A 57,671-nucleotide genomic window follows, 5' to 3' on the forward strand; every position below is an offset into this window, starting at 1 on the left:
CCCGGCACCGCACGCGGTGCCGGGGCGACTGTTTTCCGCCCTCTGCGGCCGCCCGCGACGGGGGGCGGGGGGGGGTCAGCGCTTGACGGCGCAGAGCAGCCCGTCACCCACGGGGAGCAGTGACGGCACCAGTTCCTGGCTCTCACGCACCGTGCGCAGCAACTCCCGCAGCCGCAGCACCTCGGTGGGCTGCGGCCCCGAGTCCACGGTCCGGCCGTTGGCGAAGACGCCCTCGAAGACCACCAGGCCACCGGGGCGCAGCAGGCGCAACGATTCAGCGAGGTAGTCCAGGAACTCCAGCCGGTCGCCGTCGCAGAAGACGAGGTCGTAGCCGGCGTCCGCGAGCCGGGGCAGGACGTCCAGGGCGCGGCCCGGGATGAAGCGGGCCCGGTTGCTGGCGAACCCGCACGCCCGGAAGGCCTGGCGGGCGAACTGCTGGTGCTCCGGCTCCGGGTCCACGGTGGTCAGTACCCCGTCCGGCCGCATGCCGTGCAGAAGATGGATCCCGGAGACGCCGGTGCCGGTGCCGATCTCCGCGACCGCCTTCGCGTCGACCGAGGCCGCCAGCAACCGCAGGGCCGCGCCCGTGCCGGGCGACACCGAGCGCAGCCCCGCCTCACGGGCCCGGTCGCGGGTCCAGCGCAGCACTTCGTCCTCGGCGACGTAGGCGTCGGCGAACGCCCAGCTCGTCTGCCGGTTGCCGGTAATGACCCTCTCCTGTCCCCGTGGTTGCCTGGGCGTGACTGTATCCGTTGCTGCCGGGAACCTGCTGATGGGACCGGGCGTTTAGAGGGGTGCGGGACGACGCGGGGGGACACAGTTGGATCACGATGCGGGACCGGGCCTCCGGCGGCCGCCGACGAGGCCGCACGAGCCGGGTCAGCGCACATCAATTTCTCGTAAAACCGCTTATCCGGAGCTAACGGGCGAGGTGGCTATGGTAGGGGCTCCGCTGGACACCATCAGAGCCGACAGGGGAGGTGCGGCTACGTCTGTGGATCGGGGAGGAGCGCTCCGGCGCCTTCTCGGATCGGCGGGCAGGCCGAGATCCGTGAACGACACCGCTGCTGACCACAGTCACGCCGCCGAGCACGCCCAGACCGCGACCTTCGCGACCGAGGCGGACGGGCCGGCGTGGACTCCTCCGACCTGGGAGGACATCGTCAGCACCCACAGCGGCCGTGTCTACCGCCTGGCCTATCGCCTGACCGGTAACCAGCACGACGCCGAGGACCTCACGCAGGAGGTCTTCGTCCGCGTCTTCCGCTCGCTGTCGACGTACTCGCCCGGCACCTTCGAGGGCTGGCTGCACCGCATCACCACCAACCTGTTCCTGGACATGGTCCGCCGCAAGCAGCGCATCCGTTTCGACGCGCTCGGCGAGGACGCGGCCGAGCGGCTGCCCAGCCGCGAGCCGTCCCCGCAGCAGCTGTTCAACGACGCCCACTTCGACGCGGACGTGCAGCAGGCTCTGGACACCCTCGCCCCCGAGTTCCGCGCGGCGGTCGTCCTGTGCGACATCGAGGGCCTCTCGTACGAGGAGATCGCCGCGACCCTGGGCGTCAAGCTCGGCACGGTCCGCTCCCGTATCCACCGCGGCCGCTCGCAGCTGCGCAAGGCCCTCGCGCACCGCTCGCCGGAAGCACGCGCCGAGCGCCGTTCCTTCATGGCCCGTGTGCCCGCTCTGGGAGGAGGGGGCGCGACCGCGTGAGTGGATCTCGACCCAATTCCGCAGAACGGCTCCTGGCCGAGCAGCACCTGGGCGACCGGCTCGCCGCCCTGGTGGACGGAGAGCTCGGCCACGAGTCCCGCGACCGCGTCCTCGCCCACCTCGCCACCTGCGCGAAGTGCAAGGCCGAGGCCGACGCGCAGCGCCGGCTGAAGAACGTCTTCGCGGAGGCCGCCCCGCCTCCGCCCTCCGAGAGTTTCCTGGCCCGCCTCCAGGGGCTGCCCGGCGGCGGCACCTCCGACGACGGCCGGTCACCCGGGGGAGCGTTCGGCGTCCCCGGAGGCTCCGGTGCCTTCGGGGCGAGGCGTTCGGAGCGCTTCGAGTTCTCCTACGTGCCCGTCCGGCCGCACTCCTCCGTGCTGCCGGCGGCCGCTTCGGCGGACCGCGGCTTCCGCATCCACGACGTCAGCCGGCACGAGGCCGAGCGGTCGGCCTCGCGCGGCATGCGGTTCGCGTTCGCCGCGGCCGGAGCGGTGTCCCTGGCCGCGATCGCCCTCGGCGGTGTCACCGGCGGCGTGCCGAGCGACACGGCCGCGGACGCCCGCGGTGGCACCGGCACCGGCAGCAATGTCACACCGGCCCGCACCCAGGGCTCCGGAGCGGTCACCGGTCCGGAGACCCAGCGACGCCGTGGCTCCCTGCTCGCGCAGGGGCTCGGACAGCGGTCCACGCTGGGCCACGTCCCGGCGGCGGCCTCGACCGCGGTGTCCGCTCCGCTGCTGCCCGGGATCACCGCCGCCGGCGCGGGTCTCACCGAGGAGGCGGTGGACGCGCTGACGGCGCCCGTCATGGCCGGCGCCGCCGTCATGTCCCCGTTGATACGTCCGTTCAGCGCCAGTCCGCCGCTGACCCTGACCTCGTGGTCCAGGCCCGGGGAGTTCACCGCCCCGGGCCTGCTCGCCACGCCCGTCCCCGACGCGACGTCCTCCCCCTCCTCCTCGGCGTTCACCCGCTGAGCTGCCTCCGCGCGGTGCCCCGTGAACCTGGTTGAATCCAGGGACAGGTCCGGGGCACCAGCTGTGGGGGAGTGCAGTGAACGAGGGGAAGCCCACGCGGGCGAAGTGGTGGAACCGTGCTCGCCCGCAGGATTCGGCGGGACCGGCACCGGCCGCCGACGAGGGTGACTTCCTCCTCGAACGTCCGGCGCGGCCGGGTCCCGAGGCCGCGGTGACTCCCGCGTCCGCATCCCCCTCCGGCCCAGGTTCCGGCCCCGGCCCCGATCGCGTGTCGTTCTCCGTGTCCGGGGACGAGTTCGAGCCGGCCCGCGCCATCCCCGCGCCCGTCGGCGCGAAGCATCTGCCTGATGCCGATGCCGATGCCGATGCCGATGCCGATGCCCAGGCCGAGGCCCGGCCCGTCCCGGCCGCCACCGGCGCGGGGGAGCTGCCCGATGCCGAGGCACATCACGTGTCCGCCGTCGAGCCACCCGCCGGGCCCCTCGCCGACCGTCCCGAGCCGCCGCACGACCCCGACCCGTACAGCACCCCGCCCTACGGCCGGCCCGGTCCCTGGGCGCCCGCCCCGCCGGTGCGGCACCCCCTGACCGCGCGGGCGCCCCTCCCCGCCCCGGCGCAGACACCCGTCCCCGCCCATGCGCAGACTCCCCTCGGTGCCCCACCCGCTTCCCTCTCCACGCCCCCGCACGGCACCGCCGACGACACCCCGCCCCCCTCCATTCCCGCGCCCCCGTCCACTCCCTGGGAGAACTACGACCCCTGGGCCCGGGGCGCCGCGCCTCTCCAGCAGACCGGCGCGGTCCCGGTGGCGGAGTTGCGGCGGCGGCGTCGTCGTAGGGCTCTCGTCGGCGGTGCCGTGCTGCTCGCGCTCGTCTCCGGGGGCGTCGGCGGGGCCACAGGCGCCTATCTGGAGCGCGACGGCGGGTTTGGTGACGTAGACCTGCCCCAGGCCGCGCCGCAGCCCGGTGGGCGGGCACCGGACAGCGTGGCGGGGATCGCGGCCCGGGCGCTGCCCGGCGTGGTCACCCTGCACGTGACCGGTTCCGGGAAGTCCGGTGCCGGGGAGTCCGCCACCGGCACCGGCTTCGTCCTCGACGGCCGGGGACACATCCTCACCAACAACCACGTCGTGGAGTCCGCGGGCGAGGGCGGCGAGATAGCCGTGACCTTCGACGGCGGGGACACCGCCAGGGCCACCGTCGTGGGCCGGGACAGCGGCTACGACCTCGCCGTCGTCAGGGTCGCCGGGGTCCGCGGGCTCAAGCCGCTGACCCTCGGCGACTCGGACGGCGTCCGGGTCGGTGACCCGGTGGTCGCCATCGGCGCCCCCTTCGACCTGGAGGGCACCGTCACCTCCGGCGTCATCAGCGCCAAGGAGCGGCCCGTCACAGCGGGCGGCGAGAGCAGCGACGGCACCGACGTCTCGTACGTGGACGCGTTGCAGACCGACGCCCCCATCAACCCGGGCAACTCCGGCGGGCCCCTCCTCGACACCGCGGCCCACGTCATCGGCATCAACTCGGCGATCCGGTCGGCCGACGGCGGCTCCGGCACGGACGACGGCCAGGCCGGCTCGATAGGTCTCGGCTTCGCCATCCCCGCCAACCAGGCCAAGCGGGTCGCCGAGGAGTTGATCGACAGCGGCCGGGCGACCCACCCGGTGATCGGCGTCAACCTCGACCTGGACTACACGGGCGACGGCGCGCGGGTCGCCACGAAGGCCCGCGGCGGCGGCCCCGCGGTCACGGCGGGCGGTCCCGGTGACCGGGCCGGCATCGAGGCCGGTGACGTCATCACCGAGGTCGACGGCCGGCGTGTCCACTCCGGCGACGAACTCATCGTCAGGACCCGCGCCCACCGCCCCGGGGACCGACTCGCCCTGACCGTCCGGCGCGACGGCGGGGAACGCCGGATCACGCTGGTCCTCGGTTCCGCCGACGGCGGCTGAGCCGCGGCGGACGGAGCCGCGCCGCACCCCCCGAACCGGCCCGGGAACTCACGGCAAGCTCACACCCGCGGCCCCGCCCGCCGCTCCGCGCGGGGCACGGCAAGGCAAACAACCGGAAAACCCCTCGGGCGGGCGCACACGGAGCGCCCGGGACAGTACCGGTCGTACGGGATCGCCGGGTACCGTGGACCCGGCCCGGACCACGGAAGACCGCACAGACCACCGAGGGCCGCGGACCGAGGACATCGCAAGGAGCTTCAGGTGTTCAATGACATAGGACCGCTCGAGCTGGTCACGCTCGTTGTCCTCGCCGTGCTCGTCTTCGGTCCGGACAAGCTCCCGAAGGTCATCCAGGACGTCATGCGGACGGTGCGCAAGATCCGCGAGTTCTCGGAGAGCGCGAAGGCGGACATCCGGCAGGAACTCGGCCCGGAGTTCAAGGACTTCGAGTTCGAGGACCTCAATCCCAAGACGTTCATCCGCAAGCAGCTGGACAACGACGAGCTGGGGCTCAAGGAGATCCGCAACGGCTTCGACCTGAAGAAGGAGATGGCCGAGGTCACCGACGCGGTGCACAGCCGCGACACGGACACGTCCTCCGCCTCCCCGTCCGGGTCCTCCGGCGGCCGGATCGACATGACGAAGAAGCCCGAGACTCCCGGCGACGACGAGCGGCCGCCCTACGACGCGGACGCCACCTGAGGGCGCAGGCCCGCCGGGCCGCACGCCGTATGGAGCCGTAGGCCGGCTGAGGCCGTGCGCCGGGCGGCCCCTGGGCCACCCGGGTTCCCCGGCACGGCCGTACGTGACGCGTTTCATACGTCCGCAGCCCCTTCCGCGCCCTGAACCCGGGTCTTCGCGCGACCCACGCGGCGGGCGGTTTCCCGGCTGCCCGGAGCGGGGTGGCTATGCTGCCGAGTTGTTGGGCGGGCCGTACCAGAACGAGCACGGCCGCCCGAAGGGGGGCGGGCCGCTCCGGTCCGACGAGAGGCGAGGAGGCGTCCGGGCACATGGAGACGACGAGCAGGGCGGTCGCGCAGACGCCGGCCGCGGAGGGCGGACAGCAGGTCCCCTCCGCCCGGCGCACGGTGGACGGCTACCTCCTGGCGCCCTTCCCGTGGTACGGCCTCGACGAGGCCTTCACGGGGCCGCGCTGGCTGATGCAGGTCGGGACGGCGGCCGACGGAGCCGTCGAGCACGGTTCGATCGGGCACGGCGAGGAGCCCTCCGTACGCAACGAGGGCACGCAGGACCGGGAGAAGTTCGCGGTGGTGGTCACCGTCGCGGCCAACCCCGTACGCCGCAGCGCGGACGGCACCGGTCTCCTGGAGGCCACCTCGGTGTCCTCCGCGGCCTGGCTCGCGGGGGTGGGACTGCTGTCCTTCACCTGGCCGGGCCAGATGGACCACTCGCTGCGCGACGACTGGCTGGAGCAGCAGACCGAGACCGCGTGGGCCCTCGCCGACGACCTCGAGGGTGAGGACTGGTCCACGCTGTCCCTGCCGGTCGACGGCGTGCCGACGCCCTTCCACTACCGCGAGTCCGAGTTCGGCTGGGTGCTGGCCGGCTCGACGGAGGAAGGCGTCCACGTGGGGGCGTACGGCAGGGGGATGAGCGCGTACGGGCTCGGCTTCGCCATGATCAAGGACATCTCGGCGTACGCGTAGCCGGAACGGCGCCCGGGGCGCCGGCGGCCCACCCGCCATGACCGCCCCGGTCCCCGCCCGCGCGGGACGGCGGACACGACGACACAGGCGGGCCCCCGGGGCGCTCAGGCATCCCGGGGGCCCCGCCTGTACGGCTGTCAGAACTTGTTGCGCGGGGTGATCCCGAGGGACAGGCCCGACAGCCCCCGCTGGCGGCCGCCGAGTTTGCCCGCGATGGCCCGCAGCGCGGAGCCGGCCGGGGATTCCGGGTCCGTCAGGACGACCGGCTTGCCCTCGTCGCCGCCCTCGCGCAGGCGGACGTCGATGGGGATGCTGCCGAGCACCGGGACGCTCGCGCCCGTCGTACGGGTCAGGCCGTCGGCGACCGACTGGCCGCCGCCGGTGCCGAAGACGTCGACCATCTCACCGCAGTGCGGGCAGGGCAGACCCGCCATGTTCTCGACCACGCCGACGATCTTCTGGTGGGTCTGCACGGCGATCGAGCCGGCCCGCTCGGCGACCTCGGCCGCCGCCTGCTGCGGGGTGGTCACCACCAGGATCTCCGCGTTGGGGACGAGCTGCGCCACCGAGATCGCGATGTCACCGGTGCCCGGGGGCAGGTCCAGGAGCAGGACGTCCAGGTCGCCCCAGTACACGTCCGCCAGGAACTGCTGGAGCGCGCGGTGCAGCATCGGGCCGCGCCACACGACGGGCGCGTTGCCCGGGGTGAACATGCCGATCGAGATGACCTTCACGCCGTTCGCGGACGGCGGCATGATCATGTTCTCGACCTGGGTGGGACGGCCGTCGGCGCCGAGCATGCGGGGCACGGAGTGGCCGTAGATGTCGGCGTCGACGACGCCCACCTTCAGACCGTCCGCGGCCATCGCCGCCGCCAGGTTCACCGTCACCGACGACTTGCCGACACCGCCCTTGCCGGACGCGACCGCGTACACCCGGGTCAGCGAGCCCGGCTTGGCGAAGGGGACCTCGCGGTCGGCCTGACCGCCCCGCAGCGCCGTCGCCAGTTCCTTGCGCTGCTCGTCGCTCATCACGTCGAGTTCGACGTCGACGCGCGTGACGCCCTCGACGCGCGAGACCGCCTCCGTCACCCGCTGCGTGATCGTGTCCCGCATCGGGCAGCCGGAGACCGTCAGGTACACCGCGACCGCGACCGCTCCGTCCGCGCCGATCCCCACCGACTTGACCATCCCCAACTCGGTGATGGGTCGGTTGATCTCGGGGTCGTTCACCGTCGCCAGTGCTTCGCGCACCGCGTCTTCCGTAGCCATAGGACGATGGTACGGCGCCGCACAGGGGCGCCGGAAAGCCCCGTCAGCGGTCGTCTACGTCACGTCCGTGCGGTCGTTCTGCCGGGAATACGACATGGCTGTCGTGCGGGTCGCGGCCGCTGTGGCCGTCGCGCCGGTCATCCAGCTCCTTGACCAGGTCCTGGAGCTCCGAGCGGATCCAGTCGCGGGTGGCGACCTCACCCAGCCCGATCCGCAGCGCGGCGATCTCCCGGGTGAGGTACTCGGTGTCCGCGATCGACCGCTCGTTCTGCTTGCGGTCCTGTTCGAGGTTGACCCGGTCGCGGTCGTCCTGCCGGTTCTGCGCGAGCAGGATCAGCGGGGCCGCGTAGGAGGCCTGGAGCGAGAGCATCAGCGTCAGGAAGATGAAGGGGTAGTTGTCCCAGCGCAGGTCACGCGGCGCGAAGATGTTCCACAGCACCCACGCGACGATGACGATCGTCATCCAGACGATGAACCGTCCGGTGCCCAGGAACCGCGCGATGCGCTCCGACAGCCGGGCGAAGGCCTCCGGATCCCACTCGGGCAGCAGCCGGCGGCGCGGCGGGCGCGGCTGGTCGAGCCGGGGGCGGTGCCGGGTGGCGGCGGTCGCGCCGGAGGGCGTGCGGTCGCGGCCGCTCTCACGCTCAGGAGTCATGCGCGGCCACCTCTCTGGTCCTTGTCCCCGGCTCCGGTCCCGGCCCCGCCGTTCTCGTCGTCGTCCTCGTCCTCGTCCTCGTCGAGGTGGAACTCCGTCTCGCGCCAGTCGTCCGGCAGCATGTGGTCCAGCACGTCGTCCACGGTCACCGCGCCCAGCAGCGCCCCCGCGTCGTCGACGACCGGAGCCGCGACCATGTCGTACGTCGCGAAGAACCCGGCGACGACCGGCAGCGCCGCGTCCGGCTCCAGCGGCTGCAGGTCGTCGTCGATGATCGCGCTGACCAGCGTGTACGGCGGGTCGCGCAGCAGCCGCTGGAAGTGGACAGTGCCCAGGTACTTGCCGGTCGGCGTCTCGTCGGGCGGCCGGCAGACGTAGACCTGGGCGGCGAGGGCGGGGGACAGGTCGGCGTTGCGGACCCGGGCGAGCGCGTCGGCGACGGTCGCGTCGGGCCGCAGCACGATCGGCTCGGTGGTCATGAGACCGCCCGCGGTGTGCTCCTCGTACGACATCAGGCGCCGCATGTCGGCCGCGTCGGCGGGCTGCATCAGGCTCAGCAGCCGCTCCTGGTCCTCCTCGGGCAGCTCGGACAGCAGGTCGGCCGCGTCGTCGGGGTCCATCGCCTCCAGGACGTCGGCCGCGCGCTCCTCCTTCAGCTTGCCGAGGATCTCGATCTGGTCGTCCTCCGGCAGCTCCTCCAGCACGTCGGCGAGACGGTCGTCGTCCAGGGCGGCGGCGACCTCGGCGCGGCGCTTGGCGGAGAGGTGGTGCAGGACGTTCGCGAGGTCGGCGGGGCGCAGCTGCTCGAACGTCGCCAGCAGACTCTCCGCGCCCTGCCCCTGCTCCTCCAGGGAGAAGCCGGTGACGGCGGACCACACCACGGTGAGCGTCTCGCCCGACTTGCGCCGGAACGCGCCGCTCCGGCCGCCCTTGCGGACGAAGACGCGGTCGATCTCCCAGTCCCGGCGGGCCGGCAGCTGCTGCACCGACACGTCGAGGACGGTGACCTCCTCACCGGTCTCCCCGAGCGTGACCCGCCGGTCGAGCAGCTCGCCGAAGACCAGGCGCTCGGTGGGCCGCTGCTCGAAGCGCCGGACGTTGAGCACACCGGTGGTGATGACCTGGCCGGACTCGATGCCGGTGACCCGGGTCATGGGCAGGAAGATGCGGCGCCGGGTGGAGAGTTCGACGACCAGTCCGAGCACCCGGGGCGGGCGCCGGCCGACCCGCAGCACGACGACCAGATCGCGCACGCGGCCCACCTGGTCGCCGCTCGGATCGAAGACGGCGACGCCGGCGAGGTGCGAGACGAAGATCCGGGGGACGCCCGCTGCCATGGCTGTGCTTCCTTTTCCTGCTGGTGCGCGCCGCGTGTCGCGTACCGCGTGCTCGGTGTCCGGTGGGGTGTCCTGCGCGGGTCTTCCGCTTCTGCTTCCGCTGGGTGTACCGATGCCGGGTGTCTTATCCCCATTGCCCGCTCGGGTGGGCTTCAGGCTAGCCCGTCCCGTTCGGATACGCGCTGGTGAGCGCTTCGGACGGTCTGGCTCCGCCCGGCCGCCACCGCCCCGGTACGCTGCCGTACGCCGCTCCGGACCCCCGCCAGAAAGGCACCCACCTGTGACTGTGACTCCCCGGCGCCGTACCCGCAGGACCGCACTGGCGGGCGCGGTGTGCGCCCTGGCCGTGTCGGCGACGGGGCTGACGGGATGCGGTTCCGACGATCCGGACGCCGGCACCAACGGGGTCGGCAGACTCAAGCCCGAGCAGATCCAGTCCAGGACGCGCGCGGCCGCCGGGTCCGCCGAGGCGGTGCACCTGTCGGGGACCGTCGTCACCAGCGGGCGCACGTACACCCTCGACATGCGCCTGAAGTCCGAGGGCGGCAGCGGCTCCGTCACCTCCCAGGGCATGGCGTTCCGGCTGCTGCGCATCGGGGAGCAGCTGTACCTGAAGGCCGACGCCGGGTTCTGGGACCAGGCGGACGGCGGCGGCGACACCGGCGCGGCCGACAAGCTCGACGGCAAGTTCGTGAAGGTGCCGCAGGGCGACCCGGCGTACAGGAAGTTCAGCGGGTTCACGGACAAGGACGTCCTCCTCGAAGGTCTGCTGACGCTGCACGGCGAGCTGGCGACCGACGGCCACCACGAGCAGGCGGGTGTCCGCACCGTCCGCATCACCGGCGACAAGGGCTCCGGCGGCACCCTCGACGTCTCCCTGGAGGGCAAGCCGTATCCGCTGCGCCTGGCGCGGGCCGGGGGCGCGGGCACGCTCAGCTTCTCGGACTGGGGCAAGGACTTCGCCGTCAGGAAACCGGCGCCGGACGAGACGGTGGACTACGGACAGCAGCTGCCGGCGTCCTGACCCCGCACTAGGGCCGGCCCCCGCCGCGCCCGCGCCGTTTCAGCAGCAACCGGGGCAGGGCGGCCGGGGCGGGCTGCCGGGTGGTCGCCGGGGACGGCAGCGGCGCCTGGGCCAGACTGCCGTCGGGCAGCGGCGATCTCGCTCCGGTGGGCTCCAGACGCAGCACCCGGCACTCGCGCGCCCAGCGTTCCGTCATGGCCTCGCCGTCGGGGGCGTTGAGCCGCTTGCCCTTCAGCTCGGCGACCGCCGCCTCCCACGCGGGCGACCCGGGCGCCGGCTCGACGACCCTTGCCGTCCACGACACCAGACGGCCGCCCTTGTCCTTGCTGCGGACGGTCACCTCGGCGTCGGCGCCCGCGGTCAGCGCGGGCAGCGGCTGTTCGCCGGGCCCGTCGCCGACCAGACAGGCGGCGCCGTCGTGCCACACGTGCCACAGGGCGCGGGCCGGCCCGGCGGGGCCCCTGACCCAGATGAGGCCGGACTTCTTCGTGGCCTCCTCGACGAGGGCCTGGCCGAGCAGCTCGCTTGTCATGGCAGCAGCCTATCCACGCGGGTTCACAGCCAGCCGTTGCGCTTGAGTGTGCGGTGGATGCCCACGCACATGCCCACCATGACCGACATGACCACGGGGTAGCCGAACTTCCAGTGCAGCTCCGGCATGTAGTCGAAGTTCATGCCGTACACCCCGCACACCATCGTCGGTACGGCGATGATCGCGGCCCACGAGGTGATCTTCCGCATGTCCTCGTTCTGCGCCACCGACGCCTGCGCGAGGTTGGCCTGGAGGATCGAGTTGAGCAGTTCGTCGAAGCCGATGACCTGCTCCTGCACCCGGGCGAGGTGGTCGGCGACGTCCCGGAAGTACTTCTGGATGTCCGGGTCGACCAGTCGCATCGGCCGCTCGCTCAGCAGCTGCATGGGCCGCAGCAGGGGCGATACCGCCCGCTTGAACTCCAGCACCTCCCGCTTGAGCTGGTAGATCCGCGCCGAGTCCACACCGCGCGAGACCCCGCCCCGGCGGCCCGGCGAGAACACCTCGGTCTCCACCTCGTCGATGTCGTCCTGCACCGCGTCGGCGACCGCGACATAGCCGTCGACGACGTGGTCGGCGATCGCGTGCAGCACGGCCGAGGGCCCCCGGGCGAGCAGTTCGGGGTCGTCCTGCAACCGGTGCCGCAGCGCCCGCAGCGAGCCCTGTCCGCCGTGCCGGACGGTGATGAAGAAGTCCCGTCCGGTGAAGCACATGACCTCGCCGGTCTCGACGACCTCGCTGTTGGCGGTGAGCTGGTCGTGCTCGACGTAGTGGATGGTCTTGAAGACGGTGAACAGGGAGTCGTCGTAGCGCTCCAGCTTGGGCCGCTGGTGGGCCTGCACGGCGTCCTCGACGGCCAGCGGGTGCAGCCCGAACTCGCCCGCGATGCCGGAGAATTCGGCCTCGGTCGGCTCGTGCAGTCCGATCCACACGAACCCGCCGTCCCGGCGCACCTGCCGCATCGCCTCGTGCGGGGTCAGCGGCGCCGCCGTCGCGACGCGGGCCCCGTCGCGGTAGACGGCGCAGTCGACGACGGCCGACGGCGTCGAGGGGTCGCGGGTGGTGTCGTAGACGCCGCTCTCCTTGCGCGGGGAGGGGCGGGACGGGCGGACGACGGCACGCAGGTCACGGATCATCGACATGGCAGGCTCCTTCGCGAACAAGCAACGAAAGGCCGCCCGAGAACGGATGGAACTACCCGGAATGGGGACGTCCTCCACGGCTCCCGCCCGCCGGGCAGGGGAAGGATGTCTGGCACGTCCACAAAGCGGGGAGCACCGCACCGTCGCGGTGGCGAGCTTCGTTACTGATACAGGCACTGATGCGGATCAGACGGATCAGACGATCAGGTACAACGAAACGAAGCGCTCTTCCGCGGTGAGGCGCGTGCGAGGTGTGGCGGCCAGCCGGAGCCGGAGCAGCTACATCAGCGGCGGGAAGAGCGGGTGCTACTGCACGGGTGACTTCGGTCCATTGCAGCCCCACCTCCTCCGGCCGGTCCCTCGTGAGGGACGATCCAATCCCCTTGCGGGGAGCCCCCGCAGGGGACTCTCGTCGGTGTCGGGGCCCGATCGCGACTCCCCCAGGGCCTGAAGCCTGGGAGATAACCTGTCTGTGTGCTGCCCTGACGACCGCGCCAGAGTACCAGCCACGCAAACTGTCAAGGCGCTGCTTTGCCCCGTACTGACGAGTTCTATGCTCGCGGCATGGCAGATGTTCTTCCTCTGGTCGAGGCCCGGTTGCGCACCGTGCTGGGCGAACCGGACGCGCGCGCCGCGGTCACCTTCCTCGGTACCGACCGCCTGGAGGTGCTGCGTTTCCAGGAGCGCGACATCGTCCGCTACGCCACGCTCGGCATGTCGGCGCAACCGATGGGCGACCCCACCGCGATGCTCGCCGACCCGGTCAGGGGGCCGCGCGCCGAACTGGTCCTGTCGGTCCGCGGTGGCCTCGCCGAGACCGACAAGGTGCTCCGCCCGCTCGCCGTCCTCGCCGCTTCCCCGCAGGTGGAGGGCGTGGTCGTGGCACCCGGCGCGTCCCTGGACGTCGGTGAACCCCTGTGGCCCGGCGCCCCGTTCACCTCGGTGCTGGTCGCCGAGCCCGGCGGTCTGGTCGAGGACCTCGCACTCGACGAGCCCCTCGACCCCGTGCGGTTCCTGCCGCTGCTGCCGATGACCCCCAACGAGGCCGCGTGGAAGCGGGTGCACGGCGCCCAGGCGCTCCAGGAGCGGTGGCTGACGCACGGGACGGACCTGCGGGATCCGTCCCGCAGGTCCGTCCCGCTGGAGTGACCGAAGTCACCAACGCCCGGCCGGCTCCGGTCAGTTGGCGAACACGGTGACACTGTCCTCGGTCGCGTGCCGCGGCTCGAGCTCCTCCGCGTCGTGGGTGAGCGCCCGACGCCGTACGACGACCACGACCGCGCCCAGCACCGCCGTCACCGCCGCGACCGCGAACGGGACGTGGATGTCGGTCCACTCCTCGATCTTGGGCGCGAAGTAGGGAGCGGCGGCTGCCGCGAACCAGCGCACGAAGTTGTAGCCGGCGCTCGCCACGGGGCGCGGCGCGTCCGAGACGCCGAGCGCCAGCTCCGTGTACACCGTGTTGTTCACGCCGATGAAGGCGCCGGACAGGATCGTGCAGACGACGGCCGTGGTGTGGTCGCCGTATCCGAGGGCGAGCACGTCGGCGGCCAGCAGCACCAGCGAACCGCCGAGCACCTTCAGCGAGCCGAACCGCTTCTGCAGGCGCGGCGCCACGATCACCGAGAAGACGGCGAGCAGCACACCCCAGGCGAAGAAGACCGCCCCCGACTTGTACGGCGTCATGTTGAGCACGAACGGGGTGAAGGCCAGCACGGTGAAGAACGTGTAGTTGTAGAAGAACGCCGAGACCGCCGCCGAGGCGAGCCCGCCGTGGCCGAGTGCCCTGAGCGGGTCGAGCAGTGAGGTCTTGCGCGCAAGCCGCGGCTGCTCCTTGAGGAACACGGTGACGCACAGGAAGCCGACCGCCATCAGGAACGCGGTGCCGAAGAAGGGGTAGCGCCAGCTGGCGTCACCGAGCAGTGCGCCCAGCAGGGGGCCGCACGCCATGCCGAGTCCGAGGGCGGACTCGTAGAGGAGGATGGCGGCCGCGCTGCCGCCGGCCGCGGCGCCGACGATGACCGCGAGGGCCGTCGAGACGAAGAGCGCGTTGCCGAGGCCCCAGCCGGCCCGGAAGCCGACGAGTTCGGCGACCGACCCCGAGGTGCCGGCGAGCCCCGCGAAGACGACGACGAGGGCGAGGCCGAGCAGCAGGGTCTTCTTGCCGCCGATGCGGCTGGAGACGAAGCCGGTCACCAGCATGGCCACGGCGGTGATGAGGAAGTACGAGGTGAACAGCAGGGAGACCTGGCTGGCGGTGGCGTCCAGGCCCTGGGCGATGGACGGCAGGATCGGGTCGACGAGTCCGATGCCCATGAACGCGACGACGGACGCGCCGGCGGTCGCCCAGACGGCCTTCGGCTGCCGCAGGATGCCGCCCGCTCCGGCGTCGAACGGGTCGCCGTCGGCGGGACCTCCTGTACTGGTGTGCATGCCTGCTCCTCTTCGGATCGTTGTCGTTTACACATAATAAGTTAGCGCGGCTAATTAATGCAATCTACACACAGTTTTCCCTCGTCAGGGGTTCCGTCCGGACGGGTGATCGTCCTTGACGTGGCGGAGCAGGGGTAGGACCGTGGGGCCCTATGAGGGGCGAACCCAGTTGCCCGAAGTGTGGTGGCCGGGTCAGGGCTCCCGGACTCTTCTCCGATGCCTGGCAGTGCGACGTCCACGGCACCGTGCATCCGCTCCAGCCCGTGATCCCACCCAGTGTCGAGGCCCTCGAGGTCGTCGTGCACCGCACGCAGGTGCCGGTGTGGATGCCGTGGCCGCTGCCCGTCGGCTGGCTCTTCACGGGGGTGGCGTGCGCGGGCGACGACCGCAGCGGCGGCCGCGCCACCGCCGTGGCCTGCACCGGACCCGGCCCGCTGGGTGGTGTGGGGGAACTGATCCTGGTCGCCGAGGAACTCGGCGTCGGCCTCGGCGCGCGGTACGCCGGCATCGACGGCCCCGACCCGGGGCCGTACATGAACGTAGAGAAGCCGGCCCAGGCGAAGGTGCTCGCCGCCGGCCGGCCCACCCCGCTCTGGCACGTCACCGGCAGCCCGGACGACCGCGCCGTGTTCGCGGGCGAGGCGCTCGGGCTGTGGGTGTGGGCGGTCGTGTGGCCCGAGCAGTCGGGACTGCTCATGTACGACGAGCTGGTGCTGACCGATCTGCGCGACGCGGGCGCCGAGGTGGAACTGGTGCCGTGCGGGGCGTTGTCGCCGCGCTTGCTGGAGCCGTGACGGGGCGCTGGGCGCTGGCCGCTGGGTGACTGGCCGCTGGGTGCCGGGGGTTGGGTGCTTGGCGCTCGGCGCCGGTGCCGGGGGGTGGGGTGCTAGGCGCTCGGCGCCGGGTGCGGGTCGTTCGGGGCTGGGTGCGGGTCGTTCGGGGCTGGGTGCGCGGTTCCTCGCGCCCCTGGGGGTGTGCTGCTGAGGCCATTCAGGGATGTGGGGTCTGGCGGGGCCTCGGATGTAGGGGGTGCTGGGTGGATGTGGGTGTGACAGGGGGGTGGTGAGATGCCGCTATGCTGGAGCGTCCCCGTCCGTCATGTCATCGCCTGGAGTCAGCGTCGTGCGCATCGATCTGCACTGCCACTCCACGGCCTCCGACGGTACGGACACCCCGGCCGAGCTGGTGCGCAACGCCGCCGCGGCCGGTCTGGACGTCGTCGCCCTCACCGACCACGACACCACCCGCGGGCACGCCGAGGCCCTCGCCGCGCTGCCCGCCGGGCTCACCCTGGTCACCGGCGCCGAGCTGTCCTGCCGTATCGACGGCATCAGCATGCACCTGCTGGCCTACCTCTTCGACCCCGAGGAGCCGGCCCTGCTCGCCGAACGCGAGCTGGTCCGCGACGACCGGGTGCCGCGGGCGCGCGGCATGGTCGCCAAGCTCCGGGAAATGGGCGTGCCCGTCACCTGGGAGCAGGTCGCGCGGATCGCCGGTGACGGTTCGGTGGGGCGCCCGCACATCGCGACCGCGCTCGTCGAGCTCGGCGTCGTACCGACCGTCAACGACGCCTTCACCCCGGACTGGCTCGCTGACGGCGGCCGCGTCTACGTGCCCAAGCACGAGACCGACCCCTTCGAGGCGATCCGCCTGGTCAAGGGCGCCGGCGGGGTCACCGTCCTCGCGCACCCGGCCGCCGCCAAGCGAGGCCGGACCGTGCCGGAGTCCGCGATCGCGGAGATGGCCGCAGCGGGACTCGACGGCATCGAGGTCGACCACATGGACCACGACCCGGACACCCGGGCGCGGCTGTGGGCCCTGGCCGGCGATCTCGGCCTGCTGACCACCGGGTCGAGCGACTACCACGGCAGCCGCAAGACCGTCTCGCTCGGCGAGTACACGACGGACCCCGAGGTCTACGGCGAGATCACCCGGCGCGCGACCGGCGCGTTCCCGGTGCCGGGCACCGGCGGAGCCTGAGCCCCGCTCCCTCGCCCCCTCCACCCTCTCCCTCCTCGCAAGGTCTGCAGCTCACCCATGTTCGACGCCGCCGTCTTCGGCTCCCTGTTCCTCACCCTCTTCGTCATCATGGATCCCCCCGGGATCACCCCGATCTTCCTCGCGCTGACCGCCGGCCGGCCCGGCAAGGTGCAGAAGCGCATGGCGTTCCAGGCCGTCTGCGTGGCCGGCGGGGTGATCGCCGTCTTCGGACTCCTCGGGCACCAGATCCTCGACTACCTGCACGTGTCCGTGCCCGCCCTGATGATCGCGGGCGGTCTGCTGCTCCTGCTGATCGCGCTGGACCTGCTCACCGGCAAGACGGACGAGCCGAAGCAGACCAAGGACGTGAACGTCGCGCTCGTCCCGCTGGGCATGCCCCTGCTGGCCGGACCCGGTGCGATCGTGTCCGTCATCCTCGCGGTGCAGAAGGCCGACAGCGTCTCCTCGCAGGTGTCGGTGTGGTCGGCGATCCTCGCCATCCACGTCGTGCTGTGGGTGGTGATGCGGTACTCGCTGCTGATCATCCGGGTCATCAAGGACGGCGGCGTGGTCCTGGTGACCCGGCTCGCGGGGATGATGCTCTCCGCCATCGCCGTCCAGCAGATCATCAACGGGATCACGCAGGTCGTACGGGGGAGCTGAGCCCCGGGCATGCGCAGAGCCCCGGCGCGGGCATCGGGTCGATGCGCGCCGGGGCTCCGGAACCTGTGTGGGACCGTGGGGGTTATGAGGCCGAGGTCCCGGCCGGCCGGATCCACAGCCGCTGGCCTATCGAGGCAGCCTGCTGAACGATTCGGTTGACGGAGGCGGCGTCCACGACGGTGCTGTCAACGGCCGTGCCGTCGACGTCGTCGAGTCGCATGATTTCGAAGCGCATGGGCTTCTCCCTTCGTCTGGTCATCCTCCTGAGGAGAACTACTGCTGGGTGGCGCACGAGGCATCAGTGCCTCGTGTTCCATACGTATGCAACAGGACGTGTGTTACGAACATTCCCTACGCTAAAGAAATTTTTCGAACGCCTAACTACCGACCGGTAAGTGTTGTGAACGGGACTGACCGGGACCGGTTGTGTTCGAAGCGTGACCGCCGGGACAATAGAGGTGATGAACGACGACCTCGCGGCGCTCACCGCCCGCATCGACCGCACCAACGAGCTGCTCCAGCGCATGCTCGCCGAGGTGGCGAAGACGCCCTCCACCCACGCGATCTTCGTCGACGCGGGCTACCTCTACGCGGCCGCGGGGCGACTGGTGGCGGGTACGGAGGACCGGCGTGCCTTCGAGGTGGACACCGAGGGGCTGATCGAGGCGCTCATCGACCGCGCCCGCACGATCTTCGCGGACAGCCGGCTGCTGCGGGTCTACTGGTACGACGGCGCCAGACGCCGCATCCACACGGGTGAACAGCAGAGGATCGCCGAACTCCCCGACGTCAAGGTCCGCCTCGGCAACCTCAACGCCAACAACCAGCAGAAGGGCGTCGACTCCCTGATCCGCTCCGACCTGGAGTCACTCGCCCGGCACCGCGCCATCAGCGACGCGGCCCTGCTGGGAGGCGACGAGGACCTGGTGTCCGCCGTCGAGGCCGCCCAGGGCTACGGGGCGCGCGTGCACCTGTGGGGCATCGAGGCGCCGGAGGGCCGCAACCAGGCCGAACCGCTGCTCTGGGAGGTCGACAGCCAGCGCACCCTCGACCTCGACTTCTTCAAGCCGTACGTCGCCCGGCGCACCGCGGCGACCTACGAGGCCACCGCCGGCCGCCCGACCCGGGAGGGCGTCCGGTTCGTCGGCGCGCAGATCGCCGCGAAGTGGCTGGCGGCGCGCGGCCGGGAGTCCCTGGTGGAACTGCTGCCGGGCCACCCGTACCTGCCCGGGTCGGTGGACCAGGACCTGCTGGTGGAGGCGGAGGGCCTGCTGCAGTACTCGCTCCGGGGCCAGGCGGACCTGCGGCGAGCGCTGCGCGACGGCTTCTGGGAGCACCTGCAGACGCAGTACTGAGCCCTCAGGGCGTCTCGAACAGAGCGCTCAGGGCCTGTAGTCCGGATCGGGCCCGGCTCAGCCTGATCCCAACGGAAGACCTGGGCTTCCGGTGGTGTCCCAGAAGTCGGCGAGGGCGCGCGCGGTCACGAGCGGCTGCTCCACGTTGGGCGAGTGCTCGGCTCCCGGGACGACGGTCCGGCGCGCCTTCAGCCGTACGGCCATGTCGTCCAGGAGGGTCACCGGCCAGGTGTCGTCGCGGGCGCCCGACAGCACGTGCAGCGGGAGCGGAACGGCGGCCAGCTCGGCGACCCGGTCCGGCTCCGTGCACAACTGCCGTCCCGTGGCGATGAGTTGGGCGGGCTTGTTGCCCAGCCAGCGGCGGCGCAGCAGCTCCTGGTAGCCGAGGCCGCGGTCGGGCAGCTCGACCTCCTCCGGCGGGACCATCGCCTGCATCGCCTCCCACACCTCCGCCATGCCCATCACCGCGAGCGCGTCCCGCAGCAGCTTCACGCGCTGCCGCTGGGAGTCCGAGATCTGCGCCGGGCCCGAGGCCACCAGCGTGAACGAGGCGAAGGGGGAGTGGTCGAGCAGCACGGCGGCCCGCGAGATCTGCCCGCCGAGTGAGTGCCCGACCAGGTGCACGGGACCCCCGAGCGCGGCGGCCTGCGCGAGCACGTCCCGCGCCAACTCCTGCTGTGCGTACGGCGCTTGGTCGTCAGCGGGCCCGTCGGACTCGAACTGTCCCCGGCCGTCTACGGCGACGGTACGGTACCCGCGCGCCGCGAGCGGCTCGTGCAGCAGCGTGAAGTCCTCCTTGCTCCCGGTGAACCCGGGCACCAGCAAGGCAACCCCCCTGGCCTTCACCCCGGACGCCACCGGCGCGTCGACGACCGCGAACTCCCCACGCGAGGTCCGCAGAGCGTACGCACGGGCACTGGACGGCGGACTGAATGCGGGTCGGCTGCTCACTGGGAGAGGGTATCGGGGCGAGCGCTTGCCCATTCAGCCTCTCCGGCGTTTGAGAAGCGGGGGTCCGGGGGCGGAGCCCCCAGGGGACTGGACGGGAAGGGGCGGCGGGGGCGGCGGGGGTGAAATCAGCCCGGACACAGCCCGCCCCGACGACGCACCCCCGCCACGGAGGCACCCCACACGCCGACGGCCCGACCCCCACGCGGGGGATCGGGCCGTCGACGTCATACGGAGAACACTCAGCCCTCGGAGGGCTCCACCGCGTCCGCGGCCTTACGCGCCCGCCGCACCCGAGGCTTGACCTCGGTCGAGTCACCGGCGACCTCGACGGGAGCCGCGGCCTTCCGTGCACGACGACGCGGCGCGGCCTCCGGCTCCTGCGTGGCCTGAGCCGGAATCTCGACGCCGTCGACGCTCTCGGCCACCTTGCGCGCACGACGGCGCGGCTTGGTCTCCACGGCTTCGGCGGTGTCGACGGCGACCTCGGCGGCTGCCGTCTTGCGGGTCCGGCGCGGCTTGGTGGCGACGGTCTCGTCGGCCGGCTCCGCGCTGACCACGGCTTCCGCGGCCTTGCGGGTCCGGTGCGGCTTGGCCTCCACGGCTTCGGCCGTGTCGACGGCGACCTCGGCGGCAGCCGTCTTGCGGGTCCGGCGCGGCTTGGCGGCGACGGTCTCGTCGACCGGCTCCGCGCTGACCACGGCTTCCGCGGCCTTGCGGGTCCGACGCGGCTTGGCCTCCACGGCTTCGGCCGTGTCGACAGCGGCCTCGGCGGCAGCCGTCTTACGGGTCCGGCGCGGCTTGGTCTCCACGGCCTCGGCGGTGTCGACGGCGACCTCGGCCGGAGCCGCGGCCTTCCGTGTGCGACGACGCGGTGCGGGCGCGGCGCCCTCGGGCGCGACCTCGACAGTGCCCTCGGCGGTGTCGACGGCGACCTCGGCCGGAGCCGCGGCCTTCCGCGTACGGCGACGCGGTGCGGGCGCGGCGCCCTCGGGCGCGACCTCGACAGTGCCCTCGGCGGTGTCGACGGCAACCTCAGCCGTGGCCGCGGCCTTCCGCGTACGGCGACGCGGCGCGGCGACCCGAGCCTCGGCCTCGAGGGCCTCGGCGACCGGCGTCTCAGGCACGGCCACGGTGGTGGCCTCGGCCGGCGACTCCGCCGAACTGCCCACCGGCGCGGTCGACTTGCGGGTGCGGCGACGACGACTCGGCGTCGCTTCCGCCTCCGTGGCCGGGGCGTCCAGAGCAGGACCCTCGGCCGTGGTCACGGCGGCTTCGGCCCCGGGGGCCGTCGGCTGCACCGCCGCTGCCGTGGCCGGCAGGGCCTCCGGCGCCGCGCCGTTGCGGGTGCGGCGACGGCGGCGCGGGGTGCGGGGCGAGGTGACGTCGTCCGCCACCGTGGCGGTGTCGGTCACGGCCGCAGGCGTGGCCTCCGGCGTCGTGGTGCCGGACAGCGTCTGGTCGGCGTCCGACGGGGCACCGTTGCGGGTGCGGCGGCGCCGGCGCGGCGTACGGTCCGGACGCTCACCATCGGCGGAACGGGACTCGTCCCGGCCACCACGGTCGTCCCGGCCACCACGGTCGTCGCGGCCACCACGGCCGGCGCGGTGGTCACTGCGACCGCCCCGGTCACCGCGGTCACCCCGGTCGCCGCGACCGCGCGCACCGCGGCCACCGGTCTCGCCGAGGTCCTCGACCTCCTCTGCCGACAGCCCGGCACGCGTGCGCTCCGAGCGCGGCAGGACACCCTTGGTGCCGGCCGGGATGCTCAGCTCCTCGAAGAGGTGCGGGGAGGTGGAGTAGGTCTCCGGCGGGTCGTTGAACCCGAGGTCCAGCGCCTTGTTGATGAGCTGCCAGCGCGGGATGTCGTCCCAGTCGACGAGGGTGATCGCGATGCCCTTGGCGCCCGCGCGGCCGGTACGGCCGATGCGGTGCAGGTACGTCTTCTCGTCCTCGGGGGACTGGTAGTTGATGACGTGGGTGACACCCTCGACGTCGATGCCGCGGGCGGCGACGTCGGTGCAGACGAGGACGTCGACCTTGCCGTTGCGGAAGGCGCGCAGCGCCTGCTCGCGGGCGCCCTGGCCGAGGTCGCCGTGGACCGCGCCGGAGGCGAAACCGCGCTGCTGGAGCTGGTCGGCGAGGTCCGCCGCCGTCCGCTTGGTGCGGCAGAAGACCATCGCGAGGCCACGGCCCTCGGCCTGCAGTATCCGCGCGACCAGCTCGGGCTTGTCCATGTTGTGCGCGCGGTAGATGTGCTGCTTGGTGTTGGCCACGGTGTGGCCCGCGTCGTCCGGCTCGGAGGCGCGGATGTGCGTGGGCTGCGACATGTAGCGGCGCGCGAGGCCGATGACCGCGCCCGGCATGGTCGCCGAGAACAGCATCGTCTGACGGCGGGGCGGCAGCATGTTCATGATCTTCTCGACGTCGGGCAGGAAGCCCAGGTCGAGCATCTCGTCGGCCTCGTCGAGGACGAGCGCCTTGATGTGCTTGAGGTTGAGCTTCTTCTGGCCCGCGAGGTCCAGCAGCCGGCCCGGGGTCCCGACGACGACGTCGATGCCCTTCTTGAGGGCCTCGACCTGCGGCTCGTAGGCCCGGCCGCCGTAGATGGCGAGGACGCGCACGTTGCGGACCTTGCCCGCGGTCAGCAGGTCGTTGGTGACCTGGGTGCACAGCTCGCGCGTGGGGACCACGACGAGCGCCTGCGGCGCGTCGGTGAGGTCCTCGGGCTTCGCGCGGCCGGCCTCGACGTCGGCGGGGACGGTGACGCGCTCGAGGAGCGGGAGACCGAAGCCCAGCGTCTTGCCGGTGCCGGTCTTGGCCTGGCCGATGACGTCGGAGCCCGAAAGGGCCACGGGGAGCGTCATCTCCTGGATGGGGAACGGCGTGAGGATACCGACGGCTTCGAGGGCTTCGGCGGTCTCGGGAAGGATCCCGAGGTCTCGGAAAGTAGTCAGGGTGCTGCCTCTTCTGTGTGCGCGGTGCGAGGCGAGCGCGGGGGTCGTGTCAGGACCGTGCCGGGGGACGTCGGCTGCGTTACTGGCGGGCCGTAGGGACACGGGACCACTGCCGACGCTCTAGCGCTCGAACCGCTGAGGGTCCCCCTCCGGGTTCCGTACGATCACTGCCGTACGGACGAGGAGGGCTGTCGGGTCGGAGCCGATCGGGCCACCGACCGGGCATCCTCATTCGTGCGGCCCGTCGAATACTCGGCGGGCGCCTTACCACTGTACCCCGGAAACGCGCACATGTGATGGCCGGATTGGTCACGTAGCCGGGGTCACAGTCATTGACCAGGGGCTTCCACTGTGCATGGAGCGGGCTATTGTGCGCTTCATGACGACGCCTGACAACACCTCCGACGCCCCCGCAGAAGCCGCCCCCCGGGCGACCGGAGTCGCCGCCCAGGACTGGGCGCAGGCCTCCGCCGAGCCGCAGTACCGGGCTGCCGTCGTGGACCTGCTCGGCGCGCTCGCGTACGGCGAGCTGGCCGCCTTCGAACGGCTCGCGGAGGACGCCAAGCTGGCGCCGACGCTGGCGGACAAGGCGGCACTGGCGAAGATGGCGTCGGCCGAGTTCCACCACTTCGAGCAGTTGCGCGACCGGCTCTCGGAGATCGGCGAGGAGCCGACGTCGGCGATGCAGCCCTTCGTCGCCGCCCTCGACGGCTTCCACCGGCAGACGGCACCCTCGGACTGGCTGGAGGGACTCGTCAAGGCGTACGTCGGCGACTCGATCGCCAGCGACTTCTACCGGGAGGTCGCCGCCCGGCTGGACGCCGACACCCGCGCGCTCGTGCTGGGGGTGCTGGACGACACCGGGCACGCCAGCTTCGCCATCGAGAAGGTGCGCGCGGCGATCGACGCCGAGCCGCGTGTGGGCGGACGGCTCGCGCTGTGGGCGCGGCGGCTGATGGGCGAGGCGCTCTCGCAGTCCCAGCGCGTGGTCGCCGACCGGGACGCGCTGTCGACGATGCTCGTCGGCGGTGTCGCGGACGGCTTCGACCTCGCCGAGGTAGGCCGCATGTTCTCCCGGATCACCGAGGCGCACACCAAGCGGATGGCGGCCCTGGGCCTGGCGGCCTGAGAGCTGTCCGGCCGGTGGAGAACACCCGCCCGACCCGGCGACGCGGGTGGGCGGGCACCGGCCCGGCAGTCGGATCCGGTCACGTTCCGTTCAGGGCGTGCAGGCGGCCGGTCGTCCGATCGCCGCGTACGGGCAGGCCGGTCGGACGAAAAGTTCCGCCACCACCGTCACGCCGGGGCCGATCGTCGGCGGAAGCGGCCGGCCGGGCGCAGCAGCAGCGAGAGCGAGGCCGCGGAGACGACCGCGGCGCCGACCAGGTTCAGCAGAACGAAGCCGGGGCCCAGCGCGCTGTGCGTGAGGAACGCGCCGAAAAGGGCTCCCGCGACCCCTGTCGCCAGCACGAGCGAGCGGGTGGGCAGGCGGTGGGACAACCGGTGGACGGCCGCCCCGGCCAGCACCACACCGAGCAGCGCGGCACCGAGTGCTTCCAACAACATGACGAGTCCCTCCCACACGGCCGGACCTGCGCTTCACGGTCGTAGCCCGTCTTACCCGTGACCTGCGGAACGCAACCCTCGACCGTGTCCGTCGTGTGCTCCATCTGTGTGCGGCTCCCCGCCGGCGGCGGGGGAACGGTCGCGTACCCGCCGCGGCCCGGCCGACACACGTGAGGGGCCCGGCGACCAGTCGGTCACCGGGCCCCTCACGTCGCATGCCCTACAGCGCGCCGAAGCCGACCTTGCGCGGCGCCGGCTCGCCCAGCTCGACGTAGGCGAGGCGGTCGGCCGGGACCAGGACCTTGCGGCCGTGCTCGTCCGTGAGGCTCAGCAGCTGCGTCTTTCCGGCGAGAGCGTCGGCCACCACGCGCTCGACCTCGTCAGCGCTCTGACCGCTCTCCAGAACGATCTCGCGAGGCGCGTGCTGCACGCCGATCTTGACCTCCACGGGTATGTCCCTCCGACGGTCGGTGAAGTGCGCGACCTTCCGCGCCGTACCCAGCACACATTAGCCCGGTGCGGGGACCTTCATGCTCCGCCCGGGAACGCCAACAGCGAACATCGGACGGGAACAAACGTCCCCCCAAGCACGCGTCAGACGTGGTCCGTGCCGTGCAGCGGGAAACCGGCGATGCCCCGCCAGGCCAGCGAGGTCAGCAACTGGACCGCCTGGTCGCGCGGCACGCTGCGGTCGCTGTGCAGCCACGAACGCGCCACCACCTGGGCGAGACCGCCGAGACCCGACGCCAGCAGCATCGACTCCGCGCGCGACAGACCCGTGTCCTCGGCGATGACCTCGCAGATCGCCTCCGCGCACTCGATCGTGACCTTGTCGACGCGCTCGCGCACCGCGGGCTCGTTGGTCAGGTCCGACTCGAAGACCAGACGGAAGGCCCCGCCGTCGTCCTCGACGTACGCGAAGTACGCGTCCATCGTCGCCCGGACGCGCTGCTTGTTGTCGTTCGTCGACGCGAGCGCGCTCCGCACGGACTGGATGAGCGACTCGCAGTGCTGGTCCAGCAGGGCGAGGTACAGATCGAGCTTGCCCGGGAAGTGCTGGTAGAGCACCGGCTTGCTGACGCCGGCCCGCTCGGCGATGTCGTCCATCGCCGCCGCGTGGTAGCCCTGCGCCACGAACACTTCCTGGGCGGCGCCCAGCAGCTGGTTCCGCCGGGCACGGCGCGGCAGGCGCGTCCCCCTCGGGCGTGCCGCCTCTGTCTGCTCGATGGCTGTCACGCCGCCTCCCAATGTCGTCCACACGCGGTGTGCGCCGCGCGGCCATCGTACTTTTCGGTAACCGTGCTGTGCGCGGTGCGAGCGCAGAATTTCACGGACCGGACAACAGCGACAGCCGCGCGAAGCGTCGCAAAGCGGGACGCTCCGGGCGACGGCGTCCCCGCCGCTGGTCAGCGCGGCTCTCCGGGTCGCGTCGCCCGGCGCCCGTCAGCTCACCGGTAGTCGTCCTCGTCGAGGGAGACCACGCGCGCCTGTTCGACGAGATCGCCCTCGTCGCCGACGGCCGGGTCCACCTCGGTCAGCGGGTCGTCGCGAACGGGCATGACGTCCGTGGCCTGCTCGGCGGCGTCGTTCTCCGGCGCTTCCACGTCGATCTCCGGTACGCCGGACGCCTCCTCGGCGCTCTCGTCGGCGAACGTCTCGGGATCGGTGGGGTCGACGGTCATTGCGGGCTCCCTTCCTAGAACGTCCCTGTCGATCAGGGGGCCACGTACGGGTGCCCTCAGTTCGAGCCTAGGAGACACCCGATCCGGTCGCCAAGCGATCCCGGCACCGTCTGTGACGGCGAACACATGAGCCACAGCGTGATCGTCTCGTAACATTGCCGCATGTCTTCGACCGAGCAGCCCTCCGTGCCGGCCACCACCGTGCTTCCGAAGGTGTCGCCCGTCAGGGTCGCCGAGGGCGAGCGGCTCAGGTCGGTCGGGCTGCCGGGCGTCACGCTGGCGGTGCGGTCGAGACCCCCGGCGCGCCAGGGCCTGCCGCCCGCGCTCTACGTCCACGGCCTGGGCGGTTCCTCGCAGAACTGGTCGGCGCTGATGCAGCTGCTCGACGGGGTCGTGGACGGCGAGGCGGTAGACCTGCCGGGCTTCGGTGACTCCCCGCCACCGGACGACGGCGACTACTCGGTCCTCGGGCACGCGCGCGCGGTCATCCGTTTCCTCGACGCCTCCGGGCGCGGGCCCGTGCACCTCTTCGGCAACTCCCTCGGAGGGGCGGTCTCCACGCGCGTGGCCGCGACACGCCCGGACCTCGTGCGAACCCTCACCCTCGTCTCACCCGCCCTGCCGGAACTGCGGGTCCAGCGCACAGCCGTACCGACGGGTCTGCTCGCGGTGCCCGGAGTGGCCGCCCTCTTCACCCGGTTGACCAGGGAGTGGACGGCGGAGCAGCGGGTCCGCGGGGTCATGGGCCTGTGCTACGGCGATCCCGCGCGGGTCTCGCCCGAAGGCTTCCGGCACGCGGTGGAGGAGATGGAACGGCGGCTGCGGCTGCCGTATTTCTGGGACGCGATGACGCGTTCCGCGCGCGGGCTCGTCAACGCCTACACGCTGGGCGGCCAGCACGCGCTGTGGCGCCAGGCCGAACGGGTCCTCGCGCCGACCCTCCTCGTCTACGGCGGCCGGGACCAGCTCGTCGGCTACCGCATGGCTCAGAAGGCGGCCCGCGCCTTCCGCGACTCCCGCCTGCTCACCCTGCCGGAGGCGGGGCACGTGGCGATGATGGAATACCCGGAGACGGTCGCCCACGCCTTCCGTGAACTCCTCACCGACACGGGGGAGTTGACGCCCGCCGCCGAGCGCGCCGATGGCCTGCGACGGGCCGGTGGCACACACCGGCCCGACAGCGGTGACCGAACCGGTGTCTCCGAACGCGCCGTTGGTGCCGACCGTGCCGGTGGTGCCGGCCGAGCCGCTAGTGTGGAGCGTGCCGATGGCACGGCGCGCGGCGACCGGTCGGGCGCCTCCGAGAGCGCGGGGAGCTGACGGGCGACGTGGGACGCCACAGCCGGCGCGGGTCTGCCCGACCCGCGGACAAGGACGGCACCGCGGACTCTTCCGCGAACAGGGGGCCCCAGGGCCCCGAGGGGCCACGTACTCCGCAGAACGCGCGACCGTTCCTGGACGGCACCCCCGCGCACGGCTTTCCGCGGTTGCCCGACGGCACTCCCGCGCGTGGGATGCCCCGGCTGCCCGAGGGGACCCCGGCCCACGGCTTCCCTCGGGTCCGCAGCGGTCACCCCGAGCAGCGTGAACCGGGCGGTGGCTGGGGCGAGTTGGGCGCTCAGGGCAGCACCGGCAAGCCGGGAAGGCCCGGGGTCGCCCTGCCGCGCCAGCGCAAGGCGGGCCCCCGGCAGGACTACGTCGACGCCTTCGACGCGGACGACGACGTCTACGCCGCCCGCCTCCCCCTCGCCCGGTCCGCCGGCGCGACCACCGTCCCGCGTCCCACCCGTCCCGGCCGGATCGACGGCGCCCCGCCCGCGGGTGAGCCCGGCGGGGCCAGAGGCTCCAAGGGGCGGACGTTCACCGGGATCGCGGCCGCCGCCGTCACCACCGTGCTGGCCGTCGTCGTGGCCGGACAGGTCACCGGCGGACGCGACGACGCCGAGGCCGGAGGGCGCTCCACGTCCGACCAGACCCGCGACGCACGCGGCTCCGCCTCCCGCGGGGACCAGCGGCCCACGCCGTCGGGTTCCCCCGCCGTGGCGGCGCTGACGTACGCGCAGAAGATGGACAGGACGTACCTGCTCGGCGCCAAGGCCAAGGGGTCCGGGAAGTTCGACGCGGTCCCCGGGGCCGACAAGGCGCCCGGCAAGGGGCGGAAGTTCACCTACCGCGTCGACGTGGAACGCGGACTCGGGCTCGACGGCGCCCTCTTCGCGCAGGCCGTGCAGAAGACGCTCAACGACGACCGGAGTTGGGCCCACCACGGCGCCCGTACGTTCCAGCGCGTCGCGTCCGGCAAGGCCGACTTCGTGATCACGCTCGCCAGCCCCGGCACCACCGCCGAGTGGTGCGCCAAGTCCGGCCTCGACACCACCGAGGACAACGTCTCCTGCGACTCCGCCGCCACCGAGCGCGTGATGATCAACGGCTACCGCTGGGCCCAGGGGTCGACGACATACGGGGATCGGATCTACGCCTACCGGCAGATGCTGATCAACCACGAGGTCGGTCACCGGCTCGGTTACGGCCACGTCACCTGCGACAAGGACGGCGAACTGGCGCCGGTCATGCAGCAGCAGACCAAGTTCCTGAACCACGACGGCATCCACTGCCGCGCCAACCCCTGGCCGTTTCCCAAAAGTTGACGGAGCCTCCCCACCTCGCGCCGACGTGCGTGAGAGCCCGCGCGCGCGGCGCTCGGCCGCCGTCCGGCGCGTGACGCTGCGCGTCCGGACGAACTCCTAGCGCGACGGAACGCGACCCGCACCCGAAAGTTACGACCGTTCACCCCTTCTGGTGGCGTGATGGACAACCGTCCGCCGCGCCACCGTCTTGTCCGCATACGTTCGTCCCGCTGCGAGCCGTCGGGCCAACGGCGGCTCCCCATACGGGAGATCGGGGGTGCACTGTGCGCATTGGGTTGCTTACGGAGGGTGGCTATCCGTACGTGAGCGGTGACGCGAGGCTGTGGTGCGACCGGCTCGTGCGCGGGCTCGGGCAGCACGAGTTCGACCTCTTCGCGCTCAGCCGCAGTGAGCGGCAGGAGGACGAGGGCTGGGTACCGTTGCCGCCGCAGGTCAGCCGGGTCCGCACGGCACCGCTGTGGACGGCGCGGCCAGACGGCGTGACCTACGGGCGCCGCGCGCGCCGGCGGTTCGCGGAGTGCTACGGGGAGCTCGCGGACATGTTGTGCGCCGGAGGAGGCGCCCTCGGCCCGTCCGCCGTCGGTGCCCCGGGGGCCGGCGCCTCGGCGTGCTTGCCAGGTCCGGGTGTCATCGAGGCGGTGGGGGAGCCGTCCGCCACGGAGGCGGACCGTTTCGGCAACGCGCTCCGCGGACTCGCCGAACTCGCCCGCGACGAGGGCGGCCTGGTCGGCGCACTCCGCTCGGAGACCGCCGTACGCGCCCTCGAACGCGCCTGTCGCGCGCCCGGCGCCCTGCGAACGGCGCGCGAGGCGCGCGTCCCCGAACTGCTCGCCGTGGCCGCCCACCTGGAACGCGCCCTGCGCCCCCTGTCCCTCGACTGGTACCGGGACGACGGCCTCGGCGCGGTCGACCTGTGCCACGCCGCGTCCGGCGGCCCGGCGGCCCTGCCCGGACTCCTCGCCCACCACTTCTTCGACGTGCCCCTGCTCGTCACCGAGTACGGCGTCCACCTCCGCGCCCGCTACCTGGCCGCCACGGACTCCGCACCCGCGGTGCGCGCGCTGCTCGCCGCCTTCCACGGCAGGCTCGCCGCCGAGACCTACCGCAGGGCCGTGCTCGTCACCCCCGGCAACGCCCACGCCCGCCGCTGGCAGGAACGCTGCGGCGCCGACCGGGCGAAGCTGCGCACCGTCTACCCGGGCATGGACGCGGCCCACTTCGCGGACGTGGGCGAGTCGACCGAGTCCGCGGACCCCGGCACCCTCGTCTGGGTCGGCCGCGTGGAACCCGCCAAGGATCTGGTGTCCCTCCTGCACGCCTTCGCGGAGATCCGCAGGCAGGAGCCGAGGACCCGCCTCAGGATCGTCGGCGCTCCCGCCGGTCCCGGAGGCGCCGCCTACCTCGGCCACTGCAGGGCCCTGGCCGCACAGCTCTTCCCCGACGAGGCCGACGGCCCGCACACCGTCGGCGACAACCCGGTCTCCTTCGTGGAGGTCGGCGGCCCCGAGGTGCCGTCCCCGGCCGACGCCTACGCCTCGGGTTCCGTGACCGTCCTGTCCAGCGTCGTCGAGGGGTTCCCGGCGAGCCTGGTCGAGGCCATGTTCTGCGGCCGGGCCACGGTCTCCACGGACGTCGGCGCGGTGGTGGAGGTCATCGGCGGCACGGGCCTCGTCGTGCCCCCGCGCAACCCGCGGGCGCTCGCCGAGGCGTGCCTGACGCTGCTGCGCGACCCCGAACGCCGTGAGCGCCTCGGCGCCGCCGCCCGCGCCCGGGCGCTCGAACTGTTCACCGTCGAGCAGAACACCGCCGCCTTCCACGGCATCTACCTGGAGATCGTCTCGCACTGCCCGGTCCGCCGGGTCGTCCTCGACGCCGCCGGCGACCCCCTTCCGTTCGCCGCCCCCGCCGAGGCCCATGTACCCGGCCACTGGACCGGCCCGGGCTCGCGCGGCACGGCCCACGACGCCCCCGGCCGCGAAGCGGGCCCCCCGGCACGGGCCACCGACCCCGTCCCCGCCACGGACGGAGCGCGATGAGCGGCCCGGGGGAGACGAACGGTCCGCGCGACGCGGGGGGCTGGGGGGACACGAGCGGCCTGCGAGGCGTGCGCGGCGGCCTGGGGGAGACGAGCGACGGTCTGCGAGGCGTGGGGGGCTCGGAGGAGACAAGCGATCTGCGACACGCGGAGGGCGCGGAGGGCTTGGGGGACGTGAGCGGTCTGCGAGGCGTGGGCGGCTCGGGGGACATGGGCGGGCTGCGAGGCGTGGGCGGCTCAGGGGACATGCGGGGTCTGCGAGGCGTGGGCGGCTCGGGGGACACGAGCGGCCTCCAAGGCGTGGGCGGCTCAGGGGACATGAGGGGTCTGCGAGGCGTGGGCGGCTCGGGGGACATGGGCGGGCTCGGGGAAGTGAGCGGCCGGGGGGAGGTGGACCGCCTCGAAAGGCCGAGCAGTGTCGGCGGATGGGACCCACGGCAACAGTGGCTGACGGCGGACACGGACGGGCGGGACAACCGCGAGCCGGGGGAGGGCTGGAGCTCTGCGTGGGGCTACGGCGCCGGTGACGTCGGGGGTGCGGAGGGTGCCGGCCGGCCGGTGGCCGGGCTTGGGGGCGAGGCGTGTGCCGGGAGTACCGGCGAGGCGGTGGCTGGGTTTGGGGGCGGGGCGCGTGCTGGGAGTACCGGCGAGGCGGTGGCTGGGTTTGGGGGCGGGGCGCGTGCTGGGAGTACCGGCGAGGCGCGGGCCGGGTTTGGGGGCAAGGCGCGCGCTGGGAGTACCGGCGAGGCGCGGGCCGGGCGTACAGGCGAGGTGGTGGCCGGGCCTGGGGGTGAGGCGCGTGCCGGGCGTACCGGCGAGGGGGTGGCCGAACGGCTGGATGAGGCGCGTGCAGGGCGTTCGGGCGAGGTGAGTGCCGGGGGTGCCGGTACCCCAGGCACCCCCGGTGCCGGGCGAATCGCCGCCGAGGTGGCTGCCGGGCGCACCGCCACCGAGGCGAGCGCCGCGCTTGCCGGTGAGGCCAGCGAGCCTGGTGAGGGCGACGCCGGGCGTGCCGGGCGTGCCGGTGGCGTGGCTGCCGGGCGTACCCAGGCGGCCTCTCCCCGCCGTACCGCCGCCGACCCCGTGAAAGCGCTGATGCACCGTCATCGCGACCTGTGCGAGCGCGCCGTGGACCCCCTGGAGATCGCGGCCGGTCTGGAGACCCACGGTGTCACCGACCGCACCGCGACACGCTTCCGCCACCGGGATGTCTTCTCGCTGGCCGAGGAGCTGTACGCCCGCACTCCCCGTGACGGCGGGACACCTCCGCCCACCGCCCCCGTCACCGCCCCCCGGGTCCGCGCCGTCTGGGCGCTGCTGTCCCTCCTGCCCGGTGCGCTGGGCGCCGCCACCATGGCGGCACTGCGCCTCACCCACGGCCAGGACCGCCTGATCGCGGCGGCCGTGGGCATCCTCGCCGTGGCGGTCGGTCTGCGCGCCGCGCTCGCCCGCGGCCCGCTCGGCGCGAGGGACCGCACACCGCCCGGCGTGCGCGTCGCCGGCCTCGCGACCTGCTGGCTGCTCGCCCACGCCCTCCTCGGCGACGGCCTGCTCCACACCGCCGTCACCGGAGGCCCCGACGAACCGCCCACGGGATCCCCCGCCGGCCCCTGGCCCCTCACGGCAGCCCCCGTCCTCGCGCTGGCCCTGTCCTGCGCCCCGGCCGCCTGGTGCGCCCACCTGTTCACCGTGCGCGCCCGCCGCAGACTGACCGCCAGCCGAGGACTGGAGGACTTCACCGCCTCCACGCGCCCCCTCCTGCTGGGAACGTTCGCCCTGTACCTCGGCGCACTCGGCGCCCTGCTGGCCCTGTGCGCCGCGGTCCTGGACGAACCCGCCGCCTACGTCCGCGCCACCACCCTGGGCGCCCTCCTCCTCCTGGCCCGCCTCCTCATCCTCCACGGCTTCCCCCAGGCCGCCGCCCTCGCCCTCGCCGCGACAGCGGCGGCTCAACTGACCGCCCTGGCCAGCGTGTTCGCGGCCCGTCTCCCCGGCTGCGCCCTTCTGGCGACCCCCGTGAAGACGGTCGTCGACACCTGGGGCCCGGCCGCCGTCCCCACGCTCACCTGCGCGGTCGCAGCCGTCGCCCTGCTGCTGCACGCGACCCGCACCCTGACCCGAGCGTCGGCCCACGCCCCCACGGACCAGCCATGGTGACCGCGTCGGTCACCCCGGGCTCCCTCCGGCCGTCCCGCCCCACGGTGCCCCCGCGCGCCGACCGAACCGCCCCCGCGCGCAGAACACCAGCGCGCCACCTCCACGACCTGCCGCGGGCGTCCGGCCGTACCGCCACCCCGCGAAGGTCGCCCGTCCACCACGCCCAGCCGCAGGCGCCCGGCCCAGCCGCCGGAGGCAACCGCACCACCCCCGCTGAAGGAGAACCCCAGATGATCACCTCCCGACCCGAAGCCTCGGCCCCGGGAGCCGCCCGATGAGAGTTCTGCTGATCGGAGCCAACGGCTACCTCGGCCGCTTCGTCGCCGACCGCCTCCTCGCCGACCCGGCCGTACAGCTGACCGCACTCGGCCGCGGCGACGACGCCGACGTCCGCTTCGACCTCGCGTCCGGCAGCCCCGGCGCCCTCACCCGCTTCCTCGACGCGGTCCACCCCGGCGTCGTCGTCAACTGCGCGGGCGCCACCCGCGGCGGGGCCCGCGAACTCACCCGCCACAACACCGTCGCCGTCGCCACCGTCTGCGAGGCCCTGCGCCGCAGCGGCTGCGGCGCCCGGCTGGTACAGATCGGCTGCGGCGCCGAGTACGGCCCGAGCCAGCCCGGCTCCTCCACGGCCGAGGACGCCGTGCCCCGCCCCGGTGGCCCCTACGGCGTCAGCAAACTCGCCGCCACCGAGCTGGTCCTGGGCTCCGGCCTGGACGCCGTGGTCCTGCGGGTCTTCTCACCCGCCGGTCCGGGCACCCCCGCCGGCTCCCCCCTCGGCCGCCTCGCCGAGGCCATGCGCCGCGCCATGCAGTCCGGCGACGGCGAACTCAAACTCGGCGGCCTCGGCGCCCAGCGCGACTTCGTCGACGTACGCGACGTGGCCCGCGCCGTCCACGCCGCCTCCCTGTCCGCCGCGCAAGGCGTCATCAACATCGGTTCGGGCCGTGCCGTGCGCCTCCGCGACGCCGCCGCCGTCCTCGCCCGCGTCGCCGGATACGGCGGCGCCCTCCACGAACTCGACGGAGCGCCCGGTCAGCTCAGGGCGTCCATCGGCCACCCGCGAACCGACTCCGACCACGCCGCTCCCGTCGCCTACCCGTACCCGGACGGCTGCGGCAACTGGCAGCAGGCCGACGTGCGCACGGCCCGCGACCGCCTCGGCTGGCGGCCCCGGATCAACCTCGAGGAGTCCCTCGCCGACATCTGGATGGAGGCGGCATGCCGCCTGTGACCAGCACAAGAGCGAGCACCGGCGTCCGCACCGGGCTGGGCATCCCCGGCTATGCGCACCCCCTTGTCGCCCCCACCGAATGGGCCGGACTCACCCGCCCCGGCACGCCCCTGCACTGGGTCGTCCTGAACGTCTCGGGCGGCGGCCCCGGCAGCCGCCCCGATCCGCACTGTCTGGAAGCGGCCGGCCGGCTGCGCAACGCCGGCGTGCGCGTCCTCGGCCACCTCGACGCGCGGTACGGCTCCCGTGCCTTCGGCGAGGTGATCTCCGACGCGCACCGCTACACCGACTGGTACCGGGTCGACGGCTTCCTCCTCGACCACTGCCCGACCGAGCGCACCGAACTGCCCGCGGTCCGCCGCACGGCCACCACCCTGCGCGCGCTCCGCGCCGACGCGCACATCGTGCTGAACCACGGCACCCATCCGCACCCCGGCTTCGCCGAACAGGCCGACCAGCTCGTCACCTTCTCCGGCGCCTGGAGCGACTACCGCTGGTCGCAGGTGGCCGAGTGGACCGCCGACCACCCTCCCGAGCGTTTCTGCCACTTCGTCCACGGCGTCCCGCGGGGGCATCTCGACGAAGCCCTGCGGATCGCCCGCTGGCAGGGAGCCGCCACTATCTGGTTCACCGACCGCACGGACTTCGGCGGGCGCACCGACCCCTGGGAGGCCATGCCCGGCTACTGGGACGACATCGTCTCGCGGGTCGGAACGGGTGTCTCGGAATGAAGAAGCCCATGGCAGTGTTACGCCGAGAACAACTGTAGTGATTGACCGACCAACGGAGTCCCCGTGTCGCTGCCACCCCTGGTCGAGCCCGCCTCCGAGCTCACCGTAGACGAGGTCCGCAGGTACTCCCGCCACCTGATCATCCCCGACGTGGGGATGGACGGGCAGAAGCGGCTGAAGAACGCCAAGGTGCTCTGTGTGGGCGCCGGCGGCCTGGGCTCGCCGGCGCTGATGTACCTGGCCGCGGCGGGCGTGGGCACGCTCGGCATCGTGGAGTTCGACGAGGTCGACGAGTCGAACCTGCAGCGGCAGATCATCCACAGCCAGGCCGACATCGGCCGCTCCAAGGCCGCCTCCGCGCGCGACTCCGTGCTGGGCATCAACCCGTACGTGAACGTGGTCCTGCACGAGGAGCGGCTCGAAGCCGACAACGTGATGGACATCTTCAGCCAGTACGACCTGATCGTCGACGGCACGGACAACTTCGCGACCCGCTACCTGGTCAACGACGCCTGCGTGCTGCTGAACAAGCCGTACGTGTGGGGATCGATCTACCGATTCGACGGTCAGGCCTCCGTCTTCTGGTCCGAGCACGGGCCGTGCTACCGCTGCCTCTACCCGGAGCCCCCGCCCCCCGGCATGGTCCCCTCGTGCGCCGAGGGCGGCGTCCTGGGCGTGCTGTGCGCGTCCATCGGCTCCATCCAGGTCAACGAGGCGATCAAGCTCCTCGCCGGCATCGGTGAGCCGCTCGTCGGCCGCCTGATGATCTACGACGCCCTGGAGATGCAGTACCGCCAGGTCAAGGTCCGCAAGGACCCCGACTGCGCGGTCTGCGGCGAGAACCCCACCGTCACCGAGCTCATCGACTACGAGGCCTTCTGCGGTGTCGTGTCCGAGGAGGCCCAGGAGGCGGCCGTAGGCTCGACGATCACTCCCAAGCAGCTCAAGGAGTGGATCGACGACGGCGAGAACATCGAGATCATCGACGTCCGCGAGATCAACGAGTACGAGATCGTCTCGATCCCCGGCGCCAGGCTGATCCCGAAGAACGAGTTCCTCATGGGCACCGCCCTGGAGACCCTGCCGCAGGACAAGAAGATCGTCCTGCATTGCAAGACGGGTGTCCGCAGTGCGGAAGTCCTCGCCGTGCTGAAGTCCGCGGGCTTCTCGGACGCCGTGCACGTCGGCGGCGGTGTCATCGGCTGGGTCAACCAGATCGAACCGGACAAGCCGGTCTACTGAGCCGGCATCCCGGCCCGGACGGCGGGGGCTTCGCGCATCGACGGTGCGTGAGGCCCCCGCCGTCGTCATGAGCAGACCTTGCCGTCCTTCGGCACCGTTCCCTTCAGCAGGTACGCGTTCACCGTGGAGTCGACGCAGTCGCTGCCGCTCCCGTACGCCCCGTGTCCCTCGCCCTTCCAGGTGAGCTCCACACCGACACCGCTGCCCAGCTCGTCGGCCATCCTGCGCGCCCCCTCGTAGGGCGTCGCCGGGTCGCCGGTGTTGCCGACCACCAGGATCGGCGCCGCACCGGACGCCTTCACCTCCGGGGTGTCGTACTGACCCGCCACCGGCCAGTCGTGGCACCAGCCGGCCGTGTCCCAGCCCATGTAGCTCCCGAAGACCGGTGAGATCCTCTCGAACGCCGGCAGCAGCTTCCTGGTCTCGGCGAGCGTCGGCCGCTGCCTGTCGTCCAGGCACGATATGACCCGTTGCGCGTGCGTCGTCGTGCCGTAGTGTCCGGAGGAGTCCCGCTCGTTGTACTCGTCGGCAAGGGTCAGCAGCTCCGAGCCGTCCCCCTCCCGGGCCGAGGCCAGGGCGCTGGTCAGGGTGGGCCAGCCGGACTTGCTGTACAGCGGCAGCACGATGCCGGTGACCGCCAGCGTCTGGGTCAGCTTCCGCCCGGACGCCGTGGGCAGCGGCTTCGCGTCGAGCCGCTTCAGCAGGTCAGCGATCTTCCGTGAGCCCTGCTCGGGGTCCTGGCCGGTGGACTTGAGGTAGTCGTTCAGCGCGCGCTGGAAGCCGCGGGCCTGGTTCTCCGCGTGGCCCACCGTGCCGGCGCTCGGGTCGACGACCGCGTCGAGGATCAGCCGCCCCACGTTCTGCGGGAACAGGTGGGCGTACACGCCGCCGAGCTCGGTGCCGTAGGAGATGCCGAAGTAGCGCGTCTTCCTGTCGCCGAGGACCTGGCGCATCAGGTCCATGTCGCGGGCGGTGTCGGTGGTCGAGACGTGCGCCAGCAGCTTCCCGGCGGCCTTCCGGCAGCCTGTGCCGAAGTCGGCGGCGTCCCGGAAGTACGCCTGTTCCTCGGCCGGGGTGTCCGGTGTGGCGTCCACCGTCTCGGCGGCCTGGATCGCCTTGTCGGAGCGGCAGCGCAGCCCCTCGCTGGCGCCGACGCCGCGAGGGTCCCAGCTCACCAGGTCGTAGCGTTCCCGCAGCGCGGACACCGTGGCGGAGTACGCGGGCAGCGTGGAGACGCCGGAGGCGCCGGGGCCGCCGAAGTTGAACAGCAGTGAGCCGATGCGGTCGCCGCCCCGGCTCCTGCCCCGGATCAGCGCGATACCGATGGTCTCGCCGCCCGGTCGTGACCAGTCCAGTGGCGCCTTGAGCGTCGCGCACTGCCAGTCGCTTCCCGGCGCGGGAGAGTCAGCGGTGGCCCCGCAGCGCCCCCAGGACAGCTTCTGCGAGGTGAGTGACGAGGGCAGGGCCGCCGCCGTGGACGTGCCCGACGGCGAGGCGGCAGAGGGGTCCCTCGCGCTCGACCCCCCGCCGTTCCTGCCGTCACCGGACGAGCCGCCGCCACAGCCCGCCGTCAGCAGTGCGGCGGCGGCCGCCAGGGCCGCCCACCGTACGAAACGCGTCATCGTCTTCCCCCCTCGCAGGCCACCCGCATCGTGCCGCGGGTGGCGTTCAGGCCATGGTAGGCGGATCACACAGCGACCGTCGGGTCCTGTGGATAACGCTCTGACCTGCTGTTTTTCAGGAGCAGACGGTGCCGGCCGCCGGTACCGCGCCGTTCAGGAGATAGCGGTTCACGGCGGCCTGCACGCACTTGTCCCCGCTGTCGTACGACCCGTGCCCCTGCCCCTTGTACGTCAGCTCGACGCCGACGCCGCTGCCGAGCGCGTCCACCATCTTCTTCGCGCCCTCGTAGGGCGTAGCGGGGTCCCCGGTGTTGCCGACGACGAGGATCGGCGCCGCTCCGGGCGCGCTCACGTCGGGATGGTCGGCGGCACCCGCCACCGCCCAGTCGGTGCAGCTGACCATGGACCAGGCCAGGAAGTCGCCGAACAGTGCCGAGGCCGCCCGGAACTCCGGCAGCTTCTTCTCCACGAAACCGGCGGTGTAGCGCGGCCGGTCGTCGGCGCAGTTGATGGACACGTTGGCGGCCGTGATGTTGCTGTACGTGCCGTCGTCGTTGCGCCCGTTCAGCGAGTCGGACAGCAGCATCAGGACCCTGCCGTCACCGTCGTACGCCTGCTCCAGACCCTCGGTGAGGTACGCCCAGAAGTCCTTGGAGTACAGGGCCTGGGCGATGCCGCCGGTGGCGGCGGTCTGGGTCAGCCGGCGCGGGAAGACACCGGGGATCGGCTTGCTGTCGAGGTCCCTGAGCAGCTTGGCGATGCGGTCCTTGACGTTCGTCGCACTGTCGCCGACGGGGCAGTCCTCGGCCTTGGAGACGCAGTCCTGGGCGAAGTTGTCGAGCGCCAGCTGGAACCCCTTGGCCTGTCCCAGCGAGCTCTGCTCGGGGTTCTGCGTCGGGTCCACGACCGCGTCGAACACGGCGCGGCCGACGTGCGTCGGGAAGAGGTGGGCGTACACGCCGCCGAGTTCCGTGCCGTAGGAGATGCCGAAGTAGTTCAGCTTCGGGTCGCCCAGTACCTGGCGCATCAGGTCCATGTCGCGGGCCGCGTCCGTGGTGCGCACGTGCGGCAGCATCTTCTCGGAGTTCTTCTCGCAGGCAGCGTTGAAGTCCTTGGTGCTGTTCAGGAAGTCGGTGCGTTCGGCCGCGTCGTCGGGGGTGGCGTCCTGCTGGAAGTAGGCGTCCAGCTGCTGGTCGTCCTCGCACTGCACGGGTGCGCTGCGACCGACCCCACGCGGGTCGAAGCTGACCAGGTCGTAGCGGGTGCGCAGGGCCGCGTAGTCCTTGCCGAAGGCGGGCAGGGTGGTGACGCCCGAGCCGCCGGGGCCGCCGAAGTTGAAGACGAGCGACCCGATGCGCCGGTCGGCGGCGCCGCTCGCCTTCGCCCGGATCAGCGCCAGTCCGATCGTGTCGCCCTTGGGTTTGTTCCAGTCCCGCGGTGCCCGCATGGTGGCGCACTGCCAGGTGTCGCCGTCCGGCAGCGGCGACGGGGCGTCACCGCCGCCCTCCGCGGCGGACGGGGCCGGGCAGCTCTTCCAGTCCAGCTTCTGGGCTGTCAGGTCCCCGTCCTTGGCGTCGTCGCCGCAGCCCGCCAGCACGGAGGACAGCAGGAGGGCGACGGCGGTCGCGGCCGTGGCGCGCAGTCGGCGGGAGCTCGGCATGCTCCCATCCTGCGCCCGCGCGCGGGGCACCGCTCGGGGCGCGAGCCGTCCGGAGTACCTCTGCGGACCGACCGGTGCCCCGCGGCCGTCGTCCTACAGCGAGCCCTTGCGCGAGAGGTAGTTGAAGGCGAGCCAGCCCGGCAGGACCGGCAGCCACAGGGTCAGCAGACGGAACAGCAGGACCGCCGGCGCGGCGACCTCCTTGGGCAGGCCCACCGCGATCAGACCCACTGTCAGGGTCGCCTCGACCGCGCCGACACCACCCGGGGTGGGGGCCGCCGAGCCGAGCGCGTTGCCGGCGAGGAAGACCACCGCGACGCTGGCGATGCTGAGCGAGGTCGACTGGTCGCCGAAGGCGCGGATCGACGCGTCCAGGCACATGACGAAGCAGGCGGTCAGCAGCAGCATGCCGCCGACTCCGGTGACGAGCTTCTGCGGCCGCTGCAGCACGTCCAGCATGCGCGGCACGACCCCCGCGAACAGGGACCTCACGCGCGTGACGATGAACTTCCGCAGGAACGGCACCGACGTCACCACCAGCACGAGCACCGCCACCGTCAGCAGTCCCGCGATGACCGTCCTGGAGGGCGACAGCGACGGCGTCTTCTCGGTACCGGTCAGATAGCCGAACGACAGCAGCATCAGGATGTGGCAGCCGAGGCCGAACAGCTGGGACGCGCCGACACTCGCCACCGCGAGCCCGGGCCGCACACCCGAGCGCTGCAGGAAGCGCGTGTTGAGGGCGACCCCGCCCACGGCGGCCGGCGCGACGATCTTGACGAAGGACCCGGCGACCTGCGCCGCCACGGTCCGCAGGAACGGCACCCGCTCCGGGACGAAGCCCAGCAGCGCCATCGCCGCCGCGAAGTAGCTCAGCGCCGAGAACAGCACGGCCGCGGCGACCCAACCCCACTCCGCGTTGGCCACGAGCGGGCCGAACTCGATGTGGGTGAGCTGCGTCAACAGGAAGTACGCGCCGATCGCACCGGCGATGAAACTCAGCAGCGTGCGCGGCCGCACCCGTTCGAGACGGGCCGGCTCCACCGGAGCCTGCGGTCTGATCAGCAGAACCTCGTGGCGGATCTGGGTGAGCAGGTCCTCCTCGCGCGCCTCGTCCAGAGCCTCGTCGATGGCCCGTTTCTCGGCCCGCTGCTCCGCGCGTACGGCCTTCTTGTCGGGCTTTTCGAGTACGACGGGTCCCGCGGCGTCCTCGCTCGCCTCCAGCCGCGCCTGCTTGGCCTGCCGGGACGCCTCCAGCACGGCCTCGCGCTCGCGCTGCGCCCGCTCCCGGGCCAGTTTCCGCAGCGTCGCCCGCGTGGAGCGGCTCAGGGCGATGGGTTGCAGCATCGGCAGACAGTCGGCGACGGCGTCGGGGCCGAGCATGCCGACCGCCGAGGCCACCGCGCGCTCGGCCCCCACCCGCAGGCCGGTGGTCACCAGCAGCTGGGAGACGTCCATGCGCAGCAGCAGGTCACCGGCCGCGATCTCGCCGACGCGCAGGTCGGTGAGGATCACCGTGCCGGAACGATCCACCAGAATGGCGTCGCCGACCAGCCTGCGGTGCGCGATGCGCCGCGACTGCAGCGCCCGCACCTGGTGCCAGGTGTCGCGCAGCAGGTCGTCGGTGATCGCCTCGTCGGGCAGCGAGTCGAGGGTGCGTCCGCCGGTGTGCTCGTAGACGAGCATGACGGCGTCGGGGCCGAGTTCGGAGGTCGCGATCAGCTTCGGGGCGTTGGCGCCGGCAGCGATGGCCGCGTAGGCCAGAAGGGCTTCCTGTTCCAGGGCCTGGCGCAGCGACTGCAGGCTGCTGCGGGTGGCGAAGCCGCGCAGCGTCAGGTTGCGCCACGCGCGGTAGAAGAAGCCCTGAGCTTGCTGTTCGCGGTCGACCACGGTCACGTCCAGCGGCGGCCCGTCCTCCAGGGTCACGAAGTAGCGCCGGCCCCGGTCACCGATCTCCGCGGTGTCCGGCAGCTCCTCGCGGGCCGCGCTTACCGGGTGGAAGCCGACGGTCCGCAGCCCGGCGATCAGGGTCTGACCGGTGGGACGGACGTTGGGTGAGCCGACCGCGTACAGCGTGCCGTAGGCGACGGTCCAGCCGATCAGCACGGTCAGGATGATCGAGAACGGCGTCGTGTAACCGGTCACCAGCATCGAGAACGCGTCGAGGAGCAGCACCATCCACAGCACCGCGCGCCAGCGCGGCCGGCGCGACATGCCGACGGCCGTCATGTACGCGATGACGGGCGCCAGATAGCCGTGCACGGGGTCGGTCAGGGCGTGTATGTCGCCGGGCGAGGGCTGGGTGAGCGCTTCCTGGATCGAGCCCGGGGCGCCCTTGGCGACCCACAGGTCCGTGGCGAGGGTCACGCCGTGCGCGAGGACCGCCGCGAGGACGCCGTCGGCGATGCGCAGTCCGTCGCGCTTGATCAACCGCTCGATCGCGAAGGCGACCGGCACCAGCAGGATCGCGATGCTGGAGGCCAGCCCGGCGATCTTGATCAACAGGTCGGGCGCCTGTCCGGTGCCCTTGTTGATGTCCTGTTCGAGACCGGAGGTGGTGCCGTGGGCGAACGCGGCGATGCCGAGCAGCAGCACGACGGCCAGCACACCCACCAGGAGACGCATCAGGTCGGAGGGGCGGTGCACGCGCGCGGGCAGCAGCGGTTCGTCGCCCTCGACCGCCTCGACGTGCGTCTCCTCGCACCCGAGCCCGTCGCCGGGCGTCTGTTCCGGGGCCTCGGGCGACGTCTTGTCGCGGCCTTCCCCGGCTGTCTTCCCGCTTCTCGCGTCCGCGTCGGCGGTGTCCGGGCGCGACGAAGCGTCGGAGGTGCTCTCAGCGCCCTCGGGCTGTGCGCCCTGCTGCTTCATCGTCTCTTCTTGATCTCGTATCACCGGTCACCGCCCGCACGATGGTGGCATGCCCCGCCGACACAGGGGGGCATCAGGGTGCAAATGCGGGGGCGCACAGTCTGCCCGAAGCGCCGCTCGGGGGCGAGGAATACGCTCAGTGGTGACCGTGTCACGTTGTCGGTGGGGTGGGGCAGGATGGGGCGGATGAGCGAGGACAGCCTTCCGGAGGACGACATCCGCCCGGGCTCCGCGGGCCGCCGGCCGGACCGCGAGGACATGGGGCCCACCTACGAGGATGCCCGCCCCGGCCCCGCGGACGCCCTGCCGGAGTACGCCGAGCGCGTCCTGGAGGTCGCCGAGACGGTCCCGCCCGGGCGCGTGATGACGTACGGGGACGTCGCCGAGTGGCTCGAAGAGGGCGGTCCCCGCCAGGTCGGCCGGGTGATGGCCCTCTACGGAGGGGCGGTCGCGTGGTGGCGCGTGGTCCGGGCGGACGGCGTCCTGCTGACGGGCCACGAACTGCGGGCGCTCGCCCACTACCGCGCCGAGGGGACGCCCCTGAAGCAGGCGAGCCGGGCCGCCGAGGGCCATGTGCCGCGGCTCGACATGGCACGGGCGCGGTGGGACGGCGGCGGACGCGCGGAAGGTCACACCCGACAGCTTCGGCCATCCGGCGGCCCTGGGGGCACCTCGTGATCCGTACGGGGGAATCGGGGCACGGTCGTGGCATGACGTACGTTCGTGGGACGAGGGGCGCGGGCGCCGTGGGTGCTGTGAGCGCCGTGGGGGATGAAGGGGAAGCGCTGCTTCCGCACGATCCCCGGGCGTAGCGTCGGCTGCACGTGTCTCTCTCATCCCGCGGTCACCGTCCTCCACGCGCGACGGCCGGACCGCCCGTGACCCGACCACCACGACCCGACGACGGCGTTCGACGCCGGCAGTGACAGATCGCACACCCACCAGGACCGGCGAACCACGTGAGCTCCTCTTCCTTCACCAGGCGCCCGTCGCACCCCGAGGTGCGGCGGGGGAGCCGTGGCGCTTACCGGCTGGTACGTACCCCGCCGACTCCTGTGGACCCCCCTCGTCTGGACGCCGTACAGCGCGCGGTGGTTGACCACAGGGCCGGACCGCTGCTCGTCCTCGCAGGCCCGGGTACGGGGAAGACCACCACGCTCGTCGAGTCCGTGGCGGCGCGTATCGCCCGGGGCGGTGACCCCGCGCGCGTTCTGGTGCTGACCTTCAGCCGCCGGGCGGCCGTCGAACTGCGTGACCGCATGGCGCTGCGCACGGGTGCGGCACGTGCGCCGCGCGCCACCACGTTCCACTCCTTCTGCTACGCCCTGGTCCGCGCCCACCAGGACGCCGGCCTGTTCGTGGAGCCGCTGCGGCTCCTGTCCGGCCCCGAGCAGGACGTCACCGTCAGGGGTCTCCTCGCGGGCCAGCCCGACCTGGAGCGGCTCGGCCTCGCCCCCGTGCGCTGGCCGGACGACCTGCGCGCGTGCCTCACCACCCGCGGCTTCGCCGACGAGGTACGCGCGGTCCTCGCCCGCAGCCGCGAACTGGGCCTGGAGCCCGGCGCACTGGACGCCTTCGCCCGCCGTATCGGCCGCCCCGACTGGCGGGCCGCGGCAGCCTTCCTCGCCGAGTACCTGGACGTGCTCGACATGCAGGGTGTCCTCGACTACGCGGAACTCGTCCACCGCGCGGTGCTCCTCGCCCGCCGCCCCGAGGTCGCCGAGCGCCTGGCCGCGCAGTACGACGCCGTCCTCGTCGACGAGTACCAGGACACCGACCCGGCGCAGGTACGACTGCTGCACGCGCTCGCCGGAGGTGGCCGCACCCTCGTCGCGTTCGGCGACCCCGACCAGTCGATCTACACGTTCCGGGGCGCTGACGTGAACGGCATCCTGGACTTCCCGGACGCCTTCCCGCGCGCGGACGGCCGTCCGGCTCCGGTGGAGGTCCTCAGGACCTCCCGCCGCTCCGGCGCCACCGTGCTGGCCGCGACCCGCCTGCTGACCCAGCGCATGCCCCTGACCCGCCTCCCGGCCGAGAAGGTGCGCGCCCACCGGGAGCTCACGCCGGTCCACGACGGGGGACGCGTCGAGGTCTTCACCTACCCGACACCGGGCACCGAACTGGACAACATCGCCGACATCCTGCGCCGGGCGCACCTGGAGGACGGTGTCCCCTGGCGCGAGATGGCCGTCCTGGTGCGCGCCGGCTCCCGCACGATCCCGACGGTCCGCCGCGCCCTCACCGCCGCCGGCGTCCCTCTGGACATCGACGGCGACGACCTGCCCCTGCGCCACGAACCCGCGGTGGCACCCCTGCTGACGGCACTGCGCACTGTCGCCAGGGCTGCGTCGGCACCCGCGGAACCCACCACCGGCGTCACGGGGACGACGGGAGGTGATGCCGGCGCGAAGCCCACTGAGGACACCGATGGGGAGGCGGCGGAGGAGGTGCCCGGCGTGCGGGCGGCCGACGGGGCCGACGTCGGTGAGCCGGCAGCGGAGGCGGTCGGCGACGTACGGGCCGGCGAGGCTCCTGATGGCGTACGCGTGGTCGGCGGGGACCCTGATGGCGTACGCGTGGTCGGCGGGGACCCCGATGGCGCAGGCGTGGTCGACGAGGGCACCGACGCCGTACGCGCGGTCGACAGGGGCACCGAGGGCGTCCCCGCGCCCGGCGGGAGCGACCCCGGTGAGGCACCCGCCGCTGAGACCGACGGTGTCCCGCCCGGGGACGAACCCGGGGCGGGAGCTGGAGAGCCGGTGTCCGGGAAGCCGGTGTCCGGGGCCTGCTGGCTGGACACCGAAACGGCCCTCACCCTGCTGGCCTCGCCCCTGGCCGGCATGGACGCGGCCGATCTGCGCCGCCTCGGGCGGGCGTTGCGGGACGAGGAGAGGGCCGCGGGCAACCCGCTGCCGCCGCCCTCGGACGACCTCCTCGCGCGCGCGCTGGCCGAGCCGGAACGTCTGATCGCGCACGACCCCACCTACGCGCGCGGTGCGCAGCGACTCGGCGCGCTGCTCGCGAAGGCCCGGGAGCGCCTCGCGGGCGGCGGCACGGCCGAGGAGGCGCTCTGGGACCTGTGGCAGGGCACGCCGTGGCCGACCCGCCTGGAACGCGCGGCGCGGCGCGGCGGCGCGGCCGGCCGCAACGCCGACCGCGACCTCGACGCGGTGTGCGCGCTGTTCGCCACCGCGGCCCGCGCGGAGGAACGCACCGGCGGCCGTGGCGCGCTGAACTTCCTGGAGGAGATCGAGGCGGAGGACATCGCCGCCGACACCCTCACCCGGCGCGCCGTCCGCCCCGACGCCGTACGCCTGATGACCGCGCATCGCTCCAAGGGCCTGGAATGGCGGTTGGTCCTCGTCGCGGGCGTCCAGGAGGGGCTGTGGCCGGACCTGCGCCGCCGTGGCTCCCTGCTGGAGGCCGACCGCATCGGCCGCGACGGCCTCGCCGAACCCCTCACTCCGGGCGCGCTGCTCGCCGAGGAACGCCGGCTGTTCTACGTGGCCGCCACCCGCGCGCGCGAGCGCCTGGTGGTGACCGCCGTGAAGGCCCCCGCGGAGGACGGCGACCAGCCCTCCCGTTTCCTGACCGAACTGGGTGTCGAACCGAGGGACGTCACAGGGCGGCCGCGCCGCCCGCTGTCCGTCGCGGCGCTCGTCGCCGAACTGCGCGCCACCACGGTCGACCCGCAGGTGTCCGACACCCTCAGGGAGGCGGCCGCCCACCGTCTGGCCCGGCTGGCGGCGCTCGCGGACGAGGACGGCCGACCGCTCGTCCCGGCCGCGCACCCCTACCGCTGGTGGGGCATGTTCGAGCCGACCGAGAGCAAGGTGCCGCTGCGCGACCGCGACCAGCCCGTCGTGCTGTCCGGCAGCGCCCTCGACCAGCTCGCCAACACCTGCGCCCTCCAGTGGTTCCTGGGCCGCGAGGTGAAGGCCGACGCGCCCGCCACGGTCGCGCAGGGCTTCGGGAACGTCGTGCACGTCCTCGCCGACGAGGTCGCCTCCGGACACACCCCGGCCGACCTCGCCGTCCTCATGGAGCGCCTGGACTCCGTCTGGAACGCGCTCGCCTTCGACGCGCCCTGGAAGTCGGCGCAGGAGAAGGAGAACGCGCGCGTCGCGCTCGAACGCTTCCTGAAGTGGCACGTCGACTCCGGCGGGGCTCGCACCGGACGTACGGCGGTGGCCGGTGAGCACGGCTTCGACGTCACCCTGGAGGCGGGCGACTACGAGGTGCGTATCCGGGGCTCGATGGACCGCGTCGAGGCAGACGGCGAGGGCCGGGCGTACGTCGTCGACTTCAAGACCGGCAAACAGGCGCCCAGCGCCGCCGAGGTGGCCCGCCACCCGCAGCTCGCCGTCTACCAGCTCGCCGTCCGCGAGGGCGCCGTGGACGAGCTCTTCGAGGGCGTACGTCCGCAGCCGGGCGGCGCCGAACTCGTGCAGCTGCGTCAGGGCGCCGCCCGGCGCGACGGCGGCGAGACGCTGCCCAAGGTGCAGGCGCAGGAACCACTCGAAGGGGAGGCGGGGGAGTGGGCCGGCGACCTGCTGGCCACGGCCGCCGGCAAGGTCCTCGACGAACGGTTCACGCCGAGCGCCGGCCAGCACTGCACGCACTGCGCGTTCCGGGCCTCGTGCGGTGCGCGGCCCGAGGGACGGCACGTGGTGGAGTAGGACACGCGGTGCCGCGTGCGCCCCGGTCCCGCAAGAGACGGCGCGGACCACGCGGTGCCGCATGCGCCGGTCCGTCACACGGGAACGCCCGTGTGACGGACCGCACCACACGTGCTGACCAGCGCTTCTCTGGGCCCGGCGGACGATCGGGCCTCGGTTGTCAGTGGCCGCCGCTAGCCTCTGCCACATGCCCGCCCGCATCACCCATCCCGATCAGCTCAAAGAGCTCCTCGGCATCCCGTTCACCCCGGAGCAGACGGCCTGCATCACCGCGCCGCCGGCCCCGCAGGTGATCGTGGCCGGAGCCGGATCGGGCAAGACGACGGTGATGGCGGCACGCGTGGTCTGGCTGGTCGGAACCGGCCAGGTCGCCCCGGAACAGGTGCTCGGACTCACCTTCACCAACAAGGCGGCCGGCGAACTCGCCGAGCGCGTCCGCAAGGCGCTGGTCAGGGCAGGCGTCACCGACCCGGACGTCATCGACCCCGACCACCCGCCCGGCGAGCCGGTGATCTCCACCTACCACGCCTTCGCGGGCCGCCTGCTGACCGATCACGGCCTGCGCATCGGGCTGGAGCCCACCGCCCGCCTGCTCGCCGACGCCACCCGCTACCAGCTCGCCGCACGCGTCCTGCGTGAAGCCCCCGGCCCCTACCCCGCGCTGACCCGCTCCTTCGCCGACCTGGTCAGCGACCTGCTCACCCTCGACGCCGAACTCGCCGAGCACCTCGTCCGCCCCGAGGACCTGCGCGCCCACGACGCCGGGCTGCTGCGCTCCCTGGAAGGCGCCCGACTCACCAACGCCGACCTGCGCAAGATCCCCGACACGGCCGCCGCGCGCCGCGAACTCGCCGAGCTCGTGGTCCGCTACCGCGCCGCGAAACGCGAGCGCGACCTGCTCGACTTCGGCGACCAGATCGCCCTGTCGGCGACCCTCGCGCGCAGCCGCCCCGAGGTCGGCGAGATCCTGCGTGAGGAGTTCCGCGTGGTGCTCCTCGACGAGTACCAGGACACGTCGGTGGCCCAGCGCATCCTCCTGGCCGGCCTGTTCGGCGGGGGCACCGGCCACCCGGTGACCGCCGTCGGAGACCCCTGTCAGGCCATCTACGGCTGGCGCGGCGCCTCGGTCGCCAACCTCGACGACTTCCCCGAGCACTTCGCCCACGCCGACGGCCGCCCCGCCGCCCGCCGGGCACTCAGCGAGAACCGCCGCAGCGGCGGCCGCCTCCTCGACCTCGCCAACACGCTCGCGGAGCCGCTGCGCGCCATGCACGCGGGCGTGGAGGCCCTCCGCCCGGCCCCCGGCGCCGAGGGCGACGGCATCGTGCGCTGCGCCCTGCTGCCCACCCACACCGAGGAGATCGGCTGGCTCGCCGACTCCGTCGCCCATCTGGTGAACACCGGCAAGGCACCCGCCGAGATCGCCGTCCTGTGCCGTACGGCGACGGACTTCGCCGAGATCCAGGGCGCGCTCGTCGCCCGGGACGTCCCCGTCGAGGTGGTCGGCCTCTCCGGACTGCTGCACCTGCCCGAGGTCGCCGACCTCGTCGCCGTCTGCGAGGTCCTCCAGGACCCCGGCGCCAACGCCTCCCTGGTCCGGCTGCTGACCGGCCCCCGCTGGCGCATCGGGCCCCGCGACCTCGCCCTGCTGGGACGCCGGGCCAGGCTGCTGGTGTCCCACACGCGCGTGGGCACCGACGACGACCCGGACCGCCGGCTCGCCGAGGCCGTCGAAGGGGTCGACCCGGCCGAGGTGATCTCGCTCGCCGACGCCCTCGACACGTTCCTGGAGACACCGCTCGACGGCCGCGGGGACGACGACGGGCTGCCGTTCTCACCCGACGCGCGCGTGCGCTTCGCCCGCCTGGCGGCCGAGCTGCGCGATCTGCGCCGCTCGCTGTCCGATCCCCTGATGGACGTCCTGCACCGCGTCCTCGCCGTGACCGGCCTCGAAGTGGAGCTCTCGGCGTCGCCGCACGCGCTTGCCGCCCGGCGCCGCGAGACCCTGTCGAACTTCCTCGACGTCGCGGCCTCGTTCGCCGCGGGTGACAGCCAGGCCACCCTGCTGGCGTTCCTGGGCTTCCTGCGCACCGCCGCCCAGTACGAGAAGGGCCTCGACAACGCGCTCCCCGGCGGCGAGAACACCGTGAAGGTGCTCACCGCACACCGGGCCAAGGGCCTGGAGTGGGACGTGGTGGTCGTCCCCGGCCTGGTCACCGGCACCTTCCCCAGCACCCAGGGGCGCGAGAAGTGGACGTCCCAGAGCAAGGTGCTGCCGCACGCGCTGCGCGGCGACACCGCCACCCTGCCCGACGTCGAGTCCTTCGACTCCCGCGGCCTGAAAACCTTCCACGACGCCATGAAGGAGCACCAGCACACCGAGGAGCTCCGTCTCGGGTACGTCACCTTCACCCGTCCCCGCTCCCTGCTCCTCGGCTCGGGCCACTGGTGGGGGCCCACCCAGAAGAAGCCCCGCGGCCCGTCCGACTTCCTGTGGGCCCTGCACGACCACTGCGCCGCCGGACACGGCGAGATCGAGGCATGGGCGGACGAACCCGCCGAGGACGAGGAGAACCCGGCACTGCACCGGGAGATGGCCGACCAGGTGTGGCCGCTGCCCCTGGACGAGGCGGCCCTGATCCGGCGCCGGGCCGCCGCGGAGACCGTCCTCGCGCACCTGGAGCACCTCGCCTCCGGCCCGGACGACCACCCCGCGGCCGCCCACGACCCGTACACCCACGACGCCCCGGACTGGCCCCTGCCCCCGGACGACGAGGAAGCCCTCGCCGAAGCCCTCGCCGAGGAGGGCGGCCACCAAGGTGAGGACGCCCTCCCCGACGGCGACCCCGCCGACTGGGACACCTGGACCACGGACCGCCCCACCGTCCCCCACCAGGCGGCGCCCCCGGACACCCCCGCACACCCCGGTGCGCCGGAGGGCGCGCGCCCGCACCCCGAGGAACCGGGACGCCCCCGTCTCACCGCCGAGGAGGCCCGCACCCTCGCCTCCTGGGACCGCGACCTCGACGCCCTCACCGGAGAACTCCTGCGCGCGCGCCGGCGGATCACCGACGTGCCCCTGCCGGCCTCGCTCACCGCTTCCCAGCTGCTGCGCCTGGCCGAGGATCCGGACGCGTTCGCGCAGGAGCTGGCTCGCCCCATGCCCCGCCCGCCGCAGCCCGCCGCCCGCCGCGGCACCCGCTTCCACGCCTGGGTCGAGGCCCGCTTCGAAGAACTGACGCTGCCCATGCTGGAGCCCGACGAGCTGCCCGGCAGCGAGGCCGAGATCGCCGACGAACACGATCTCCAGGCCCTCAAGGACGCCTTCGAGCGCACCGAGTACGCCCACCGCACCCCCTACCGCGTCGAGACCTCCTTCCAGACGGCCATCGCGGGCCGCGTGGTGCGGGGCCGCATCGACGCCGTCTACAAGCAGGGCGACGGCGCGGACGCGACGTACGAGATCGTCGACTGGAAGACCAGCCGCACCCGCGCGGGCGACCCGCTCCAGCTCGCCGTGTACCGGCTGGCCTGGGCCGAGCAACAGGGCGTGCCGCTGGAATCGGTCACGGCGGCGTTCGTGTACGTCCGCAGCGGCGAGGTCGTCCGGCCGACCGGTCTGCCGGGCCGGGCCGGTCTCGAGCGACTGCTTCTGGAGGAGCCGTCGTGTGACGAACCGCCCAACGAGGATGTCGGTGCGGGCCGATAGGCTCGTGACCATGAGCCATCCCGTTGACAGTGCCGTCAGCGCCGTCCGTTCGTACGTCGAGCAGCACCGCGCCGGCTTCCTCGACGACCTCGCCGAGTGGCTGCGCATCCCGTCCGTGTCGGCCCAGCCCGAGCACGCGCCCGACGTACGCCGCAGCGCTGACTGGCTCGCGGCGCGGCTCAGGGAGACCGGGTTCACCACGGCCGAGGTCTGGGAGACACCGGGCGCGCCCGCCGTGTTCGCCGAGTGGCCCTCCGACCGGCCGGACGCACCCACCGTGCTCGTCTACGGCCACCACGACGTGCAGCCCGCCGCCCGCGAGGACGGCTGGGACAGCGACCCCTTCGAGCCCGAGATCCGCGGCAACCGGCTCCACGCGCGCGGGGCGGCTGACGACAAGGGCCAGGTGTTCTTCCACACACTCGGTGTCCGCGCCCACCTCGCGGCCACCGGCCGCAGCACCCCGGCGGTCAACCTGAAGCTCCTCGTCGAGGGCGAGGAGGAGTCCGGCTCCCCGCACTTCCGGGCCCTCGTGGAGGAGCACGCGGAGCGTCTCGCCGCCGACGCCGTGATCGTCTCCGACACCGGCATGTGGTCCGAGGACACCCCCACGGTGTGCACCGGCATGCGGGGCCTGGCCGAGTGCGAGATCCGGCTGCACGGACCCGACCAGGACATCCACTCCGGCTCCTTCGGCGGCGCGGTGCCCAACCCGGCCACCGCCGTCGCCCGCCTCGTCGCCGCCCTGCACGACGAGCACGCGCGCGTGACCGTCCCCGGGTTCTACGACGGCATCGTCGAGCTCACCGACCGCGAACGCGAACTCTTCGCCGAGCTGCCCTTCGACGAGCGGCAGTGGCTGCGTACGGCCAAGTCGCACGCCGCGTACGGGGAGGCCGGACACACCACCCTGGAGCGCGTCTGGGCCCGCCCCACCGCCGAGGTCAACGGCATCGGCGGCGGCTACCAGGGCCCCGGCAGCAAGACGATCATCCCGTCCTCCGCGACGGTCAAGCTCTCCTTCCGGCTGGTCGCCGGCCAGGACCCCGACCACATCGAGAAGGCCGTCCGGGAGTGGGCCGCGGCGCAGGTGCCGGACGGCATCCGGGCCGAGGTCGTCTTCGGCGCGGCCACCCGCCCCTGTCTCACACCGCTGGACCACCCCGCTCTGCGGTCCGTCGTCCGCGCCATGGGCCGCGCCTTCGAGAAACCCGTCCGCTACACGCGCGAAGGCGGCTCCGGACCGGCCGCCGACCTCCAAGAGGTCCTGGGCGCACCCGTGCTGTTCCTCGGCATCTCCGTCCCGTCCGACGGCTGGCACGCGCCGAACGAGAAGGTCGAGCTCGACCTGCTCCTCAAAGGCGTAGAGACCACGGCGTACCTGTGGGGCGACCTGGCGGAGAACTGGCGTCATGCGCCCTGATCGTCCCGGACCGTCCGGATCCGCACCGCGCACGGGGGACACTGAGAGGGCCGCCCCGTACCGAGGCTTCGCCGGAACCGACCGATCCCTGCCGCACGTTCCGCCGAACCGCCGCCCCAATCAACCGTTTTACCGGGGGAGTTGGAAGCACCCGTGACCACCTGGACCGACCACACCGCCGACCGACCCATCTCGCTCACCGCCCCGAGCGGCATCGACCGAGCCGCCCACCACCGGCTCGACGAGGCCTGGCTCGCGGCGGCCTGGAGCCACCCCAGCACCCGCTGTTTCGTGGTCTCCGGCGGTCAGGTCCTCATAGACGAGGCGCCCGACGGGCGCACCGAGCTCGTCATGACCCCCTCCTTCGAGGCCCCCCTCACCGAGGCGCACCGCTACTTCCTCGGCACCGGCGACGACGGCGTCAGCTACTTCGCCCTGCAGAAGGACGCGCTGCCCGGCCGTATCGACCAGTCGGCCCGCCCGGCCGGACTGCGCGAGGCCGGCCTGCTCCTGTCACCCCGGGACGCGGGCCTGATGGTGCACGCCGTCGCGCTGGAGAACTGGCAGCGCCTGCACCGTTTCTGCTCCCGCTGCGGCGAGCGCACCGTCATCGCCGCGGCCGGCCACATCCGCCGCTGCCCCGCCTGCGGTGCCGAGCACTACCCGCGCACCGATCCGGCCGTGATCATGGCGGTCACCGACGAGGACGACCGCATCCTGCTCGGCCGCCAGGTCCACTGGCCCGAAGGCCGCTTCTCCACGCTCGCCGGCTTCGTGGAGCCCGGCGAGTCGATCGAGCAGTCCGTGCGCCGCGAGGTCTTCGAGGAGGCCGGCGTCAACGTCGGCCGCGTCGAGTACGTCGCCAGCCAGCCCTGGCCCTTCCCCTCCAGCCTCATGCTCGGCTTCATGGCCCGCGCCACCTCGACCGAGATCAACGTGGACGGCGACGAGATCCACGAGGCCCGCTGGTTCTCCCGCGACGACCTGAGCGCCGCCTTCGAGTCGGGCGAGGTCCTGCCGCCGTACGGCATCTCCATCGCGGCCCGGCTGATCGAGCTCTGGTACGGCAAGCCCCTGCCGACCCGCAGCTTCATCTGAGGCACGACAGCGGAAAGGGCGGCCCCCGAGGTGTCTCGGGGGCCGCCCTTGGCACAACCGCCGAGCGGTCAGGCGCCGATCTTCTGCTTGACCTGGGCCAGCGAGGGGTTCGTGAGCGTCGAACCGTCGGGGAACAGCACGGTCGGGACCGTCTGGTTTCCGCCATTCGCCTTCTCCACGAACGCCGCGGAATCCGGGTCCTGCTCGATGTTGATCTCTTCGTACGTGATGCCCTCGCGGTCCATCTGGCTCTTCAGCCGACGGCAGTATCCGCACCACGTGGTGCTGTACATCGTCACAGTGCCCGGCATGTGGCTCGCGCTCCTCTGCGGCTGGGGGTCTGGGTCGCGAAGAGGGAACGCACGCGAAGGGGCCGTCATTCCCGCCCGGCACCACCTGTGGCACGTGACGCCTGCCGCATTAGTACGACTGCGGGGGCCCGCCTGTGGACAACCGGCTCACCTGTCTCCGCCGACCTGGCAGCATGGCGGCGTGACAGCAGCAACGCACTCCACGCTCTTCCCGCAGGTACCGGACTCGGCCGACGCGGTGCTCGAAGGGCTCGACCCCGAGCAGCGCGAGGTGGCCACCGCCCTGCGCGGACCGGTGTGCGTGCTGGCGGGCGCCGGTACCGGCAAGACGCGGGCCATCACCCACCGCATCGCCTACGGGGTGCGGGCCGGCGTCCTCCAGCCCTCCAGCGTGCTCGCCGTCACCTTCACCAACCGCGCGGCGGGCGAGATGCGCGGCCGGCTGCGCCAGCTCGGCGCCGCGGGCGTCCAGGCCCGCACCTTCCACTCGGCCGCGCTGCGCCAGCTCCAGTACTTCTGGCCGAAAGCGATCGGTGGTTCCCTGCCCCGGCTCGTCGACCGCAAGATCCAGCTCGTCGCGGACGCGGCCGCCGCCTGCCGGATCCGCCTGGACCGGGGTGAGCTGCGCGATGTGACGGGTGAGATCGAGTGGTGCAAGGTCACCCAGACCGTCCCCGCCGACTACCCGCTCGCCGCCGCCAAGGCCGGCCGTGAGGTCCCCCGCGACCCTGCCGAGATCTCCCAGCTCTACTCCGCCTACGAGGACATCAAGCGCAACCGCGCCGTCATCGACTTCGAGGACGTCCTGCTGCTGACGGTCGCCGTCCTCCAGGACCGCCACGACATCGCCGAGCAGGTCCGCTCCCAGTACCAGCACTTCGTGGTCGACGAGTACCAGGACGTCAGCCCCCTTCAGCAGCGGCTCCTGGACCTGTGGCTCGGCGAGCGGGACAACCTGTGCGTGGTCGGCGACGCCAGCCAGACCATCTACTCGTTCACGGGAGCAACCCCCGACCACCTCCTCGACTTCCGTACCCGGCACCCCGGCGCCACCGTCGTCAAACTGGTCCGCGACTACCGCTCCACCCCCCAGGTCGTCCACCTGGCCAACGGCCTGCTCGCCCAGGCCCGCGGCCGTGCGGCCGACCACCGCCTGGAGCTGGTCTCCCAGCGCGCCGCCGGCCCCGAACCCGTCTACTGCGAGTACACCGACGAACCCGCCGAGGCCGAGGGCGCCGCCCGTCGAATCCGCGACCTCGTCGACTCCGGGGTCCCGGCGAGCGAGATCGCCGTCCTGTTCCGCACCAACTCCCAGTCGGAGACCTACGAGCAGGCCCTCGCCGACGCCGGAGTGCCCTACCAGCTGCGAGGCGCCGAGCGGTTCTTCGACCGGCCCGAGGTGCGCAAGGCGAGCGTCGCCCTGCGCGGCGCCGCCCGCTTCGGCGCCAACGACTCGCTGCTCGACGACGCCGTCGACCTGCCCTCCGAGGTGCGCGCCGTGCTGTCGGGCGAGGGCTGGACCACCGAGCCCCCGGCCGGCTCGGGCGCGGTGCGCGAGCGCTGGGAGTCGCTGGCCGCCCTCGTCAACCTCGCGCAGGACTTCGCCGCCGCCAAGCCCGGCGCCACCCTGAGCGACCTCGTCGCGGAGCTCGACGAACGGGCGAACACCCAGCACGCCCCGACCGTCCAAGGCGTCACCCTCGCCTCCCTGCACTCGGCCAAGGGCCTGGAGTGGGACGCCGTCTTCCTGGTCGGCGTGGCCGAGGGCATGATGCCGATCACGTACGCGAAGACCGACGAGCAGATCGAGGAGGAGCGCCGCCTCCTCTACGTGGGCGTCACCCGCGCCCGCGAGCGGCTCCATGTCTCCTGGGCCCTGTCCCGCTCACCAGGCGGCCGCGCGAGCCGCCGCCCCAGCCGCTTCCTGGACGGGCTGCGCCCCGGTTCGGCGGCCGTCGCCGGCCGCGGCGGCACCCTCGGCACCGGCGGCGTGGAGCGCGGCTTCACCAGCAGACCGGGCGTCGCTCCGCGGCGGACCCAGCGCAGACCGGCTCGCTGCCGGGTCTGCGGGCGCACCCTCACGGACGCGGGCGAGATGAAACTGATGCGCTGCGAGGACTGCCCCACCGACATGGACGAGGGGCTGTACGAGCGGCTGCGCGAGTGGCGCGCCGTCGCGGCGCAGCGCAGCGGACAGCCCGCCTTCTGCGTCTTCACCGACAAGACCCTGATGGCGATCGCCGAGGCCGCTCCCGACGACGCGGGAGAACTGGCACGGATCCCTGGTGTCGGCGCCCGCAAACTGAGCCGGTACGGGACCGATGTGCTGGCTCTCTGCGCCGGTCAGGAGCCCCCGGAAGCGGACGAAGGGGACTGACGGGAACTCGTCGAAAAAATAGTTTGCGCATGCCCCGGCAATCCCCATAGGTTCTTAGCCACGGGGACGGAGGCCTTCTCGAAGGCCCTGAATCCGTGCTGTACTTGCATATCCGTCGGGCTGGCTCACCCCCAGCCCCCCGATCCGCCGAGAGGAGGCGATTCCAGTGATCAGCATCAACACCAGCTCCGCCAGTGTCGTGAAAATGACCGATCCCTCGGTCGCCTCCGTGTGCCTGCTCGGCGTTTCGAACCTGGGCACCAGTGTGTCCGGCATTCACGCCGGTCGTCTGGCGTCCTCCGTGTCTCTGGCGGGTCTTCCCGTCCGTGAGCGCAATGAGCGACCGACCAAGGCACTGGAAGCAGTAGCGGCAAAGGCGCAGGCCTATGCCTTTACGGCAGTCGGTGCCGGAAACCGGGAGCAGACGACGCAGCACCACCTGATGTGGGCCTTCCGTGGGCCAGAACCCTGGAGTGATCCAGCCTGATCGTCGATCAGGCCGGCGCCTTCAGGGCCGCGGAACCCCACCCGGGATCCGCGGCCCTTCTGTTTTCCCCGAACGGGGACGACGGAGCGAAGGGGCCTCGGGACAGCGAAAGAACCCGGTACCACGCCGCCAACCGGCCCAACAGGGCCGGCACGACCAGACGAGGAAGAACAACCGTGCAACTCGAAGCGCACGCCCCGTCCGTACCGCCTTCCGAAACGATCTCCCCGCCCGGCCTCACGGAGGACTGCACCTTGATCCCGCTCACGGCGCTCACCGCGCTCGACGACGCCATCGAGAACCTCGGCGTACCCGTCCCCTGCCGTTCCTACGACCCGGAGGTCTTCTTCGCCGAGTCGCCGGCCGACGTCGAGTACGCCAAGTCCCTCTGCCGTACCTGCCCGCTGGTCGAGGCCTGCCTCGCCGGCGCCAAGGAGCGGCGCGAGCCCTGGGGTGTCTGGGGTGGCGAGCTGTTCGTCCAGGGTGTCGTCGTCGCCCGGAAGCGGCCGCGTGGCCGCCCGCGCAAGAACCCGGTCACAGCATGAACATCACAGGAACGATCGACCGCCCCCTCACGCACGACCCCAAGAAGCAGGCCCCGATGAAGCCGTTGACCCACGAACCCGCAGGCTTCGCGCCTGAAGACCTCACCACCCGGGGTGCGAACGACTCGCGCCAGAACAGGACCCGAGAGATGCAACTCATTCCAGAAGCCCTGGCTCGTGCGCATATGCACGACCGACTGCAGGAGGCGGAGCAGGAACGCCGGGCCATGCGTCTGGTGACCGCCCGCCGGATGCAGCGCCGGGCGGAGCGCGCCTCGCTGCGTGCCCGCCGCGCGCTCGCCATCGCGGTCATGCAGTAACCGACGCACAGTAGCGGTCTCCCGGTCGGGAGGCGGAACACTTCTCCCGCGGGGGCCGGTCCGTTCACACGGCCGGCCCCCGCGGGGCGTTGTACCCGAGGTTCGGCGGGCCACGGAGTTATCGTCGCCAGGTGACCAGTCTTCCCGGAGGCAGTGACGACCGCGGCCGCACCTCACGGCCGCGGCCCCTCGCGTGCGCCCGTTGCAGCACCACGGCTGAGGCCCCGCAGCCCACCTGGATCTGCTCCGTGGAGAACGGCAGCCGCCACTACTTCTGTGACGCCTGCTCCCGTGAGCACCTCAGGGCGATCGAGGGACGGCTCGACTCCTCCTGGTGGTAGTCGCGGCAGCGCTGGACACACCGGCCGGCGGCGGCCGCGCACCTCGCCGGTCTCACGCCTCCGCGGCGGACTCCTCCGCCTCGTCGGGCTCCGTCTCCTCCGGCACGAATCCCGGCAGCCACTCCTCCAGTTCCTCCCGCAGCCGCACCGTCGCGCCCAGCTGGCACAGCACACCGATCGTGCTCAGAGTCACCCGGTGGATGAGCAGGTAGGACGGCGGCAGGTTGAGCTGCCTGCCCAGCTGGTGGGCGGGGGAGCGGGGGTCGGCGATACGGGCCGCCTGGCCGCGCATCCAGCCGCGGGTGAAGGTGAACTCGTCCGCCTGAGCGGGCTCGA

The 57,671-nt window shown here is 72.7% G+C and carries 48 protein-coding genes (1 of these 48 running past the window's edge); 29 read left to right on the forward strand and 19 right to left on the reverse strand.

Annotated features, from left to right (window positions below):
* Positions 1–75 precede the first annotated feature (75 nt).
* Positions 76–708, reverse strand: coding sequence for an O-methyltransferase (locus tag ABZT03_RS02925; protein WP_356033150.1), 633 nt, complete (start codon positions 706–708; stop codon positions 76–78).
* A gap of 229 nt (positions 709–937) precedes the next feature.
* On the opposite strand from ABZT03_RS02925, the gene sigE reads away from it, so the two are divergent.
* From sigE to ABZT03_RS02950, 5 genes are all read left to right on the forward strand, one after another.
* The gene (gene sigE, locus ABZT03_RS02930; RefSeq protein WP_356032637.1) at positions 938–1,711 is read left to right on the forward strand and encodes an RNA polymerase sigma factor SigE; all 774 of its coding nucleotides are present in this window, start codon (positions 938–940) and stop codon (positions 1,709–1,711) included.
* Positions 1,708–2,685, forward strand: coding sequence for a zf-HC2 domain-containing protein (locus ABZT03_RS02935; RefSeq protein WP_356032640.1), 978 nt, complete (start codon positions 1,708–1,710; stop codon positions 2,683–2,685). The genes sigE and ABZT03_RS02935 overlap by 4 nt, the downstream gene beginning before the upstream one ends.
* Before the next feature lie 76 nt (positions 2,686–2,761).
* The gene (locus ABZT03_RS02940) at positions 2,762–4,633 is read left to right on the forward strand and encodes a trypsin-like peptidase domain-containing protein (RefSeq protein WP_356032643.1); all 1,872 of its coding nucleotides are present in this window, start codon (positions 2,762–2,764) and stop codon (positions 4,631–4,633) included.
* A 261-nt stretch (positions 4,634–4,894) separates the two neighbouring features.
* The gene (locus ABZT03_RS02945) at positions 4,895–5,335 is read left to right on the forward strand and encodes a sec-independent translocase (protein WP_356032645.1); all 441 of its coding nucleotides are present in this window, start codon (positions 4,895–4,897) and stop codon (positions 5,333–5,335) included.
* 308 nt (positions 5,336–5,643) lie between these two features.
* The gene (locus ABZT03_RS02950) at positions 5,644–6,300 is read left to right on the forward strand and encodes a hypothetical protein (RefSeq protein ID WP_356032648.1); all 657 of its coding nucleotides are present in this window, start codon (positions 5,644–5,646) and stop codon (positions 6,298–6,300) included.
* Positions 6,301–6,437: 137 nt separating this feature from the next.
* Here ABZT03_RS02950 and ABZT03_RS02955 read toward each other — a convergent pair whose 3' ends face one another.
* From ABZT03_RS02955 to ABZT03_RS02965, 3 genes are read right to left on the reverse strand one after another with little or no spacing between them, the layout of a single operon-like run.
* Entirely contained in the window at positions 6,438–7,571 is a 1,134-nt protein-coding gene (locus ABZT03_RS02955) for an Mrp/NBP35 family ATP-binding protein (RefSeq protein ID WP_356032651.1), read from the reverse strand.
* A 43-nt stretch (positions 7,572–7,614) separates the two neighbouring features.
* A complete protein-coding gene (locus ABZT03_RS02960) occupies positions 7,615–8,226 on the reverse strand; it encodes a DUF1003 domain-containing protein (RefSeq protein ID WP_356032653.1) in 612 nt (203 codons plus the stop codon).
* Positions 8,223–9,563 (reverse strand): CBS domain-containing protein, encoded by a 1,341-nt coding sequence (locus ABZT03_RS02965; RefSeq protein WP_356032656.1) that lies wholly within the window; start codon positions 9,561–9,563, stop codon positions 8,223–8,225. The genes ABZT03_RS02960 and ABZT03_RS02965 overlap by 4 nt, the downstream gene beginning before the upstream one ends.
* Positions 9,564–9,843: 280 nt before the next feature.
* Here ABZT03_RS02965 and ABZT03_RS02970 point away from each other — a divergent pair, with 280 nt between their 5' ends.
* Positions 9,844–10,587 (forward strand): hypothetical protein, encoded by a 744-nt coding sequence (locus tag ABZT03_RS02970; protein WP_356032659.1) that lies wholly within the window; start codon positions 9,844–9,846, stop codon positions 10,585–10,587.
* 7 nt (positions 10,588–10,594) lie between these two features.
* On the opposite strand, the gene ABZT03_RS02975 is transcribed toward ABZT03_RS02970, so the two are convergent.
* Both ABZT03_RS02975 and ABZT03_RS02980 read right to left on the reverse strand, forming a co-directional pair.
* Positions 10,595–11,119, reverse strand: a complete 525-nt coding sequence (locus tag ABZT03_RS02975; RefSeq protein WP_356032662.1) for a hypothetical protein — start codon at positions 11,117–11,119, stop codon at positions 10,595–10,597.
* A gap of 23 nt (positions 11,120–11,142) precedes the next feature.
* A complete protein-coding gene (locus tag ABZT03_RS02980) occupies positions 11,143–12,261 on the reverse strand; it encodes a magnesium and cobalt transport protein CorA (RefSeq protein ID WP_356032665.1) in 1,119 nt (372 codons plus the stop codon).
* 564 nt (positions 12,262–12,825) lie between these two features.
* Here ABZT03_RS02980 and ABZT03_RS02985 point away from each other — a divergent pair.
* Positions 12,826–13,410 (forward strand): suppressor of fused domain protein, encoded by a 585-nt coding sequence (locus ABZT03_RS02985; protein ID WP_356032668.1) that lies wholly within the window; start codon positions 12,826–12,828, stop codon positions 13,408–13,410.
* 30 nt (positions 13,411–13,440) lie between these two features.
* Here the strand turns inward: ABZT03_RS02985 and ABZT03_RS02990 are convergent, their stop codons facing one another.
* Positions 13,441–14,694 carry an MFS transporter gene (locus tag ABZT03_RS02990; RefSeq protein ID WP_356032670.1) on the reverse strand — a complete coding sequence of 418 codons (1,254 nt, stop codon included), beginning with the start codon at positions 14,692–14,694 and terminating at the stop codon, positions 13,441–13,443.
* Positions 14,695–14,846: 152 nt separating this feature from the next.
* Here ABZT03_RS02990 and ABZT03_RS02995 point away from each other — a divergent pair, with 152 nt between their 5' ends.
* The 3 genes from ABZT03_RS02995 (at position 14,847) to ABZT03_RS03005 (ending at position 17,337) form a co-directional block, all read left to right on the forward strand.
* Positions 14,847–15,488, forward strand: a complete 642-nt coding sequence (locus ABZT03_RS02995) for a DUF6758 family protein (protein ID WP_356032673.1) — start codon at positions 14,847–14,849, stop codon at positions 15,486–15,488.
* A gap of 328 nt (positions 15,489–15,816) precedes the next feature.
* Positions 15,817–16,674 carry a PHP domain-containing protein gene (locus tag ABZT03_RS03000; RefSeq protein ID WP_356032676.1) on the forward strand — a complete coding sequence of 286 codons (858 nt, stop codon included), beginning with the start codon at positions 15,817–15,819 and terminating at the stop codon, positions 16,672–16,674.
* A 57-nt stretch (positions 16,675–16,731) separates the two neighbouring features.
* Positions 16,732–17,337, forward strand: coding sequence for a MarC family protein (locus ABZT03_RS03005; protein WP_356032679.1), 606 nt, complete (start codon positions 16,732–16,734; stop codon positions 17,335–17,337).
* An 82-nt stretch (positions 17,338–17,419) separates the two neighbouring features.
* On the opposite strand, the gene ABZT03_RS03010 is transcribed toward ABZT03_RS03005, so the two are convergent.
* Positions 17,420–17,572 (reverse strand): hypothetical protein, encoded by a 153-nt coding sequence (locus ABZT03_RS03010; RefSeq protein ID WP_356032681.1) that lies wholly within the window; start codon positions 17,570–17,572, stop codon positions 17,420–17,422.
* Positions 17,573–17,798: 226 nt separating this feature from the next.
* On the opposite strand from ABZT03_RS03010, the gene ABZT03_RS03015 reads away from it, so the two are divergent.
* Positions 17,799–18,692, forward strand: coding sequence for an NYN domain-containing protein (locus tag ABZT03_RS03015; RefSeq protein WP_356032684.1), 894 nt, complete (start codon positions 17,799–17,801; stop codon positions 18,690–18,692).
* Positions 18,693–18,749: 57 nt separating this feature from the next.
* Here the strand turns inward: ABZT03_RS03015 and ABZT03_RS03020 are convergent, their stop codons facing one another.
* Both ABZT03_RS03020 and ABZT03_RS03025 read right to left on the reverse strand, forming a co-directional pair.
* The gene (locus ABZT03_RS03020) at positions 18,750–19,643 is read right to left on the reverse strand and encodes an alpha/beta hydrolase (protein WP_356032686.1); all 894 of its coding nucleotides are present in this window, start codon (positions 19,641–19,643) and stop codon (positions 18,750–18,752) included.
* 239 nt (positions 19,644–19,882) lie between these two features.
* Complete coding sequence (locus tag ABZT03_RS03025; RefSeq protein WP_356032689.1) at positions 19,883–22,507, reverse strand: DEAD/DEAH box helicase; 2,625 nt, start codon at positions 22,505–22,507, stop codon at positions 19,883–19,885.
* A 469-nt stretch (positions 22,508–22,976) separates the two neighbouring features.
* On the opposite strand from ABZT03_RS03025, the gene ABZT03_RS03030 reads away from it, so the two are divergent.
* Positions 22,977–23,726 (forward strand): ferritin-like fold-containing protein, encoded by a 750-nt coding sequence (locus tag ABZT03_RS03030; protein WP_356032691.1) that lies wholly within the window; start codon positions 22,977–22,979, stop codon positions 23,724–23,726.
* A 167-nt stretch (positions 23,727–23,893) separates the two neighbouring features.
* Here the strand turns inward: ABZT03_RS03030 and ABZT03_RS03035 are convergent, their stop codons facing one another.
* The 4 genes from ABZT03_RS03035 to ABZT03_RS03050 all read right to left on the reverse strand — a co-directional run bounded on the left by ABZT03_RS03035 (position 23,894) and on the right by ABZT03_RS03050 (position 25,845).
* A complete protein-coding gene (locus ABZT03_RS03035) occupies positions 23,894–24,163 on the reverse strand; it encodes a hypothetical protein (RefSeq protein ID WP_356032695.1) in 270 nt (89 codons plus the stop codon).
* Between the two features lie 220 nt (positions 24,164–24,383).
* Positions 24,384–24,611 (reverse strand): DUF3107 domain-containing protein, encoded by a 228-nt coding sequence (locus ABZT03_RS03040; RefSeq protein WP_356032698.1) that lies wholly within the window; start codon positions 24,609–24,611, stop codon positions 24,384–24,386.
* A 146-nt stretch (positions 24,612–24,757) separates the two neighbouring features.
* Positions 24,758–25,399 (reverse strand): TetR/AcrR family transcriptional regulator, encoded by a 642-nt coding sequence (locus ABZT03_RS03045; RefSeq protein ID WP_356032700.1) that lies wholly within the window; start codon positions 25,397–25,399, stop codon positions 24,758–24,760.
* 212 nt (positions 25,400–25,611) lie between these two features.
* On the reverse strand, positions 25,612–25,845 hold the full coding sequence (locus ABZT03_RS03050; protein ID WP_356032703.1) for a hypothetical protein: 234 nt from the start codon (positions 25,843–25,845) through the stop codon (positions 25,612–25,614).
* Between the two features lie 162 nt (positions 25,846–26,007).
* Between ABZT03_RS03050 and ABZT03_RS03055 the strand changes: the two genes are divergently transcribed.
* The 7 genes from ABZT03_RS03055 to moeZ all read left to right on the forward strand — a co-directional run bounded on the left by ABZT03_RS03055 (position 26,008) and on the right by moeZ (position 35,892).
* Positions 26,008–27,165, forward strand: coding sequence for an alpha/beta hydrolase (locus tag ABZT03_RS03055; RefSeq protein WP_356032706.1), 1,158 nt, complete (start codon positions 26,008–26,010; stop codon positions 27,163–27,165).
* Positions 27,166–27,299: 134 nt separating this feature from the next.
* Positions 27,300–28,493, forward strand: a complete 1,194-nt coding sequence (locus ABZT03_RS03060; protein WP_356033152.1) for a DUF3152 domain-containing protein — start codon at positions 27,300–27,302, stop codon at positions 28,491–28,493.
* Positions 28,494–28,756: 263 nt separating this feature from the next.
* A complete protein-coding gene (locus ABZT03_RS03065; RefSeq protein ID WP_356032708.1) occupies positions 28,757–30,529 on the forward strand; it encodes a DUF3492 domain-containing protein in 1,773 nt (590 codons plus the stop codon).
* 1,028 nt (positions 30,530–31,557) lie between these two features.
* A complete protein-coding gene (locus tag ABZT03_RS03070; RefSeq protein WP_356033154.1) occupies positions 31,558–32,685 on the forward strand; it encodes a hypothetical protein in 1,128 nt (375 codons plus the stop codon).
* A 274-nt stretch (positions 32,686–32,959) separates the two neighbouring features.
* Positions 32,960–33,919 (forward strand): NAD-dependent epimerase/dehydratase, encoded by a 960-nt coding sequence (locus tag ABZT03_RS03075; RefSeq protein WP_356032711.1) that lies wholly within the window; start codon positions 32,960–32,962, stop codon positions 33,917–33,919.
* The gene (locus ABZT03_RS03080) at positions 33,907–34,650 is read left to right on the forward strand and encodes a spherulation-specific family 4 protein (protein ID WP_356032714.1); all 744 of its coding nucleotides are present in this window, start codon (positions 33,907–33,909) and stop codon (positions 34,648–34,650) included. Before ABZT03_RS03075 ends, ABZT03_RS03080 begins: the two co-directional genes overlap by 13 nt.
* Positions 34,651–34,713: 63 nt before the next feature.
* A complete protein-coding gene (moeZ, locus tag ABZT03_RS03085) occupies positions 34,714–35,892 on the forward strand; it encodes an adenylyltransferase/sulfurtransferase MoeZ (protein WP_356032716.1) in 1,179 nt (392 codons plus the stop codon).
* Between the two features lie 65 nt (positions 35,893–35,957).
* Here the strand turns inward: moeZ and ABZT03_RS03090 are convergent, their stop codons facing one another.
* The 3 genes from ABZT03_RS03090 to ABZT03_RS03100 form a co-directional block, all read right to left on the reverse strand.
* Positions 35,958–37,514, reverse strand: a complete 1,557-nt coding sequence (locus tag ABZT03_RS03090; protein WP_356032719.1) for an alpha/beta hydrolase — start codon at positions 37,512–37,514, stop codon at positions 35,958–35,960.
* A 115-nt stretch (positions 37,515–37,629) separates the two neighbouring features.
* Positions 37,630–39,174 (reverse strand): alpha/beta hydrolase, encoded by a 1,545-nt coding sequence (locus tag ABZT03_RS03095; protein WP_356032722.1) that lies wholly within the window; start codon positions 39,172–39,174, stop codon positions 37,630–37,632.
* Positions 39,175–39,267: 93 nt separating this feature from the next.
* A complete protein-coding gene (locus tag ABZT03_RS03100; RefSeq protein WP_356032724.1) occupies positions 39,268–42,042 on the reverse strand; it encodes a lysylphosphatidylglycerol synthase domain-containing protein in 2,775 nt (924 codons plus the stop codon).
* A gap of 258 nt (positions 42,043–42,300) precedes the next feature.
* Here ABZT03_RS03100 and ABZT03_RS03105 point away from each other — a divergent pair, with 258 nt between their 5' ends.
* From ABZT03_RS03105 to nudC, 5 genes are all read left to right on the forward strand, one after another.
* Complete coding sequence (locus ABZT03_RS03105) at positions 42,301–42,720, forward strand: MGMT family protein (RefSeq protein ID WP_356033157.1); 420 nt, start codon at positions 42,301–42,303, stop codon at positions 42,718–42,720.
* Positions 42,721–43,001: 281 nt separating this feature from the next.
* Positions 43,002–46,724, forward strand: coding sequence for a UvrD-helicase domain-containing protein (locus ABZT03_RS03110; protein WP_356032727.1), 3,723 nt, complete (start codon positions 43,002–43,004; stop codon positions 46,722–46,724).
* Positions 46,725–46,911: 187 nt separating this feature from the next.
* Positions 46,912–50,433: a UvrD-helicase domain-containing protein gene (locus ABZT03_RS03115; protein ID WP_356032730.1), complete on the forward strand. Its 3,522-nt coding sequence runs from the start codon at positions 46,912–46,914 to the stop codon at positions 50,431–50,433.
* 10 nt (positions 50,434–50,443) lie between these two features.
* Complete coding sequence (locus ABZT03_RS03120; protein WP_356032732.1) at positions 50,444–51,856, forward strand: dipeptidase; 1,413 nt, start codon at positions 50,444–50,446, stop codon at positions 51,854–51,856.
* A 153-nt stretch (positions 51,857–52,009) separates the two neighbouring features.
* Positions 52,010–52,954: an NAD(+) diphosphatase gene (gene nudC, locus ABZT03_RS03125; RefSeq protein ID WP_356032735.1), complete on the forward strand. Its 945-nt coding sequence runs from the start codon at positions 52,010–52,012 to the stop codon at positions 52,952–52,954.
* Between the two features lie 68 nt (positions 52,955–53,022).
* On the opposite strand, the gene ABZT03_RS03130 is transcribed toward nudC, so the two are convergent.
* Complete coding sequence (locus ABZT03_RS03130) at positions 53,023–53,265, reverse strand: mycoredoxin (protein ID WP_356032738.1); 243 nt, start codon at positions 53,263–53,265, stop codon at positions 53,023–53,025.
* A 181-nt stretch (positions 53,266–53,446) separates the two neighbouring features.
* On the opposite strand from ABZT03_RS03130, the gene ABZT03_RS03135 reads away from it, so the two are divergent.
* The 5 genes from ABZT03_RS03135 to ABZT03_RS03155 all read left to right on the forward strand — a co-directional run bounded on the left by ABZT03_RS03135 (position 53,447) and on the right by ABZT03_RS03155 (position 57,335).
* Entirely contained in the window at positions 53,447–55,642 is a 2,196-nt protein-coding gene (locus ABZT03_RS03135; RefSeq protein WP_356032740.1) for an ATP-dependent DNA helicase UvrD2, read from the forward strand.
* A gap of 166 nt (positions 55,643–55,808) precedes the next feature.
* Complete coding sequence (locus tag ABZT03_RS03140) at positions 55,809–56,129, forward strand: hypothetical protein (protein ID WP_356032743.1); 321 nt, start codon at positions 55,809–55,811, stop codon at positions 56,127–56,129.
* 176 nt (positions 56,130–56,305) lie between these two features.
* Positions 56,306–56,674 carry a WhiB family transcriptional regulator gene (locus tag ABZT03_RS03145; protein ID WP_356032745.1) on the forward strand — a complete coding sequence of 123 codons (369 nt, stop codon included), beginning with the start codon at positions 56,306–56,308 and terminating at the stop codon, positions 56,672–56,674.
* The gene (locus ABZT03_RS03150) at positions 56,671–56,994 is read left to right on the forward strand and encodes a hypothetical protein (RefSeq protein WP_356032748.1); all 324 of its coding nucleotides are present in this window, start codon (positions 56,671–56,673) and stop codon (positions 56,992–56,994) included. The genes ABZT03_RS03145 and ABZT03_RS03150 overlap by 4 nt, the downstream gene beginning before the upstream one ends.
* A 131-nt stretch (positions 56,995–57,125) precedes the next feature.
* A complete protein-coding gene (locus ABZT03_RS03155; RefSeq protein WP_356032751.1) occupies positions 57,126–57,335 on the forward strand; it encodes a hypothetical protein in 210 nt (69 codons plus the stop codon).
* A 52-nt stretch (positions 57,336–57,387) separates the two neighbouring features.
* Here ABZT03_RS03155 and ABZT03_RS03160 read toward each other — a convergent pair whose 3' ends face one another.
* On the reverse strand, positions 57,388–57,671 hold the 3' portion of the coding sequence (locus ABZT03_RS03160; protein WP_356032753.1) for an AarF/ABC1/UbiB kinase family protein. Its footprint extends 1,093 nt past the window's final position; 284 of the gene's 1,377 nt are visible here — the last part of the coding sequence; its start codon lies off the right edge, out of view; the stop codon is at positions 57,388–57,390.

The organism is Streptomyces sp. NPDC005574 (assembly GCF_040605435.1).
Classification (GTDB): Bacteria; Actinomycetota; Actinomycetes; order Streptomycetales; family Streptomycetaceae; genus Streptomyces.

What these genes read in the sequence shown, in the direction of transcription:
- ABZT03_RS03130 (WP_356032738.1), bottom strand. Translation starts at nt 53,265, where the DNA reads ATGCCGGGCACTGTGACGATGTACAGCACCACGTGGTGCGGATACTGC.
- ABZT03_RS03025 (WP_356032689.1), bottom strand. Translation starts at nt 22,507, where the DNA reads ATGACGCTCCCCGTGGCCCTTTCGGGCTCCGACGTCATCGGCCAGGCC.
- ABZT03_RS02995 (WP_356032673.1), top strand. Translation starts at nt 14,847, where the DNA reads ATGAGGGGCGAACCCAGTTGCCCGAAGTGTGGTGGCCGGGTCAGGGCT.
- ABZT03_RS03115 (WP_356032730.1), top strand. Translation starts at nt 46,912, where the DNA reads ATGCCCGCCCGCATCACCCATCCCGATCAGCTCAAAGAGCTCCTCGGC.
- sigE (WP_356032637.1), top strand. Translation starts at nt 938, where the DNA reads ATGGTAGGGGCTCCGCTGGACACCATCAGAGCCGACAGGGGAGGTGCG.
- ABZT03_RS03055 (WP_356032706.1), top strand. Translation starts at nt 26,008, where the DNA reads ATGTCTTCGACCGAGCAGCCCTCCGTGCCGGCCACCACCGTGCTTCCG.
- ABZT03_RS03035 (WP_356032695.1), bottom strand. Translation starts at nt 24,163, where the DNA reads ATGTTGTTGGAAGCACTCGGTGCCGCGCTGCTCGGTGTGGTGCTGGCC.
- ABZT03_RS03090 (WP_356032719.1), bottom strand. Translation starts at nt 37,514, where the DNA reads ATGACGCGTTTCGTACGGTGGGCGGCCCTGGCGGCCGCCGCCGCACTG.
- ABZT03_RS02955 (WP_356032651.1), bottom strand. Translation starts at nt 7,571, where the DNA reads ATGGCTACGGAAGACGCGGTGCGCGAAGCACTGGCGACGGTGAACGAC.
- ABZT03_RS02980 (WP_356032665.1), bottom strand. Translation starts at nt 12,261, where the DNA reads ATGTCGATGATCCGTGACCTGCGTGCCGTCGTCCGCCCGTCCCGCCCC.
- ABZT03_RS03105 (WP_356033157.1), top strand. Translation starts at nt 42,301, where the DNA reads ATGGGGCCCACCTACGAGGATGCCCGCCCCGGCCCCGCGGACGCCCTG.
- ABZT03_RS03050 (WP_356032703.1), bottom strand. Translation starts at nt 25,845, where the DNA reads ATGACCGTCGACCCCACCGATCCCGAGACGTTCGCCGACGAGAGCGCC.
- ABZT03_RS02965 (WP_356032656.1), bottom strand. Translation starts at nt 9,563, where the DNA reads ATGGCAGCGGGCGTCCCCCGGATCTTCGTCTCGCACCTCGCCGGCGTC.
- ABZT03_RS02975 (WP_356032662.1), bottom strand. Translation starts at nt 11,119, where the DNA reads ATGACAAGCGAGCTGCTCGGCCAGGCCCTCGTCGAGGAGGCCACGAAG.
- ABZT03_RS03150 (WP_356032748.1), top strand. Translation starts at nt 56,671, where the DNA reads ATGAACATCACAGGAACGATCGACCGCCCCCTCACGCACGACCCCAAG.
- ABZT03_RS03005 (WP_356032679.1), top strand. Translation starts at nt 16,732, where the DNA reads ATGTTCGACGCCGCCGTCTTCGGCTCCCTGTTCCTCACCCTCTTCGTC.
- ABZT03_RS03010 (WP_356032681.1), bottom strand. Translation starts at nt 17,572, where the DNA reads ATGCGCTTCGAAATCATGCGACTCGACGACGTCGACGGCACGGCCGTT.
- ABZT03_RS03095 (WP_356032722.1), bottom strand. Translation starts at nt 39,174, where the DNA reads ATGCCGAGCTCCCGCCGACTGCGCGCCACGGCCGCGACCGCCGTCGCC.
- ABZT03_RS02960 (WP_356032653.1), bottom strand. Translation starts at nt 8,226, where the DNA reads ATGACTCCTGAGCGTGAGAGCGGCCGCGACCGCACGCCCTCCGGCGCG.
- ABZT03_RS03015 (WP_356032684.1), top strand. Translation starts at nt 17,799, where the DNA reads ATGAACGACGACCTCGCGGCGCTCACCGCCCGCATCGACCGCACCAAC.
- ABZT03_RS02950 (WP_356032648.1), top strand. Translation starts at nt 5,644, where the DNA reads ATGGAGACGACGAGCAGGGCGGTCGCGCAGACGCCGGCCGCGGAGGGC.
- ABZT03_RS03030 (WP_356032691.1), top strand. Translation starts at nt 22,977, where the DNA reads ATGACGACGCCTGACAACACCTCCGACGCCCCCGCAGAAGCCGCCCCC.
- ABZT03_RS03075 (WP_356032711.1), top strand. Translation starts at nt 32,960, where the DNA reads ATGAGAGTTCTGCTGATCGGAGCCAACGGCTACCTCGGCCGCTTCGTC.
- ABZT03_RS03080 (WP_356032714.1), top strand. Translation starts at nt 33,907, where the DNA reads ATGCCGCCTGTGACCAGCACAAGAGCGAGCACCGGCGTCCGCACCGGG.
- ABZT03_RS03120 (WP_356032732.1), top strand. Translation starts at nt 50,444, where the DNA reads ATGAGCCATCCCGTTGACAGTGCCGTCAGCGCCGTCCGTTCGTACGTC.
- ABZT03_RS03100 (WP_356032724.1), bottom strand. Translation starts at nt 42,042, where the DNA reads ATGAAGCAGCAGGGCGCACAGCCCGAGGGCGCTGAGAGCACCTCCGAC.
- ABZT03_RS02985 (WP_356032668.1), top strand. Translation starts at nt 12,826, where the DNA reads ATGGCAGATGTTCTTCCTCTGGTCGAGGCCCGGTTGCGCACCGTGCTG.
- ABZT03_RS02990 (WP_356032670.1), bottom strand. Translation starts at nt 14,694, where the DNA reads ATGCACACCAGTACAGGAGGTCCCGCCGACGGCGACCCGTTCGACGCC.